This window comes from Gemmata obscuriglobus, from assembly GCF_008065095.1.
Classification (GTDB): Bacteria; Planctomycetota; Planctomycetia; order Gemmatales; family Gemmataceae; genus Gemmata; species Gemmata obscuriglobus.
The window spans coordinates 4,536,851-4,594,521 of sequence record NZ_CP042911.1 but is presented as its reverse complement, the minus strand read 5'-3'; the positions used below and the strand labels follow the sequence as shown (position 1 = coordinate 4,594,521).

General features: G+C 64.4%; 47 protein-coding genes (1 of these 47 cut by a window edge). 22 read left to right on the top strand and 25 right to left on the bottom strand.

The features are described 5' to 3' along the window. Positions 1–113 precede the first annotated feature (113 nt). Both GobsT_RS19120 and GobsT_RS19115 read right to left on the bottom strand, forming a co-directional pair. The gene (locus GobsT_RS19120) at positions 114–1,526 is read right to left on the bottom strand and encodes an RNA polymerase sigma factor (RefSeq protein ID WP_010046060.1); all 1,413 of its coding nucleotides are present in this window, start codon (positions 1,524–1,526) and stop codon (positions 114–116) included. Between the two features lie 235 nt (positions 1,527–1,761). After that, on the bottom strand, positions 1,762–5,847 hold the full coding sequence (locus GobsT_RS19115) for an amidohydrolase family protein (RefSeq protein WP_010046058.1): 4,086 nt from the start codon (positions 5,845–5,847) through the stop codon (positions 1,762–1,764). 374 nt (positions 5,848–6,221) lie between these two features. On the opposite strand from GobsT_RS19115, the gene GobsT_RS19110 reads away from it, so the two are divergent. Beyond that, positions 6,222–7,112, top strand: coding sequence for a basic secretory protein-like protein (locus GobsT_RS19110; RefSeq protein ID WP_010046057.1), 891 nt, complete (start codon positions 6,222–6,224; stop codon positions 7,110–7,112). A 57-nt stretch (positions 7,113–7,169) separates the two neighbouring features. On the opposite strand, the gene GobsT_RS19105 is transcribed toward GobsT_RS19110, so the two are convergent. Both GobsT_RS19105 and GobsT_RS19100 read right to left on the bottom strand, forming a co-directional pair. Continuing rightward, complete coding sequence (locus GobsT_RS19105) at positions 7,170–7,616, bottom strand: DUF1398 domain-containing protein (protein WP_071529334.1); 447 nt, start codon at positions 7,614–7,616, stop codon at positions 7,170–7,172. Continuing rightward, positions 7,600–8,055, bottom strand: a complete 456-nt coding sequence (locus GobsT_RS19100; protein ID WP_010046053.1) for a MarR family winged helix-turn-helix transcriptional regulator — start codon at positions 8,053–8,055, stop codon at positions 7,600–7,602. Before GobsT_RS19100 ends, GobsT_RS19105 begins: the two co-directional genes overlap by 17 nt. A 232-nt stretch (positions 8,056–8,287) precedes the next feature. Between GobsT_RS19100 and GobsT_RS19095 the strand changes: the two genes are divergently transcribed. Together GobsT_RS19095 and GobsT_RS19090 are read left to right on the top strand one after the other, a co-directional pair. Then, positions 8,288–9,826, top strand: a complete 1,539-nt coding sequence (locus GobsT_RS19095) for a hypothetical protein (protein WP_109571011.1) — start codon at positions 8,288–8,290, stop codon at positions 9,824–9,826. 277 nt (positions 9,827–10,103) lie between these two features. After that, entirely contained in the window at positions 10,104–10,355 is a 252-nt protein-coding gene (locus tag GobsT_RS19090) for a hypothetical protein (RefSeq protein WP_148087804.1), read from the top strand. Between the two features lie 43 nt (positions 10,356–10,398). Here the strand turns inward: GobsT_RS19090 and GobsT_RS19085 are convergent, their stop codons facing one another. From GobsT_RS19085 to GobsT_RS19070, 4 genes are all read right to left on the bottom strand, one after another. Continuing rightward, a complete protein-coding gene (locus GobsT_RS19085; protein ID WP_081471852.1) occupies positions 10,399–11,583 on the bottom strand; it encodes a cytochrome-c peroxidase in 1,185 nt (394 codons plus the stop codon). Beyond that, positions 11,583–12,491 (bottom strand): DUF1559 domain-containing protein, encoded by a 909-nt coding sequence (locus GobsT_RS19080; RefSeq protein ID WP_010046047.1) that lies wholly within the window; start codon positions 12,489–12,491, stop codon positions 11,583–11,585. The genes GobsT_RS19085 and GobsT_RS19080 overlap by 1 nt, the downstream gene beginning before the upstream one ends. Positions 12,492–12,900: 409 nt before the next feature. Beyond that, a complete protein-coding gene (locus GobsT_RS19075; protein WP_071529351.1) occupies positions 12,901–13,836 on the bottom strand; it encodes a DUF1559 family PulG-like putative transporter in 936 nt (311 codons plus the stop codon). Positions 13,837–14,110: 274 nt separating this feature from the next. After that, positions 14,111–14,899, bottom strand: a complete 789-nt coding sequence (locus tag GobsT_RS19070; RefSeq protein WP_148087803.1) for a hypothetical protein — start codon at positions 14,897–14,899, stop codon at positions 14,111–14,113. Between the two features lie 357 nt (positions 14,900–15,256). On the opposite strand from GobsT_RS19070, the gene GobsT_RS19065 reads away from it, so the two are divergent. Continuing rightward, positions 15,257–16,816, top strand: a complete 1,560-nt coding sequence (locus GobsT_RS19065) for a DEAD/DEAH box helicase (RefSeq protein WP_232068389.1) — start codon at positions 15,257–15,259, stop codon at positions 16,814–16,816. Between the two features lie 100 nt (positions 16,817–16,916). Further along, positions 16,917–17,213 carry a hypothetical protein gene (locus GobsT_RS19060; protein WP_109571012.1) on the top strand — a complete coding sequence of 99 codons (297 nt, stop codon included), beginning with the start codon at positions 16,917–16,919 and terminating at the stop codon, positions 17,211–17,213. Here the strand turns inward: GobsT_RS19060 and purB are convergent. Further along, positions 17,210–18,694, bottom strand: coding sequence for an adenylosuccinate lyase (gene purB, locus GobsT_RS19055; protein WP_010049402.1), 1,485 nt, complete (start codon positions 18,692–18,694; stop codon positions 17,210–17,212). The genes GobsT_RS19060 and purB overlap by 4 nt on opposite strands. A gap of 239 nt (positions 18,695–18,933) precedes the next feature. Here purB and GobsT_RS19050 point away from each other — a divergent pair, with 239 nt between their 5' ends. Then, on the top strand, positions 18,934–19,308 hold the full coding sequence (locus GobsT_RS19050) for a hypothetical protein (RefSeq protein WP_010049399.1): 375 nt from the start codon (positions 18,934–18,936) through the stop codon (positions 19,306–19,308). A gap of 111 nt (positions 19,309–19,419) precedes the next feature. On the opposite strand, the gene GobsT_RS19045 is transcribed toward GobsT_RS19050, so the two are convergent. Next, positions 19,420–19,857: a hypothetical protein gene (locus GobsT_RS19045; RefSeq protein WP_010044918.1), complete on the bottom strand. Its 438-nt coding sequence runs from the start codon at positions 19,855–19,857 to the stop codon at positions 19,420–19,422. A 259-nt stretch (positions 19,858–20,116) separates the two neighbouring features. On the opposite strand from GobsT_RS19045, the gene GobsT_RS19040 reads away from it, so the two are divergent. After that, positions 20,117–22,825, top strand: coding sequence for an ABC transporter substrate-binding protein (locus GobsT_RS19040; protein ID WP_010044916.1), 2,709 nt, complete (start codon positions 20,117–20,119; stop codon positions 22,823–22,825). Positions 22,826–23,069: 244 nt separating this feature from the next. Beyond that, positions 23,070–24,149: a sensor histidine kinase gene (locus GobsT_RS19035; protein WP_010044914.1), complete on the top strand. Its 1,080-nt coding sequence runs from the start codon at positions 23,070–23,072 to the stop codon at positions 24,147–24,149. 38 nt (positions 24,150–24,187) lie between these two features. Here GobsT_RS19035 and GobsT_RS19030 read toward each other — a convergent pair whose 3' ends face one another. From GobsT_RS19030 to GobsT_RS19010, 5 genes are all read right to left on the bottom strand, one after another. Next, positions 24,188–24,688 (bottom strand): hypothetical protein, encoded by a 501-nt coding sequence (locus tag GobsT_RS19030; protein WP_029601104.1) that lies wholly within the window; start codon positions 24,686–24,688, stop codon positions 24,188–24,190. A gap of 37 nt (positions 24,689–24,725) precedes the next feature. Next, positions 24,726–26,081, bottom strand: coding sequence for a DUF1501 domain-containing protein (locus GobsT_RS19025; RefSeq protein WP_010044910.1), 1,356 nt, complete (start codon positions 26,079–26,081; stop codon positions 24,726–24,728). Between the two features lie 127 nt (positions 26,082–26,208). Further along, positions 26,209–27,777, bottom strand: coding sequence for a UxaA family hydrolase (locus GobsT_RS19020; RefSeq protein WP_010044908.1), 1,569 nt, complete (start codon positions 27,775–27,777; stop codon positions 26,209–26,211). Positions 27,778–27,877: 100 nt separating this feature from the next. Continuing rightward, positions 27,878–28,282, bottom strand: a complete 405-nt coding sequence (locus tag GobsT_RS19015) for a hypothetical protein (RefSeq protein ID WP_010044906.1) — start codon at positions 28,280–28,282, stop codon at positions 27,878–27,880. 72 nt (positions 28,283–28,354) lie between these two features. Continuing rightward, positions 28,355–29,299: a DUF1559 family PulG-like putative transporter gene (locus GobsT_RS19010; protein WP_071529323.1), complete on the bottom strand. Its 945-nt coding sequence runs from the start codon at positions 29,297–29,299 to the stop codon at positions 28,355–28,357. 784 nt (positions 29,300–30,083) lie between these two features. On the opposite strand from GobsT_RS19010, the gene GobsT_RS19005 reads away from it, so the two are divergent. Beyond that, on the top strand, positions 30,084–30,281 hold the full coding sequence (locus GobsT_RS19005; RefSeq protein WP_010044901.1) for a hypothetical protein: 198 nt from the start codon (positions 30,084–30,086) through the stop codon (positions 30,279–30,281). A 27-nt stretch (positions 30,282–30,308) separates the two neighbouring features. On the opposite strand, the gene cobA is transcribed toward GobsT_RS19005, so the two are convergent. Both cobA and tatC read right to left on the bottom strand, forming a co-directional pair. Then, a complete protein-coding gene (cobA, locus tag GobsT_RS19000) occupies positions 30,309–31,850 on the bottom strand; it encodes a uroporphyrinogen-III C-methyltransferase (RefSeq protein ID WP_010044899.1) in 1,542 nt (513 codons plus the stop codon). 219 nt (positions 31,851–32,069) lie between these two features. Further along, positions 32,070–33,257, bottom strand: coding sequence for a twin-arginine translocase subunit TatC (gene tatC, locus GobsT_RS18995; protein WP_010044897.1), 1,188 nt, complete (start codon positions 33,255–33,257; stop codon positions 32,070–32,072). Positions 33,258–33,538: 281 nt separating this feature from the next. On the opposite strand from tatC, the gene GobsT_RS18990 reads away from it, so the two are divergent. The 7 genes from GobsT_RS18990 (at position 33,539) to fae (ending at position 40,553) form a co-directional block, all read left to right on the top strand. Continuing rightward, entirely contained in the window at positions 33,539–33,772 is a 234-nt protein-coding gene (locus GobsT_RS18990; RefSeq protein ID WP_010044895.1) for a hypothetical protein, read from the top strand. Between the two features lie 124 nt (positions 33,773–33,896). Then, complete coding sequence (locus tag GobsT_RS18985; RefSeq protein WP_029601101.1) at positions 33,897–34,973, top strand: ADP-ribosylglycohydrolase family protein; 1,077 nt, start codon at positions 33,897–33,899, stop codon at positions 34,971–34,973. A 288-nt stretch (positions 34,974–35,261) separates the two neighbouring features. Continuing rightward, entirely contained in the window at positions 35,262–35,765 is a 504-nt protein-coding gene (locus tag GobsT_RS39755; protein ID WP_232068388.1) for a hypothetical protein, read from the top strand. A 146-nt stretch (positions 35,766–35,911) separates the two neighbouring features. Then, entirely contained in the window at positions 35,912–36,583 is a 672-nt protein-coding gene (locus GobsT_RS39750) for a hypothetical protein (RefSeq protein WP_232068387.1), read from the top strand. 549 nt (positions 36,584–37,132) lie between these two features. Continuing rightward, positions 37,133–38,275, top strand: a complete 1,143-nt coding sequence (locus tag GobsT_RS18970) for an SPFH domain-containing protein (RefSeq protein WP_010043620.1) — start codon at positions 37,133–37,135, stop codon at positions 38,273–38,275. A 216-nt stretch (positions 38,276–38,491) separates the two neighbouring features. Continuing rightward, positions 38,492–39,868: a TFIIB-type zinc ribbon-containing protein gene (locus GobsT_RS18965; RefSeq protein WP_148087802.1), complete on the top strand. Its 1,377-nt coding sequence runs from the start codon at positions 38,492–38,494 to the stop codon at positions 39,866–39,868. A gap of 130 nt (positions 39,869–39,998) precedes the next feature. Further along, positions 39,999–40,553, top strand: coding sequence for a formaldehyde-activating enzyme (fae, locus tag GobsT_RS18960; protein WP_010043617.1), 555 nt, complete (start codon positions 39,999–40,001; stop codon positions 40,551–40,553). A 178-nt stretch (positions 40,554–40,731) separates the two neighbouring features. Here fae and msrA read toward each other — a convergent pair whose 3' ends face one another. The 4 genes from msrA to GobsT_RS39745 all read right to left on the bottom strand — a co-directional run bounded on the left by msrA (position 40,732) and on the right by GobsT_RS39745 (position 45,561). Continuing rightward, a complete protein-coding gene (gene msrA / locus GobsT_RS18955) occupies positions 40,732–41,271 on the bottom strand; it encodes a peptide-methionine (S)-S-oxide reductase MsrA (RefSeq protein WP_109571493.1) in 540 nt (179 codons plus the stop codon). A 70-nt stretch (positions 41,272–41,341) separates the two neighbouring features. Next, positions 41,342–42,898: a S9 family peptidase gene (locus GobsT_RS18950; protein ID WP_010043614.1), complete on the bottom strand. Its 1,557-nt coding sequence runs from the start codon at positions 42,896–42,898 to the stop codon at positions 41,342–41,344. Positions 42,899–42,927: 29 nt separating this feature from the next. Beyond that, a protein-coding gene (locus tag GobsT_RS18945) for an IS3 family transposase (protein WP_417936408.1) occupies positions 42,928–44,005 on the bottom strand; the annotation gives its coding sequence in 2 pieces (ribosomal slippage) (positions 42,928–43,786 and positions 43,785–44,005; 1,080 coding nt in all). After that, positions 43,936–45,561 carry a hypothetical protein gene (locus GobsT_RS39745; protein ID WP_010043608.1) on the bottom strand — a complete coding sequence of 542 codons (1,626 nt, stop codon included), beginning with the start codon at positions 45,559–45,561 and terminating at the stop codon, positions 43,936–43,938. Before GobsT_RS39745 ends, GobsT_RS18945 begins: the two co-directional genes overlap by 70 nt. 284 nt (positions 45,562–45,845) lie before the next feature. Between GobsT_RS39745 and GobsT_RS18940 the strand changes: the two genes are divergently transcribed. The 4 genes from GobsT_RS18940 to GobsT_RS18925 all read left to right on the top strand — a co-directional run bounded on the left by GobsT_RS18940 (position 45,846) and on the right by GobsT_RS18925 (position 50,582). Next, the gene (locus GobsT_RS18940; protein WP_010043605.1) at positions 45,846–47,147 is read left to right on the top strand and encodes an acyltransferase family protein; all 1,302 of its coding nucleotides are present in this window, start codon (positions 45,846–45,848) and stop codon (positions 47,145–47,147) included. Then, complete coding sequence (locus tag GobsT_RS18935) at positions 47,144–47,782, top strand: sigma-70 family RNA polymerase sigma factor (RefSeq protein ID WP_157506842.1); 639 nt, start codon at positions 47,144–47,146, stop codon at positions 47,780–47,782. Before GobsT_RS18940 ends, GobsT_RS18935 begins: the two co-directional genes overlap by 4 nt. Next, a complete protein-coding gene (locus GobsT_RS18930) occupies positions 47,779–49,623 on the top strand; it encodes a WD40 repeat domain-containing protein (RefSeq protein WP_010043603.1) in 1,845 nt (614 codons plus the stop codon). Before GobsT_RS18935 ends, GobsT_RS18930 begins: the two co-directional genes overlap by 4 nt. A 182-nt stretch (positions 49,624–49,805) precedes the next feature. Further along, complete coding sequence (locus GobsT_RS18925; protein WP_197905124.1) at positions 49,806–50,582, top strand: sugar phosphate isomerase/epimerase family protein; 777 nt, start codon at positions 49,806–49,808, stop codon at positions 50,580–50,582. Positions 50,583–50,599: 17 nt separating this feature from the next. Here the strand turns inward: GobsT_RS18925 and GobsT_RS18920 are convergent, their stop codons facing one another. Next, a complete protein-coding gene (locus tag GobsT_RS18920; protein WP_010043600.1) occupies positions 50,600–51,394 on the bottom strand; it encodes an SDR family NAD(P)-dependent oxidoreductase in 795 nt (264 codons plus the stop codon). 68 nt (positions 51,395–51,462) lie between these two features. Between GobsT_RS18920 and GobsT_RS18915 the strand changes: the two genes are divergently transcribed. Continuing rightward, complete coding sequence (locus tag GobsT_RS18915) at positions 51,463–52,440, top strand: SMP-30/gluconolactonase/LRE family protein (RefSeq protein WP_010043598.1); 978 nt, start codon at positions 51,463–51,465, stop codon at positions 52,438–52,440. A 100-nt stretch (positions 52,441–52,540) separates the two neighbouring features. Here GobsT_RS18915 and GobsT_RS18910 read toward each other — a convergent pair whose 3' ends face one another. Then, complete coding sequence (locus tag GobsT_RS18910) at positions 52,541–53,380, bottom strand: sugar phosphate isomerase/epimerase family protein (protein WP_010043596.1); 840 nt, start codon at positions 53,378–53,380, stop codon at positions 52,541–52,543. A 441-nt stretch (positions 53,381–53,821) separates the two neighbouring features. Between GobsT_RS18910 and GobsT_RS18905 the strand changes: the two genes are divergently transcribed. Next, positions 53,822–55,180: a Gfo/Idh/MocA family protein gene (locus GobsT_RS18905; RefSeq protein ID WP_162097379.1), complete on the top strand. Its 1,359-nt coding sequence runs from the start codon at positions 53,822–53,824 to the stop codon at positions 55,178–55,180. A 55-nt stretch (positions 55,181–55,235) separates the two neighbouring features. Here the strand turns inward: GobsT_RS18905 and GobsT_RS18900 are convergent, their stop codons facing one another. Together GobsT_RS18900 and ilvC are read right to left on the bottom strand one after the other, a co-directional pair. After that, the gene (locus GobsT_RS18900) at positions 55,236–56,084 is read right to left on the bottom strand and encodes an MlaE family ABC transporter permease (protein WP_232068385.1); all 849 of its coding nucleotides are present in this window, start codon (positions 56,082–56,084) and stop codon (positions 55,236–55,238) included. 844 nt (positions 56,085–56,928) lie between these two features. Beyond that, positions 56,929–57,671, bottom strand: the 3' portion of a protein-coding gene (gene ilvC / locus GobsT_RS18895; protein WP_010053333.1) for a ketol-acid reductoisomerase. Its footprint extends 307 nt past the window's final position; only the last 743 of its 1,050 coding nucleotides appear in the window; its start codon lies beyond the right edge, outside the window; the stop codon is at positions 56,929–56,931.

The following is a 57,671-nucleotide window of genomic DNA, read 5'->3' as shown; positions in this document are numbered from 1 at the left end:
CTTCGGAACGCGGGTTGAACCGGGTGAGGCCGCCCATGCCCTTCGCCTCCCCGGTTCGACCTGCTACCGCGCAGTTGCGCAGTCCGTCATGTGCTTGATGCCGCTGACACGGACTACTTCGGGTTCTTGACCTTCCACAATTCCGTTTCGACTTTTAGCCGGTGTCGGTTCGCCACGTCTAGCGATTGTGGAGTTAATGCGCCGGCCTGCACGCGGAGTTCTGTGTATCGCTCGAACGATTTGGCGGTAATAAGCATTTCCCTGAGCCACAGCTCTTGTTCCTTTGGCTGTTGGTCCCACAGCTCGGCAACAATGGCTTGCATGTCGGCCAGCCAGTCGTGAAATTCGGCCTGGAATTGCAGGCCGGGGCCGGTCACTTCCAAGGCTGCGACGGTTCGAATGTGCTCACTAATGCCCGCTTGGAGGCGGGCTTTCAGTAGCTTCCGCAGCGTGTCGTCTGCCGGATCCGCTTTCAGGTCGATCACTCCGGTCAGTCGCGGGCACAGTTGTTTGAGTGCTGCTGTGCGCTTCTGCGGCGTATCCCCCCAGTCGGGCGGAGCGAGTTCGGGAAAGGCGGTTACTGAGTGCTGGGTGGGGGGCTTGAGGCGGCGCTTGTCTTCGACGTTGTTTTGCACCCCGGGTTGTGTGATCTCGCTCTTGGGCGCGGGGGTGCCCGGAGCACGCGGGGGCGGGACCGCCTCAGCATTTTGCGGCTGAGACGTGCCGCTTGGCGCAACAGCCAACATGCTGCCGACGCCGGCGATTCCCGAACACACAACCACGGCCGCTGCCACTGCCCTGATCCAATGCGTCGTGTTCAGCACTGCAAGAACTCCCTCGGTAAGTGAAGCGACCGCAGGCGACACCTGTCCGGCGGTCATGGGTAAGGTTCGGGTCACGAGGTGCGGCGGTGCCATCCCGACCGGCCCGAACGCGGCCGGCGCGAACCCGCGGCGCCCCAGCCGCGCGCGGAGTGTGGCTCGCGCGCGGCTGAGGCGCCCGGACACGGTGCCCACGGGCCAGCCGAGCGCCTTGGCGGCGTCGGCGTGGGACAACCCCTCCAGGTCGCACAGGACCACCGGGAGGCGCTCGCGCTCGGGCAACCGGGCGAGTTCCTCGTGAACGACCGCCACGAGTTCAGAATCGGCCGGTTCGACGGGCGCCGCCGGGGTCGCGTCGAACTGTTGTGGCTCGACGGCGGTGACGCGCCGCGTTCGCTCGCGGAGCTTGAGGGCGGCGTGGACGGCGACGCGGTGGAGCCACCCGCCCACGCACGGGGTGCGAACGTCAAGGGCACAGCGGAGCAGGGCCAGGAACGCGGCCTGGAACGCATCCTCGGCGTCGGCGTCGGCGGCCAGCAGCCGCCGACACGCGGCCCACACCGCGGGGGCGTGCCGGTGAACGATCAGCTCGAACGCGGCCGAATCGGCGGACGCGGCGAAGCGGCGCAGCAGTTCGGCGTCGGTGACGTGGTCGGTCCCGGGCGGGGCAGAAGCCAGCAGTCGGAAGAGCAGTCGTTTCGACATGATGCGGCTCGCCCTCTGTCGCGGCTCCGGATCACGTGGGTCCGGGAACCGCGATCAGTATCGGGGAGGGCACGTACCTCACCGATACTGATCCGCGAGCCGTCGGCGCTCATACAAGAAAGTGAAAAATCGCGGGGCGGGGCTGATCGCCGCCCCCGCACGCTCCGGCGTGCGGGGGCGGGCGTTTCTTCATCCAGCAAAGGCCGAATCTCATTCACGGCGCCGGCCTGCGCGGTCACTTGCCCGGGGGCCGCTCGCGCCCCTCGTTCAACCGCTTTTGGTACTTGTCGAACAGCCGACTCTGCTTGCTGGTCGGCTCGTGCGGCTTGCCGTCCACGAACACGCACAGAACCTGGGCCGTCGCCTGGAGCACGTCGCCGTTGGCGATCACGAGGTTCGCCCGCTTGCCGACCTCGATGGAGCCGAACCGGTCGGCCACGCCCAGGATTTCCGCCGGGTACAGCGTCACCGCTTTCAGCCCCTCCTCCGGCGGCAGCCCGTGCGCGACCGCCATTGCCGCTTCGTACGGCAGGTTGCGGGCGTTGTTCGAGCCCGCCGACCGGATGCAGAACCGCACCCCCGCGGCGTGCAGTTTGGCCGCCGCGGTGTAGGCCGCGTCGTACTTGTCGCCGGTCTCGCGCGGGATGCTCATCACCGGTCCCAGGATCACCGGCACGTCGCGCCGCTTCAGCTCCTCCGCGAGCTTCCACGCCTCGGACGCGCCGCTCAGGATCGGCTTCACCTTCAGTTCGTCGGCCAGTTTGAGCACGCCGGCGATGTCGGCCTTGCGCTCCGCGGTGAACACCACCGGCTTCTCGCCGCGCACGAACGGCCGTAGCGCGTCGAGCCGGGGGTTGGCCGCGACCGGCGCGCCGGCCTTCTTCGCGTCGTCGTACCGGCGGGCCGTCTCGAACAGCTCCTTGAGCTGGGTGAGCTTTTGCTCGCGGCGGAAGCGGGCCGCCGAGGCGCCGTCGCTCTCGAACGCGACGGTCGGGTTGAACCCGCCGCGGAAGCCGCCGGCGTTCGCCGGGGGGTACTCGATGTGGAGCGTGAGCCCGTCTACCGCGACCATTTCTGCCGGCACCCAGCCCGCGAGGTTGATGAGCGCCCCCTGACCCGGCAGCAGGGATCCGGTGGGCCGCGTCAGCGCTGTGGTCACCCCGTTGGCCCGGGTCACGGGGATCAGCTCCGAGTCCGGGTTGATGCCGACGCTTGCGCGGAGGTCCGGCTGAAAGTCGCCGCCTTCGCGGAAGTCGTTGGTCTCGCGGGCCGAGTCGATTTCCACGAGCCCCAGCACGGTCCCGGCGTCGATCATGCCGGGGAAGATGTGCAGCCCGGTGCAATCGACCTCGCGAACCGCCGGCCGCGCGCCGCCGACCTTCAGCCCGCCCTGTGCGACGTGAAGGAGCTTGCCGGTAGCGGCGTCCACGGTGACCGTGCCGACGAACGGTTCCTTGCCCGGTGAGTGGATCGTGCCCCCGTGCAGCACGTAGGTGCCCTTCGGCAGTTCCGGGAGCGCGGCAAACTTCGGCGCCGGCTTCGCGGGCTCCGCCGCGGCCGGGTCGAACGGCGTGAGCTTCGGCGACCGCTGGAAGTAGATCTCGCCTTCGATCAGTGTCATTTCGCACCGCGCGAAGGAGTTCAGCGGGTGCCCGTTGAAGATCGCGAGGTCGGCGTCCTTGCTCACCTCGACTGTGCCGAGCCGCGCGTCCAGTCCGAGTTGCTTGGCGGGGTTCAGGGTGATCGTGTGCAGCGCTTCCTCAGGTGTGAACCTGCAGTACTTCACCAGCTTCGCGGCCTCCTGGTTCAGGTGCCGCATCAGCTCGTTGTCGTCCGACTTGAGGCATACGGAGGCGCCGGCGTCCTTGAGCAGCTTCGCGGCGTAGGGGATCGCGTCGAACGCCTCGATCTTGTACGCCCACCAGTCGCTGAACAGGCTCACGCTGGCGCCGTGCGCGGCGATCTCCGGTGCCACCTTGTAGCCCTCGAGCACGTGCTGGAGGGACTTCACCTTTACGCCGAACTGGTCGGCCACGCGCAACAGCATCAGGATCTCGTCGGACCGGTAGCAGTGCGAGTGGACCCGCACGTCGCCCTTGAGGATGTCCGCCAGCGCCTCGAGGCGCAGGTCGCGCCGCGGCTCCGGCAGCGGGTCGCTGGTCCCTTTGCGGGACTCGTACTCGGCCCACTTCTTCTGGTACGCCTGGGCCTCGGTGAACGCGCGGACGAGGACCGCCTCGACCCCGAGCCGGCTGTTCGGGAACCGGCCGTCGGTGCGCTTCACGTTCTCGCCGAGGGCGAACTTCACCCCGCGCGGCCCGCTGGTCACCAGCATCTCCCGCGCGGTCGCTCCGTACTTCATCTTGATGACCGCGTCCTGCCCGCCGATCACGTTCGCGCTGCCGTGCAGCAGGCGGGCGGTGGTCACCCCGCCCCCGAGCGCGCGGTAGACCTGCACGTCCTCGGAGTCGATCACGTCCCGCACCCGCACTTCGGGGACCACCGACAGCGACGACTCGTTGATCCCGCCCGACATCGCGAAGTGGGAGTGCGTGTCGATGATCCCGGCCGTCACGAACATGCCGTTCGCGTCGATCACCTTTACGCCGGGTGCGGGGGGCAAGCCGGCGCCGATGGCGCGGATCTTTCCGGACTCGACCAGGATGTCGGTGTTCGGGAGCGTTTTGCCGGTGCCGGTGAGCACGGTGGCGCCGCGGATCAGCACGGCGCCGCCGGTGCGAACGGGCGGCTTGCGGTCGGCCTCGGTCTCGGTGGCCGTGAGTTCGGCGGCGTCCAGCATTGGCACCACCGCACGCAGCGCCGCGCCGTTGAACGGCGGCGTGTCGCGCTCGGACCCCGGCCGCCCGGACCCGAACGGTCCCTTGGGGGCCGGCGCGGGCGAGGTCGGCGCCGGAGACGGATCGGTATCGGGTCGCGGCCGATTGCCCTTCTTGGGGGTCGGGGTGTCACCGCCAGGTGCGGGTGCGCTAGCGCCGGAGGGTGGCGTCGGTGCGGTGAGGTCGAAGCGCACGCCGTCGCTGAACGCGAACTTATACTTGGTCGCGGCCGAGTCGAACGCGCCGTCGCACACGAGCAGGTGAGCGGCGCGGCCCTTCGCGATGCGGCCCACTTGAGATGACGCGCCGAGGATGTCGGCGGCGGTGCCGGTTAGCGCCGCCAGCGCGGCGTCCGCGGGCAACCCGGCGGCGATGGCCTTGCGGACGTTCTGCTGGAACCGGTTCGGTGCCAGCCCCTGCGTGGTGAACGCGAACTTCACCCCGGCTTTGTGAAGGGCTGCTGCGCACCCCACGTCCTGTTGCCGCAGTCGCTCCTGGTCTTCGCGGACGCGGACGGGCAACTCCGACTCGCGCTCGGGGGCCGAGGCGAAGTCGAGCCGTAGGACGACCGGCACCTGCTCCTTCGCCAGCCGGTCGGCGACTTTCCACGCGCTGCGCCCGCCGACGATCAGCGGCTTCAGTTTGAACTCGGCTGCGAAGTCGAGCGCGCGGTTGATCTCGTCGGCCGAGTCGGCCTCGAAGGCGACCGGCAGTTGGCCGTCGAGAGCGGGCCACAGGGCCTCCAGGCACGGGTCCGCGGGCGGGCGCTTGCCAGTTTTTCCGCGACCTTCATAAGCGGCCCACTGGCGCTTGAGCCAGCCCGCGTCGAGCACCGTCTGCCGGGCGTGGGCCATCACCCCCATCAGCGACACCGGGTACTCGGCCCCGGCGACCCGCCCGAAACGGGCGTGCAGCGCCACCGGACCCCGTAGCGTGGCGTCGCGCGGGACCGCCCCGCTCAGGCTCACGAGCGCGCTGGTGCCCGAAAAATACCCGCCGTCGGGTGTCACGAGTTGGGCGGTGAAGCCGACCTTCCGCCAGGGCGCCGCCGACTCCTCGTCGAGCTTGAACGCCGTTTGAACCGCGAACTCGGGCGTCAGCCCCTTGCGGTGGTCCGGTTTGGTGGCGACGAGCGGGTCGGCGGCGAGATCCTCCGGGGCCGGCGGGCCACCCAGGGAGCGCCGCAGCGCGACATCATAGCCGCGGGTGGTGGCGGCGTCGATGAACCCCGGGTAAACGGTGAGCCCTTGCCCCTCGATCACGAGCGCGTCCGGCGGGACGGCAACGCCCTCTCCGACCGCAGCGATTAGCCCGTCGCGTATCACGAGTGTGGCTTTGGGGAGCACGGCTCCGGCTTCCGTAACGACCTTTGCGTCACGGATTGCATAAGCGGACGGGGCGAGGTCGCTGGGCTTCTGGGCCGCGATTGGTACGAAGGCGGCAGCGGCCAGCGCGCCGAGCAGCGCGAAACGTGCTGTGTTCATCAGTGCATCGCCACAGGGATGGGGCGGAGAGGTTGGGACAGTTGTATCCCGGCGCGGGAGCAGGGGGGAAACAAAATCAGGTGTTTCGGGCCGGGGCCGCGGTTGGGAGTTTATGAGGAGCCAATGTGAACGCCGGCCCTCTGCTCTCCGATTCCGCGCCGCGGGAGTACAACACTCCGGCCGCTCCGAACAGAGGTCATTCAATGCGATTGCTGCCTGCTGTGCTTGTTGTTCTTTCGTGCAACCCGGCTGTTGCGGCCGAACCCGCCCCCAGGCCGCGCCCAATCCAGCGGGCCGCGGTCGAATCGTCCCTGCCTTCTGTCGCCGGCCGGATTCGTCAGTTCGCTTTCGACGGTGACGCAACGACCTACTTCGTGTCCGAACGCAACGCGAGCAAAACCGACCACTTCACAATCCGGTTCGACACGCCGGTGAAACTGAAATCCGTGGCCGTGCTGACCGGTCGGCCGAACGGCGACGACGCGCTGGCCGCCGGGTCGCTCGAACTCTCCGCCGACGGCACCACGTTCGAGTCCGCCGCTACGTTCGACAAGGGGAAGGCGTCTGCGACTCCCAAAGCGGGAACCGTGCGAGCCATTCGGGTACGCTCGACCGAGGACCTGAAACACCCGCTCGTAGTGCGGGAGATCACACTCGACTCTAACCCGCGGGTGACCACGTTCCGGTATCCGGTCGAGTTCACGATTGACGTGACGGACGCCCCCGAACTCCGGGAATGGACCGAGAACGCGGTCCGGGTGTGCGAGCGAGAGTACCCGATGATCTGCGACCTGCTCGCGAGCGACGGGTTCCAACCGCCGACGCAGATCCGGCTCGCGATGAAGGCCAGTTATGACGGTGTGGCGATGGCCGGCGGGAACCGGATCACCGGGTCGGTGAAGTACTTCAAGTCGCACCCGAACGACATCGGCGCGATGGTCCACGAGACGGCCCACTGCGTTCAGAACTACCGGGGCCGTGGGCTGCCGGGGTGGCTGGTGGAGGGCATCGCCGATTACGTGCGGTTCTGGAAATTCGAGCCCGGCACGGCCGGCCGGGTGAACCCGCAACGGGCCGCGTTCGATGCGAGCTACCGCACCACCGCCGCGTTCCTGGCTTACGTCACCAACCGGTACGACGCGCAACTCGTGACCAAGCTGAACGCGATGCTGCGCGCGGGGCGATACGACGCCGGGGTGTGGAAGACCCTCACCGGCAAGACGGTTGAAGAGCTGAACAAAGAGTGGCGCGAGTCGCTCCGCTGACCGGTTCGCCGACAAACGCGGGGCGTCCGAGCCCCGCGCCGGGCACGTTCAGTTCCGTCAAACTGTTGTGCCGGGAAACGGTTCAACGTGCATGTCACCGGTGCGGCCGACGTACTGCACTTTCCGGCCTGTGATTTGGGTAAAGTACCCGACGCACCCGGCTGCCATGATTCGGCTGAGGAACTCCCGATAGGTGACCTCTCCGCGCTGGGAGGCCCGTACCGCCCCCTCTACACCGGTGGCGTCGAATGGTCCGTTAATCGTCCCATGCGGCCCACCCAAAGCGAGCGCGTGCGACTCCCCGCACGAGAGGTAGTATGTGGTTTCGTCCCGAGTGAGGTCAACGTGGTACCGCTCGACGCCGGCCTCACTCAGTCGTCTAACCGTTTCCGGGAAGGCAATTCGACCCGCGAGTGAGAGCTCCTGGCACTTCTTCATCACCGCGGCGCGCTCCTGACTGGTCATGGTCTCACCTTTCTGTTTGGGTTCACTCGATCGGCACATCCTTCAACCCGTGCCGCCGCACAACGTCCTTCATCAGTCCAACTAGCATTGCCCGCTGGTCGTCGTTGAGGTGTCCGAAGAACTCGGCGTCGTTCGCATCCGCCACGTCCGCCAACTTCGGGACCAGTTCGTGGCCGGTCGGCGTCAGCGCGACCGTCTGATACCGCTTGTCCTCCTGGTTCGCCGTCCGCGACACCAGACACTTGGCGCACAAGCGGTCGACGAGTTTGGAAACGGCTCCACGGGTCAGCCCCAACCCCTCAGCCAGTGCGCTTGGTGCCGTGGCGCCGGTCGTGAGCAACTGCCGCAGCACCACCCATTCCGCAACCGTCACCCCGTGCCCTTCCACCTTCGCCGCAAACGCGTGCGATACGTGGTTGGAAATGAAACGGAGCCAGAACCCAATGTGGGCGTCCAGCGGGCTTGGCACGTGCGACATGTTCGGCGTCCAAAGGCTCGACTGTTTCCTAGGAAACTATATCGGCATTCTCTGTGACTTCCAGGCCTGGTTCAGAAGTGGGTAACAGTTGGGGCTGAGTAGTTCACGAAAATGCCTATTTCCCCGAGACTGGTGGTTACGACGCCTCCAGGATCTCCAAGGAAACAGGCATGTGTGTTTTAAGGCATTCGGCAGGTAAAGATTTACCCACACTTTGGCTATTCAAACCGTTTTGCGCCCCAGCTCGGGTAATTTTGCACCTGCCGAACGCCTAACTCCACCCGCGACGGCGGTCCACCCCCAAGCGCCCAATCGGTCACCGGCCCACGCGCTCACACCCGAGCAGCGTCAGCGCCTGGCGCTGGACGCTCTGGCCGGCACCCAACCGATCTCCGCGCTCGCGCAAGACGCCCACGTCAGTCGCAAATTCGTCTACCAGCAACAAGATCTCGCGCGCCACGCCCTCTCCAACGCCTTCGACCCACCCACCGACGATGCGGTTCTGTTCCACCTACCCGTCACCAAGCACTGGATCCGCCAGTTCACACTCGGTCTGGTTCTCATCGGTCACTGTCCGCTCCGCGGGGTCGTCGAGCTCTTCCGCGACTTCTTCGACCACGATCTGTCCCTGGGTCACGTCCACAACATCATCCACTCCGCCGTCGAACGGGCACGGCACCACAACGCGAACTGCGACCTGTCGCCGGTCCGTATCGGTGCCCACGACGAGATCTTTCAGAACGGGCAACCGGTCCTCGTCGGCGTCGATGTGGGGTCCACGTTCTGCTACCTGCTCCGTCTCGAAGAGCACCGCGACGCCGACACCTGGGGTGTCCGGCTCTTGGAGCTGCAAGACCACGGCCTTCGGCCCGACGCGACCATCGCCGACGCCGGTCGTGGCCTGCGCGCCGGCCAGACCTTGGCCTGGCCCGACACCCCGTGTCGTGGCGACATCTTTCACGCGCTCCGTGATCTGGGCCAGTTGATCCGGTTCTTGGACAACCGGGCGTACGGCGCCGTCGATGCGTGCGACCAGCAGCAGCGGCGCATGACACGGGCCAAGCGGCACGGTCGCGGCAAGACCCAATCCAAGCGGCTCGCGTTGGTGCGTCAGGAACAAGATCGGGCCATCGCCCTGGCCGACGAGGTGTCCGTACTCCTCGGCGGGCTCCGGGACGACATCTTCACCGTGGCCGGTCCCGACCATCCCACCCGGTGTCACCTGTTCGACTTCGTGGTCGCCGAGTTGGACGCGCGGGCGCCCCGTTGCCCGCATCGGATCGGCCCGGCGGTTCGTGCCCTGCGCCACCAGCGCGACGACCTGCTCGCCTTCGCCGGCGCCCTCGATGAGCAGTTGGCGGCCGTGGCGAACGAGTACGAGGTGCCGCCGGCGTTGGTGCGTGAGGTGCTAGCGGTGTCGATGTCGGACGAGCGCTGTCCCGCGACGTGGCAACGCGATGCCGAGTTGCACCGGCGCCTGGGGACCCGTTACCGAAGCCTGCGGAACGCGGTGGCGCCGGTGGCGGCGGGGACGGTTCGCGCGAGCTCGGTAATCGAGAACCTGAACAGTCGGTTACGCGGGTACTTCTTCCTCCGGAGGCACCTGGGCGGTGCATACCTGGATCTGCTGCGGTTCTTCCTGAACCACCGACGGTTCGGACGCAGCGAGCACCCGGAACGCGTGAACCAGAGCCCGACGGAGTTGCTGACCGGCTGCGCTCATCCGCACTGGGTCGAACTGTTGGGATACCAACGGTTCCAACGCAACTGAATACGCATACACGCCCGTCTCAGCCGTCCACGCGGCCACGTCCCCCCACGCACCTGTTACCCTAAAGCGGGCTTTTTTGAACCAGGCCGACTTCCAACGCGTAATTCGTTCAATTCGGGAGCGACGCAGCAATCACGAACCGCACCGACAAGCGGTCCGTAGATCACGTCTGTCTGCTTAAACTGTGCGACAGACGCCGTGCTGCGGTTCGCGCCTCACGGCACCGGCTGAGGATCTCCAGGTCCGTCCATCCTGGCTTGCGGCGGTCCTGGCCGCGGTGGCTACGTCTGCTTCCGCAACGGCCGCGGAACGGCCCAACGTTGACGTCGTGCTGGTCGACGATTTCGGCTGGGGTGATGCGGCGTGCAACGGCAACTGGAAGCTGTTTGTCAAAGCGGACGGCAGCGGTGCGGAACTGTACGATCTGGGCGTCGAGCCGAAAGGGGACAGGAACGTGGCGGCCGACAAACCCGAAGTGGTGAAGCGGCGCGCCGAACGGGGGCTCACCTGGAGGAATGAGCTGCCGTAAGCGAGCGCATGCTCTCTCGGCTGGCGCCGGCGGTGCCGACCTGTCACGGACGCGCGTCGGGCAAGCTGACGGCCGGCGGGCGCACGCGCAGGTGAGGCTCGTCGAGGCTACGTAGGAACGCTTCCAGATCGTCCAGGTCGAGCGCGTTAAGCCCCAAAGGTTTCAGAAAGCGAGACTTGGTTGGGAAGTTCGGGTCGTCCTTGAACTTGTCCGTTTTTCGGATGGTTGCGCCGCCGGCATTGTACATCCGCAGCAGCCCTTCCAACTCGAAGAGCCCGTTGTGCATGTACGGCCCGGTGCGGCCCACATTCCGTAACGGCGGGGTGCGGAACGCCCCCACATCGGCCGGCACTTTCGTGACCCGGAACCGTCCCAAATCTTCCAGCTCGCGCCCGTAGTAGCTCAGCCCGATGTCGTGGAACTTCCCGTCCGACAGGGTCGGGCCGTTGTGGCAGTGCAGGCACCGGGCGTCGGTGCGGAACAGGTGCAGCCCGCGCACCTCGGCGTCCGTGAGGACATCGGTTTTGCCTTTGAGGAACGCGTCGAACCGGCTCCGCCCGCCGACCAGCGTGCGCTGGAAGCACGCGAGCGCCTGGGACACCCGGTCCAGGGTGACTGTGCCATCTCCGAACGCCTTCTCGAACAGAGGTGGATACCCTTTGACCTGCGTCAACCGACCGACCACGCCCTTCTCGTCGGCGCGCATCTCGTCCGGGTTGGCGAGTACGGCCTTCGCCTGGGCTTCGAGCGAATCGGATCGGCCGTCCCAGAAAAAGGAGGTTGCGAATGCCACGTTATGCACGCTCGGGGCGTTCCGCTTGAGCGGCTTGCGGTCGTGTCCGAAAGAGGTTGTTCGGCCGTCCGCCCAGGCCAGGTCCGGGTCGTGGCAACTGGCGCACGCGGCCTGCCCGGCGCCGGACAGTCGGCCGTCGAAGAACAGCGCCCGACCGAGTTCCGCTTTGTCTTTCGAGTACGGGTTATCTTTCGGGTGCTTCACCTCGGGCAGCAACCCGAGTTCGCGGTGCTCGGCGCCCTCATCAAGAGTGGGCTTCGGCCACTCGGAGGGCTTACGGGAGTAGGCTTTACGCAACTCGGTCGCCCGCACTTTGGCTTCCGCAGCCGTCGGAAGCGGTCGCGCGGGAAGTCGGGGGGGGGCCGGAGGTGGCGGCTCCCGCGAGATCCCCAATCCTGTGGCGGAGAGGGCGGCGAGCAGCACAAGAAACCGCATTAGAACTCCTCGGAGATCACTTCCCCGCCGGCCCGAGTGATAAGTGCCGCGACCGTTCCCGCGTTCACGGACTGACGGAGGAACCGCACACTGCCGTCTGCGAGAGACACGTTGGCGCCGCCCGAGTGAAAACCGTAGATGGAGTAGTAGTTATTGCAGTTCACCATGCACGACCCGGGCTGAGTCATGGTACTCAGATCGGCCGGTGTGGTGTATCCCCGCATGATCGAGCCGTTGGGTTGTGCCCACCCGCCGTTGGGGACCGAACTCCACGCCGCGTCTGTTCGGCCGGAGCGCCAGTTGTCGGGCCGCCCTCCGGACTCCACCAGCATGATCGTGTTCGAGGTGCCGTCGGTGATTTCCAGCACCTTCGTGAAGGCATTTGCGTCGGTGCTGGGCACCCCACTGACGTTGGCTGGCTTGGCGTAGGTAATGACCGGGCCGTAGAGGTTGTTACTCACACTCAACGCCAAGCTGTAGTCGGCGACCGCGTACGTCTTGCTCGACAGGGTGCTGAGCCGCGAGCCGTTGGGTACTGACGGGCAAACAAAGATCTGGATCGGGGTGTTCGCAGCGGGTTGGTTCACAGGATCGCTGAACGTCTTGTTGGACACCCACAGTTTGCGGACGTTCTCTTGCTCGATGTACGGGAGCACCTGAATGCCCCAATACGCGATCGCGTTGCCGGACGGGTCTGCCGGTTGGGAGGTGTAGTATGCAGGGAAGCCGCCAATCGCCGACTCGAAGTTATGGAACGCCAAAGCCGTTTGCTTGAGGTTGTTTTGGCACTTCATCCGGGCCGCTGCTTCCCGTACCTTCTGGACTGCCGGCAGCAACAGCCCGATCAGAATCGCGATGATTGCGATGACGACGAGAAGTTCGATCAACGTAAACGCGAAGCGGCGCATGGCCGACCTCCGATGGCGCCAGTGGCGAATAGCCGCACTGCGTCCGGAGGTAAGCGCCGAACGGTCGCATCCCGAGGAGTTTGGCGGTGTGCTTGTCAGTGGTGGTTGCTGAGACAACGTCTCAGCAACCACGGGTATGATAGCGGGCGGGTCAAGACAAACAAGCTGCGCACACGAGACCTTCGGTGCGGGTAGCGGGGAGCTTGTTTAACAGATGTGAGATTGTGATTGAACGTGTTTTATCCTGGTAGATTGGCCGCGTTGTGGCTGGGCGTTGGCCCGGCGGCAGGGTGCTCGGCCGGGCCAACCCGCACATCGAACTAACGGCGCACGACTCCAGCGGGCTCAAATTCCTCCCCAAGGTGGAGGGTCGGTCACGGACACGTCCACTGGCCCGCGTGCTGCGCTGCTACCAGTCGGCGAGGACTTCGCCGGCGCCGGGGGTGACGGCGCCCCAGAAGGTGGCCGGTGAGATGCCGGGGGCCAGGGTACGGACGCTGCCGTCCATAAGTGCCGTGAGCATCCCACTGCGGTGCGGTGTTTGTGGTATCAAGCTGTGGCAATCTTCGAGTGCGGGCCGGGTCTGGAACGGTGTGGTGATGGGAGGCAGCACGGTGCCCGGTGGGGTGTCGTTGCGCACTGGGCCAATTGGTAGAAATGCCGGCGCTGAAACCGGCGGGTGGCCGTGTGTTTTTGGGTACACATCCGTTCCGGTACTGCTGTACTCTGATGGACTGCTCGCAAAAAGGATGCCGTTGTCCGCAAAAGAAGCTCGCCGATAACTTGTCAAAGGTAGGAGTTGCCACCAGCAAAAGCGCCACTCGTTGCCGCTTGTGCGGCCGCAATGTGAATAGTGTTCTGCGAAGGCAATCGTGTTGGACATCCCGTCTTGGTAAGACGAGGTGAGTGCAAATCCTGGCCTGAAAGCGAAGGCGTTCGCGGCATAGCTTGCTGGTCCGATGTAGTAGAAATCATCTTCGATACTTGGGTCTGCGGGGCTCACAAACGTTTTTATGTATAAATTGGCGAATCCTAAGTTGGGATTTGTGTACAGTGCGCTGTGGTAGAGTGCGCCTTGCTCGATGTAGGGCAGAATAGCTCGGTGGACGGTTTGGTTCGGGTTCGGACCTTGTGGGTCGCCGTTAAGTGCCGGGACGCGATCGTTGTTGGTGGAAGCAAAGTTATGGAGGCTGAGCTGAATCTGTCGTAGGTTGTTTGCACTGCTCATTTTAACGGCGGTGTTACGGACCCGCTGAACGGCGGGCAGCAGCAGGGCGATCAGAACGGCGATGATCGCGATGGCGACGAGTAACTCAATAAGCGTGAACCCGCTTTTTCGAGGCATGGCGCATCCTCCTTGAATGGTTGCCGGAGAAGCTTTGCTCAGCGTCGATGAGCCGACGTTCTCCAGGTGCCTCAGCACGCGGTCGGGGATGTTGTGACGTTTGGAGAGGGAGCCGCACCCGCCAGGAGCCAGGACGCGCGTACCGCTGCTTTGCAGTCGGGGGTCGGCAACCGTGTAACACAATCCGGGCCGCTGCTGGAGGTTTGTCTCGTTTGGAACTAGCGAGTGTTTAAACTCCGTACATAATGGTGTAATAGTTATAAAATTTATTATTTTATCGAATTGATAAGGGCTTGCTGTTTGTGGCAGCTCTGGTGTTCTGGTGCAGTGGCATGACACGTGTGACGGCGAACGGCGCGCAGTAGCAGAGCGGCTTCGGAGCGTTGTCGGCCGCCCACGCCGTGACGCTGTAACCGGTGGCGGTATCGACGGCGATGTCGGCGGCGGTCCACGTGCCCTTTGCCGGGTCCGCTTTCAAATCGCCCGATGACAGTTTGCCGCCTTCGACAGGAAACGCGATGACCGAACCGGCCATCTTTTTGTTCATGTCACCCGTAAATGAGCCCTGAACACTGATCGTTTTCGACCGCGTGCTTTTGGGAAACCCGGTACCCCAATCGAGCGTAAACGTGGCGGCCGGTGTGGGGCCGTCACCATCCACGTGTTGGACGACGTAACCCGATGAGCGGACCGACCCATCCGAAAACGTCCCGTCCGCGCGAACTGCGTACTGGCCCTTGTACACGTGGGTGTCGATGACACAGTTCCCTTTAAGGCCCCACTTTCCTTTTTGGGCATCAATGTCCTTCGTTGTTTTCTGGGGAGGCATGACCCCGCCGCTGGCAGGGAAGCACCAGACGGTCACGCCCGTTAAGGAGACGGTCGGACCTTGAGTTTCATAAAAGCCATGTGCGGTTATTTGGTTTTTCACCGAAGTGTCGATCATGATTCTGATCGTGTTTTCCTTCGGCGGAAGTGCTCCGGCATCAGGAGGGGCTGCTGCCAGTGCGAGAAGGCCGCTCACCGATAGGGCCATCGTGGCCACGGTTAATGTGCTTTTCACGTTTGACGCGCTCTCGCATTCGATGGGTGAGGAGAGGTGTCGTATTTGAGCGTACCTTGAGCGGGGTTACGGAGCAAGGTAAAAGAACGACAAGGCGAACGCTACGATAAGGAAATACGATTTTGTTTTTGCACAATTGTGATTTCTATTGCGATTGATTTTCCAGTGCCGGTTGAGTTGTCTCGCGGAATCCGCCTTGCGGGCGGCGTTTTGCGGCCGGTGTCCGGACACCGCTTTCCGCACCTTTGTGCAAGTTAACTAGACAACAGCGCGCCGTACCCCTTACCATGTAGACTAAGAGAGCGTTGCCTCACGGCGCCGTGCGCCGCACTTTGTCGCTTACTGATGGAGTTTGTGTTGATTCCCCCTACTGACGGGGACGATTGGACCGTTCCCGATTCCGACACCCCTCCCACCCACGTCCCGGCCGAAGCGTTCGGTGCCGACGAGCCGGTTGACGAACTCAACCCCGACGAACTCGCGACCGCCCACACGCTGGAGCCCGAGGACGACGCCGAAGAGGGTGACGAAGAACCGGTCGGCGATCCCGCGGACGATCCCGACCACGAAGCCGCGCCGCCGCCGGAAGTCGATCCGGCGATGCTGTTCGCGGACCTGAAGCTGATGCGCCCGCTCATGGACGCGATCACCGCCGCGGGTTACAAGAACCCGACGCCGATTCAGGAAAACGTGATCCCACCCGCCCTCCGCGGCAAGGACGTGATCGGGCAGGCCCAGACGGGCACCGGAAAGACCGCCGCGTTCCTCATCCCGTTCCTCAACCGCTGGCGCCCGCACACCCTCAAGGGGCCGATCGGCGTCGTGATGACGCCGACGCGGGAACTCGCGTTGCAGATCGCCAACGAGGCCGAAAAGCTGGCGCCCAGCAAGCGGTTCCGCTGCGTGCCGGTCTACGGCGGCACCGGGATGCAGCGCCAGCTCGACGGGCTCACGCGCGGCTGCGATCTCGTTGTGGGCACCCCGGGGCGGATGCTCGACCACCTCCAGCGGGGGTCGATGTCGCTGTCGCAGGTCCGCTACGCCGTACTCGACGAAGCCGACCGGATGCTCGACATCGGGTTCCGCGACGACATCGAGCGGATCCTGAAGCGGTGCCCGTCGGAGCGGCAGACGCTCCTCATGTCGGCGACGGTCCCGGACTCGATCAAGCGGCTCGTGAACCGCTACATGCGCGACCCGGTTCACCTGCACATGATGCCCGAGAAGCCGACGGTGGACAAGATCCGCCAGAGCTACTTCACGGTGGACCAGGACCGCAAGTTCGAGCTGCTGAAACGCGTCGTCGAGCGCGAGAAGCCGCGCCAGTGCCTGATCTTCGTGGAGCGCAAGCGCTGGGCCGATAACCTGTACCGCGATCTGAAGCGGGCGGTGCCGAAGGCCGCGGTGATCCACGGCGACCTGCCGCAGTCGCAGCGCGAGAAGATCATGGCCGCGTTCCGCACAGCCGACATCAAGTACCTGATCGCGACGGACGTGATGAGCCGCGGGATCGACGTGAGCGGGCTGTCGCACGTCATCAACTACGACCTGCCGATGGACATCGAGAACTACGTCCACCGGATCGGCCGCACCGGGCGCATCGGGAAGGACGGTATCGCCATCTCGTTCGTGCTGCCGGAGCAGGGCGAGCACCTCACCAACATCGAGATGATGATTAACCGGCTCATCGAAGAGGACCGGGTCGAGGGGTTTGAGGCGGCGGCGCCGCGTGCCAGCCGGCCGGCAGCCGAGGTGAAGGTGGTGTTTTCGGGTTGGGAGGCCGCGAAGGAAGAGAAGCCCGCGACCGACGACGACGGCTGGGGTTCTGACGACGCGCCGCCGCAATCCGGTGGCGGGAATGATCCGAAGAAGCCGCCGTTCGGGCGCCGTGGCAAGAAGTACAGCCAGCGGCTTTGATGGCGCGCATTCCTCCCGCCTTGCTGCTCGTGTCGCTTGTAGTCAGGCGATACGAGCGATCAGCGATTGCAACCAACTTGGAGCGAGTCGGAGAGCAGGCATGCGGATTCCGCTCTGGGGCGTCGCGCTAATCGCCGTAACGTTGGCCGTTGCGGCGCTGATTCTTCGGTCGATTCCCTACGGGTTGATTCTCCCGCTGATTGTGGGCTGGCTTGTGGGGCGGTTCGTGTCCGCCCCTTCTCACCCCGCTCGATCGAAACAAGTCGTTGTCATGGCAACTGTTTGGGCGACCGCACTTGGACCCATTAGCGGGTTTATTGCGGTGCCCGCACAGCTTATGCTCGTTGGCATCGGGATATACGTCATTCTTGCTGAAGTTCAATATCCTCACGATTAAACGTGCAACTCGGCCGTCTTCCCCAGAACGCCAGCATATCGCGCACGGATCGGCGCGACGTGTTCGCCAACGAACTCCTCGACCTGTTCGGGTGAGCGGCCGACGAACAGCTTCGGATCGGTTACCGCGCCGAAATCCACTTTCTTGAACGCGTCGCTCTTATCAGCCTTCAACAGCGCAAATAGCTCCGCGGGTGAGCCCTCGCCCGATTTCACACGAGCGGTCACGGCGTGACTGTGCTGGCGCACGATCTCGTGAACCACCTGGCGGTCTTCGCCGGCCTGGACCGCGGCCATCATCAGGTTCTCGGTCGCCATGTAGGGCAGGTACTCGCGCACGTTCTTGGCGATAATCGGCTTGTTCACGACCAACCCGCGCCCGGCTTCGCTCTTCTGGGTGAGAACGTTTAGGGCGATGCGGAGTACGGCGTCGGTCGCGAGGAACGCCTGCGGGATGTACAGCCGGCGGCACGCGCTGTCGTCCAGCGTTCGCTCGAACCACTGCGTTGAGGCGGTGTCGGCGGCCATCGCGGGCAGGCCCGAAATGAACCGCGCGAGGCTGCACATCCGCTCGGCCCGCATCGGGTTGCGCTTGTACGCCATCGCGCTCGACCCGATCTGCTCGGCCTCGAACGGTTCGTCCACTTCTTGGCGGTGCGCCAGCAACCGCAGATCGGTGCCCCACTTGTGGGCGCTCTGAGCGAGCCCGTTCAGCGCGTCGAGGATTTGCGAGTCGATTTTCCGCGAATACGTCTGCCCGGTGACCGGAAACACCCGGTCGAAACCCATCTTTTTCGCAACGAGTGCGTCCAGGCGCCGGACCTTGTCGTGATCGCCGTTGAAGAGCGCGAGGAAGCTCGCCTGCGTGCCGGTGGTGCCCTTCGCGCCGCGGAACGGCAACTCGTCGCGGCGGCGCTCGAGTTCCTGAAGGTCCAGCACGAAGTCGAACAGCCACAGCGTCGCGCGCTTGCCGACGGTGGTGAGCTGGGCGGGCTGGAAGTGCGTGAACCCGAGCGTCGGCTCGTCCTTCCAGGTCGTCGCGAAGGTCGCGAGCGCGTCGATCGCGCAGGCGAGGGATTCGCACAACTGGTTCAGCCCCTCCCGCATCAGGATCAGGTCGGCGTTGTCGGTGACGTAGCACGAGGTGGCGCCGAGGTGGACGATGTCGCCGCACCCGGGGGCCACGTCCTTCAGCGCGTGGACCTGGGCCATCACGTCGTGGCGCAGGCGCTTCTCGTGGGCCGCGGCGCGTTTCAGATCGATGTCGTCAAGGTGCGCGCGAAGCTCGGCGAGTTTGGCGGGTGTGATGCGCGGCTGCCCGTCGTCGCCGAGCAGCCCCAACTCGGCTTCGGCTTCGGCCAGCGCGAGCCACAGCCGCCGCCACGTGCGGAACTTCCGCAGCGGCCCCCACCGCTCGGCCATCTCGGCGGAGGCGTACCGGCCGATCAGCGGGTTGTCGTACACGTCGTTCGTTTCGTTCATGACTTGAGAAATTCTGCCTGTCCGGGGTCGCGCTTGTTGGCGTCGGTGCGGCACGCACGGTGTGAGCGCCCGAGGCGTGCCAACGCATCAGATCCGCAGCATATTGTAGGATTTTGGGCCGTTCCGTCCGAGCCGCGGCGGCGCCCGCGGCGGCGGTGGGGTAAGCTCCATCAGACAGGAAGTTCGGAGCGTGGACCGCGCCCCGACTGTCGCACGACGAGTTCACGGAGGATTAACCCATGCGCACACCGCACACGCGGTTGAGCGTCGCGGCGCTGGCCGTCGCGCTGTTCGCCGGCGCCGCGCAAACGGCTTCGGCCCAGCAGCCGCCCCCGCCGGCGTTCTACACCATGCCGACCCCGCAGCCGCGGCTCGACTTCCCGCAAGGGCCGGAGCCGCAGCTCCCGCGGATGTTCTACTACCCGTACTACTACTTCCCGCACAACTACTGGCCCCAGAACAGCCCGCAGTGGCCCGAGCCGAAGGGGCACCCCTACGTCCGCCCGCCGGCGTATCAAGCGTACCCGGCGTTCAAGGAGCCGGGCTGGCGCTACGAGCTGTGGACCCCGATGAAGTACCACCGCGGGAACCACTTCTGGCTGGACCAGTTCTGAGAAATGCGGAGTGTGGAATTCGGAACGCGGCGTGAAGACCTCAGGCAATGATCTAAATCCTGTGCCTTTAGTCTTCACGCCGCGTGCCGAATTCCACACTCCGCATTTGGGTCAGTGTGAATGCACCTTCTTGAAGTGCTCGGCGACCTTTTCCATCATCACGTGCCAGCCGCAGTCGTCGCACGGGGGCACCGCCGGGTAGCACTTCGTGCAATACAGCGGGCCGCCGTTGAGGAACTGCTCGATCCGCGCCTTGTCAGCAGGCACCACGCCGTTGGGTGACAGCGGGAACGCGACCGACGTTTTGCACTTCTCGCACGGCCGCGCCGAGTTGTGCTCGATCACGTGTTCGAAGTGGTTGTGAAGCCCCGCCGGTACGACGCCCGAACCGGTGCAAAGCGGGCACGTCATGTTGAACTGCGCCAGGATCGCGCGGCGGATGAACTCGCTTTTGTTCGGGAGCTTGTCGAGGAAGTTGGCGAGGTCGTCGTCGACCTTGAAGGCGACGATCTGTGATTTCTCCGTTTTGTCTTTCTTGTCCTTCGCCATATCACCCCCTCGCGTAACGTATTACGGCATCTTACGCGAGAGCCAAGGAAGTCCCAAGCGGTAATGTGGCGCGTAACCGGCTCACCGTTTCTTCGTACACGGTATTTTCGCTTCCGTCAGCGTGCTGTTTAAGCAACTCGCGGCCCGCCACGGGAGATCCTCGCGCATTCACGACCGGTCGCTTCTGTCTGTCGGCCACGACGTGGTATTATCTACCTGTGTCCCACACAACCGGTTCCGCAACCAGGAAGGTGAAGTCATGTCCGTGCTCGCGCGCGTTGGTCGTCCGTGGCACCGCGCGCTTGCGGCGCTCGCGGGGCTGTTCGCCGCGTTCGCGGTCGGCGTCGCCCAGCCCCCTGTTGAGGTTGAGGACCCCAAGGGCGGGCTGAAAAAGCGCGTGGTGGTGGAAGACGATCCGGTCGCGAAATCGAAGGACGAGCACGCCGCCCCGACCACCCCGCCCGACGTGCGGCTCGACGAGTTGGTTGCCGGTGCGGACGGGGCCAAGCACCCCGCCATCAAGGCGCTGTTCCAGCGGAACCGGGTCCCGTTCGACCGGCTGACCACCAAATCGGCCACGATGCAGATCCGGCCGATCCCGCTAGCCCGGGGGGAGCGGCTGCCGCTCACGTTCGGGGTACAGGAGTACGACCGCGAGGGGCGCCCGACCGACCCGCAGGGCATCAACTCGACGGACGTGCGGAAGGTCGAGTACTTCGAGGAGATCGTGGTTGCGGAGGCGAACCAGGTGCTCGGCGCCAAGCCGCTGGGCACCGCCAACGGCCCGGACGGCTGGACGGTGACCGAGCAACTGGACGCAGCCGAACTGCTCCTGTCGGCCACACTGCGGTTCCACGACTACGCCCGCGCTCGCAACATTCGCCGCGGCCGCGGCTGGGACGATTTCCGCAAGCCCCTGTTCGAGCGGCTCCGCGAGGTGCGGCTGCTGCTGCTCAAGAACGCGGTGGCGGGCAACGACTGGGGCCGGGTCCGCGAGGTCGGCACCAGGGTGATGGCTGCGTATCCAGGTGACGCCGCGGTCGCGGCCGAAGTCGCCGTCGCCCGGGTGTCAGAGACGAAACGGCTGCTTGCGTCCGAGACGCACTTCGACCACGTCAAGGCGAAAGAACTGCTCGACGAGTTCGAGGCCAGCTACCCGGGCGCGGGTGGGGCCGCCGTCAAAGCGATCCGCACCGAGTTGTCCCGGCGCGCACAGGCCGCGTTCGCCCGGGCGGTTGAAAAGAAGGCGGCCAACGACCTCACCGCCGCACGCGACGCGCTCACCCGCGCGGCCGCGCTGGACCCCACGGTCCCGGGCGTGCGGGAGCTGCAACGGGAGCTGAAGACCGGTTACCAGACGCTCTCGGTCGGGGTGCGGCAGTTCCCGGAACAGATGTCGCCCGCAACGGCGCGGCTGGACAGCGAAAAGCAGGTCGTCGAGTTGGTGTTCGAGGGGGTGCTGGCGGAGGTGCCGGACGACAACGGCGCGGCGCGGTACGTGCCCGGCGCCGCCGTGGTGTCGCCGCACGTGGTTCCGGGCGGCCGCGAGTTCCTGTTGCGGGGCTTCGACGCGTCGGCCACCGGGCGCTACGGGTTCGAGTCCCACGACCTCGTCAGCACGCTCAAGTTGATGGGCAAGCGGCCTGAAACGTGGAACTCGTACGCGCTCCCCTGGATCGACGGGCTGCCGACCCCGAAGGACAACGTCGCGGCGCGCGTGGCGTTCAAACAGGGGCACCCGGACCCGCGGGCGCTGCTCACGTTCAAGCTGCTCCCCGGTCGGTGGATGGAGGGGAAGGGGATGGCCGCGGACGACGCCGGGTTCGCCGAGGCCCCGCTCGGCACCGGGCCGTTCAAGCTCCAACCCGGCGCGCGGGGCGACGGTACCGCCCCGCGCGAACTGGTGCTCGTCGACAACCCGCTCTACGGGCGCTGGCGCGACCGCACGAGCCAGCCGTTCATTAAAGAAGTCCGCCTCGTCGAAGTGGCGAAGATCCCCAACCCGGTCGAGGCGTTCCAGCAGGGCAGCCTGCACGTGCTCACGGACGTGCCAACCGCCGATCTGGAGAAGTACCGCTCGCAGCTCTCCGGGCGGGCGCAGGACTACACGGCGGTGAACGGCCGCCGCGTCCACATCCTGGCGCTGAACCACCGCCGCCCGGCGCTCCAGAGCAAGATATTGCGCCAGGGACTGATGACGGCCATCGACCGCGAGCGGATCCTCAACGAGGTGTTCCGCGCCGGGCGGCCCGAGTTCCACCGCGCGCTGACCGGCCCGTTCCCGCCCCAGAGCTGGGCCACCACCAAAGGTCCTACCGGTCAGACCGTGCCGCTCGTCAACCGCGATCTCGCGCTGACTCGCATCCGCAACTACCTCTTCGACATGGGCGCTAAGGCCGAACTCACCCTCCTGTACCCGGACGGCGACCCGCAGGCGGCAACGGCGTGTCGGAAGATCAAGGACCAGGTCGAAGGGCTCTTTAAAGACGCCCCGGGGCGCAAGCTGACGATCGCGCTCGAACCGCTCCCCCTGCGCGATTTGCTGGTGCGCGTCGAGGACGAGCACCGCTACGACCTCGCCTACGTCCCGTTCGACTATCCGGACGACTGGTACCCGTTTGCCCTGGGCGGGATGCTCGACCCCCTGGCGGCGGAGCGCGGCGGGCGCAACTGGACCGGTTTCCAGGCGAAGGGGACCGGCGCCGACGACGCCGACTCCCGGCTCGGGCAACTGCTGAACGAGCTGCGCGCGTACCGCGCGTTCGGCCCGCTCGCCGAGAAAACCGTGGAGGTTCAGAAGCTGTTCAACGAGTGCGTCCCGTTCGTCCCGCTGTGGCAACTCGACCGGCACATGGTCGTCCACAACAGCGTGAAAATTTACACCGACGATACAGACACTCCGATCAGCCCGCGGGCGCTGAACCAGACAACGCTGTTCCAGGGGGTGGCGCGTTGGCGCCTGGAGTGAGCCCGCGTTCGGGCGGGAGCAATCGTCGCTGCGATCCACGCCGCACCGCGCGAACGCAACTCGCGTAAGCGACCGGCGCCGCATGCTCTTGTAAGCTGCGGCGCCGGTTTTTGAGGAGCGATTTTCACGCCCCGGCGTTCCGTCGCGTGTCGGGCGCGGTAAGATGTGGAGATCACACGTACACACTCGCGCCTGACATCCGAGGGGTCGTCTCATTAACAACCTCACCGACCTCGCTGCGCTGGTGCAGCGCGAGCGCGAGGAGCTTCTCACGAAGTGGCGCGAGCGGGTCCGTAAGCTCCCATCAGCCAGGCACCTCGACACCCCCACGCTCAACGACCACATGCCGGCGTTTCTCGACGAACTCGCCGCGGTGCTCCGCGCCCGGTCCGACGAGTCGATCCACGAGGCCGTGTGCGAAGGCACGCCAGCCATACACGGCGCGCAGCGCGCGGACAACGGGTTCGACGTCGTTGAAGTCGTCGCCGAGTACAACATCCTACGCGAGTGCGTTTACGAACTGGCCGAGGCGGGCGGGAAACCGCTGGTGCGTCGCTCGGCTCACATCGTGAACCGGCTGATCGACGGCGCGATCGGCTCGGCGGTTAAGACCTACGCCACCCAGAAGGCGCTCGAGGTCCAGCGGCGGCGGGAGGAGTACCTCGCCTTCGTCGCCCACGACCTGCGCACCCCGCTGAGTGCTATCTCACTGGCCGCGGGGGTGCTGGAGCTCAAGTTCGGGACGAACGAAGCGGGCACGCAGGTCGGGCGGATGGTGAAGACCCTCCGCCGCAACGTCCTGCATCTCGGATCGCTCGTTGACAAGGTGCTCGACGAGAACACCAACCTGCGGACCGAAGTCGGTCTCAAACTCGAGCGGCGCGAACTCGATCTGTGGCCGCTCGTGGAGGCACTGGTTCACGACCTGCACCCGGTCGCCGGGACCGACAGCACGAAGCTCTTCAACGAGGTCCCCGAAGATCTGGTCGTGTATGCCGACGCCGACCTGCTCCGGCGGGTGTTCCAGAACCTGATCGCGAACGCCATCAAGTACACCCCGGTGGGGGACGTGACCATCTCGGCACGGGCGGTGGAGGGCGGGTTCGAGTGCTCGGTCCGCGATACCGGAGAGGGCATCCCGGCCAACCGGTTGGACAAGGTGTTCGAGCCGTTCGAGACGGACCCGAACAAGCAGGGCGGGGTCGGGCTGGGGCTCGCGATCGTCAAGACGTTCATTGAGGCCCACGAGGGAACCGTCGGCGTCGAGAGCACCGTCGGAGCGGGTTCGACGTTCTGGTTCACACTCCCCGCGCGGCGGAACTGACCGCCGCGGGCGCGGCTCCGACCACCCAGCGGCGGTTGTCACTTCGTCTCAAACGAATCGAGGAACTTGGTCGCCGCGTCGGTCGCTCCGAAGCCCTTCGGTCCGCCGGCGAAGACGATGTAGACGCGCGACTCGGCGAGGATGATGCGCGTTTTGATCTTGGCACCGTCTTTATCGACTAGCACCTCGCGGCCCGGGTACTTGGCGGCTCCGTACGTGATCTCCTTCGTACTCTCCACCTTGCAACCACTTTTGGACACCATTCCGGCTTCAATGCCGTCGAGCACCGCCTTCGGCGGCGCTTTAGCGGCGGCGGGCAGGTCCACGTACATCACGGTGAAGGAGTTCTCCTTGTCGTCCTTCGCGCTCGCCACCTGCATCTCGATCGCGCCGGCCTTCTTGGCTTCGGTTTTGACCGTTAGGTCGCTCGGGAACCGGGCCGTGAACTTGCCCTCTTTCGAGGTGTACTTCTCGTCCGCCCCGCTCGCCGCGAGGCCCGCGGCCGCCACAACCACCAGAGCTGCCAGAGCGTTTCGCATGTCGTTGTCCCGTTCGCGCAAAGGGTAGGAGGTCCGGTCAGTCCGCGGAGCCGTCGAACAGCGGGCGGATCACCTGTCCCCGGTTCAGTTGCACCGGCCGGTTCAGCCGGTCGCGCACGTCGGCGTGCGGGTCGACGCCGAGCACCGAGTACACGGTCGCACCGATGTCGTCCGGGGAGTACGGGGCGGTCACCGGGTACGCGCCGTTCTTGTCGCTCTTGCCGATCACGGTGCCGGGGACCACGCCGGCGCCGGCAAAGAGACCGCTGAAGCACGGCGCCCAATGCTCGCGGCCCACCTCTTTGTTGATCTTCGGCTCGCGCCCGAACTCGCCGAGCATCATCACCAGCGTGTCGTCGAGCAACCCGCGTGCGGTCATGTCATCAAGGAGCGCGGAAACGGCCGTGTCGAGCGGCGGCAGCAGGTCCTTCTTGAGCCGGTTGAAGATGTTGCCGTGGCTGTCCCAGTTTTGCACACGGCCCATGTTGGCCTGCACCACCGGAACGCCGGCCTCGATCAGCCGCCGCGCGAGCAAGCACGACTGCCCGAACGCGTGGCGCCCGTACCGGTCGCGGACGCCCGCAGGTTCCTGGTCGAGGTCGAAGGCCCGGGCCACTTTTCCCGATGTCAGCACGCTGAGGGCCTGGTGCTGTTGGTCGGTGAGCTTTTTCGTCTCGCCGGCCTCCGCGAGCCACTTGCGCTGGTCGTTGACGGCCGAGAGCAGGGCCATGCGGTCGCGCAGGTCGTTCACCTCCATGCCCGCGGACGGGCGGAGGTTGTCCACCCGGAAGTCCCGGCGGTTCGGGTCCTGAGTGATCTGCATCACGTCGTGCTTCGGCCCGAGGAACCCGGCGTGCTGGCCGGGCCAGAGGAGCGGCCCTTCCATCAGGTAGGTCGGTAGGTTCACCCCGCACGGCGTGCCTTCCGGCGCGCCGCGGAAGTAGCTCCGGCCGGCCGCGTAGTTCGGGAAATCGTCCCGAGAGGCGATCTTGTCGAAGAACGCGCCGGGCTGCACGTTCCCGGTGAGCACGTGGTGGGTGGCGACGAGGTGGTTGTTTTCGCGGTGCGCCAGCGACCGGATCACCGAGTACAGGTTTGACCGGGCCGCGAGCTTGGGCAGGTGTTCGCTGGCGAGCAGCCCGGGCGTCCTGGTCCGTATGGTCTGGTACTCGCCGCGGATCTCGGGCGGGGCGTCGGGCTTCGGGTCGAAGGTTTCGTGGTGGCTGGCGGCCCCGGTGAGGAACACGATCAGCAGCGATTTCGGCTTCTTCGCGGGCGTCGTGCCGCTCGACCCGGCGCGGGCGAACGACGACAGACCGACACCCAGCAGGCCCGAGTAGCCGACCTGTAAGAGTTCACGCCGCGTGACGCCGATGGGGTGGGGAGTGGGCATGAGCGGACCTTGAAGAGCGGGGCGGTGGTAGGAGCGAGGCGGGTGCTTCAATTAGAACACCTGGCACGCCGGGAGCAAGGCCGTTCCGGAAAACTGGAACCGCCGCGCCCCCGGCACCACACGCGAATTACAGCGTCGGGCCGATCGACCACGGGGCGAACTCCTCCTCGCCCACGCCGTTCAGCTCGCTCTTCGTGCGCTCGCCGCTGGCCACCGACAGCACCTTTTCGAAGATCTCTTGCCCCACCGCCTCGACGGACGTGCCGGTGAGCACCTTGCCGGCGTCGATGTCCATGTCGCCGATCATGTGCGTGTACAGCGGCGTGTTGGTCGCGACTTTTACGCACGGCGCCGGCTTGCACCCGAACACGCTGCCGCGCCCGGTGGTGAACACGCACACGTTCGCCCCGCCCGCCACGATCCCCGTCATGCTCACCGGGTCGTACCCGGGCGTGTCCATCACCACGAACCCCTTCGCCGTGACCGGCTCGGCGTAGCGGTACACGTCGACCATCGCGGTCGTGCCCGCCTTGGCGATGGCCCCCAGCGATTTCTCGTAAATGGTGGTGAGCCCGCCCTCCTTGTTGCCGGGGGAGGGGTTGTTGTTGATCTCCGCCCCGAACATGGACGTGTACCACTCCCACCACTTGATCCGCTCGACCAGCTTCTCCCCCACCTCCTTCGACACCGCCCGGCGGGTGAGGATGTGTTCGGCCCCGTAGATCTCGGTCGTTTCGCCCAGGACGCTGGCCCCGCCCTGTTGCACCATCAGGTCGCTGGCCACGCCCAGCGCGGGGTTCGCGGTGACGCCGCTGTTCCCGTCCGAGCCGCCGCAGTTGGTCCCCAGGATCAGGTGCTTGGCGGGGAGCTGGACGCGGCGCACGTCGTTCACCCGCGGGAGCATCTCGGCGACGGCCTTCACCCCGGCTTCGACCGTTTTGCCGATCCCGCCGCACTCCTGGATCGACAGCGCCAGCGGGGCGCCCTTCGAGCCGTCCAGTTGCAGCAGGTCGAGGCGCTCGTTGTTAATGAGGTGCGACGCCTGAACGATCTCGCAGCCGAGCCCCACGAGCAGGTACGACGCCACGTTCGGGTGCCGGGCGAAGCCGGCCAGCGTCCGGTCGAGCTGCTGGTGGTCGGGGCCGTCGAACTGCATCCCGCAGCCCTGCCGGTGGACGATCGCGATGACGCCGTCCACGTTCGGGTAGTCCTTCAGCAGCCCGAGCTGGCGGACCCGGTCGGCGATGTACTTGCTGGTGCTGGCCGAGCAGTTGACGGTGCTGATGACCGCGAGGTAGTTGCGGGTGCCGTACCGCTGGTGGTCGGGCTTGCCCGGCCCGCGGTCGTATCCCATGAACGTGCGGTACTCGGCCGGCGGCGGGAGCGGGGCCGGGATCTGGCTCGCGTAGGCGTAGTCGCGCTCGAACGCGCCGGCGCTGACGTTGTGAACGTGAACGTGCTCGCCCGGGGCGATCGCCCGGCCGGCGAACCCGATCACCTGGCCGTACTTGCGAATCGGGTCGCCTTCCTTGATCGCCACGAGCGCGAACTTGTGGCCCATCCCGATGCCCTTCGGGAGGGTGAAGGTGCCGGAGTCGAATAGGAAGGTGGTGTTGGCAGGGATCGGCTTGCGCGCCACCGCGACGTTGTCCTGGGCACGCAGGTGGACCGCGAAGTCACTGATCGGAACGGCCATCGGAGTTGGTTCCCGGCAGAGTGAGAGACTTCTCTTCACACTACCGGAAACCGCCCGGCTCGGGCAGATGAGGTTGCGCCGCGGCGGCGCGCGGCCCGCATCAGTCGAGCTTGATTTCGAGAGTATCGGTGCTCGGGGTGACGGTGTACTTGAGCCCGGACGTCTCGGGGTTCCGGTACTTCTCCGGGATCGTGGCCGGGGTCGGGCCTTTCGGTGCCGCCGCGGCCTTCGGGTCCGACGACCCGCTGCCGCCGGGCGAGGACTGAACGCCCACCTTGATGTCACCGGGGACCACGTCGGTCATGATGAACTTGCCGCCCGGCTGAACCACCGCGGCCGAGTAGGCGCCGTCGGCGCCGACGAACTGGAGGATACCGGATTCGAGGGGTTGGCCCTTGTAGGTGACCGTCCCGTTGACGGTGATTTTCTTCACCCCCTGCGAGCAGCCGAGCAGGGCTGATCCCAGCAGGCACGCGAAACCGAGTCGCAAAACAATATGGGGCATGGAGGAGTCACTCGGGGGAGAGAGCGGAAAGGGTGGCCCCGCCCGGTACGATCGGGCGGGGCCGATGGAACGTTACCAGTCGCCCAGGACCAAGCCGTCCTTGGGCCACAGCGCCCGGACCCAGGTCGTCGGGCTCACGGACGACGGGACCGTCCGGACGCTGCCGTCCATCATGCCCACAACGCACCCGGCGGCGTCCATCGCCTGGACGAAGTACGGGTTACACGCGGCCGGGGTCGGAACGTTTTGCGGCACGGCGGCGGTCGAGGTGGTGATCGGGGTGCAGGCCGAGTAGTCCCCCTGCGACGTGCCCTGCATCCCGCTGCTCATCAGGCGGGTGTCGAAGTACGGCCCGCGCTCCCAGCGCCACGGGGTGCGGTACGCCCACAGCTTGTGGAAGTAGTTGTTCGGGGACGCGCCCGAGGTGGCGTCCGGCTCGCCGAGCCCGCACTTGCCGTACTGTTCCGCGAACCCGACCGTGTTCGAGGTGCCGTCGGTGATCCCCACGAGGGTCATCTTGGACACGGTGTTGCCGCTACAAGGGACGCCGAAGATGGCGTGGTTCATCCCGTAGTTCGAGATCCCCCACGTGCCGCCGTTCGATTCCTTCCAGACATCGATCGGGTTCGAGGGGTCGCGCGGGGAGATGAACATCTTGAGCTTCACCGTGCCGGCGTTGTTCGGGCTCCCTTCCCACACGCCGCCGTTGGTCTGGCCCATGGTGTAGAGGGGCGACTGCTCGAGATAAGGCAGCAGGAAGTAGTAGCCCGAGGCGTAGTTCTTGCCGGCGGCCACCACGTCCGCCAGCGGCGGGACCGAGGACATCGCGTCGTGGTAGCTGTGGACGGAGAGGGCGATCTGCTTGACGTTGTTAGTGCTCTGCATCCGGGCCGCAGCAGATCGAACTTTCTGGACGGCCGGCAACAAAAGCCCGATCAGGATCGCAATGATAGCAATAACCACCAACAGCTCAATCAGCGTGAAACCACGCCGTGAGCGCAACGACCGGAGAGACATGGTATCGGACCTCAAACCAGAAGAGAGATGAGAGTGGGGTGAGTCAGCCCCGACTATGAAAATACCCTAATGAGACGAGAGAACAAGTCGGAATCGCGCTTTTCCAGTGGGAAAAGCGGATGATGTTGAGGTGTCACAAAAGAGACACATTGTCGGGCCGGGTGCCACAAACGCTTTACCGTTTGCCCTGTTGTTAAGCAGTAGACCGAACTCCCTTATCGTCTTTTACAATGTGCGGGCTGCATCTCGGATGATCGCTGCTACCCGTTTAAATGAGTGTGTAAAATCGCTGAAAAGCGAACGCACAAGCCGCTAACAACTGGGCATTCCAGCAGCAACGCCGCAGAGGAGTTTTGCGATCTCGCCCGGTTTCTTCAGCCGTCTCACATGTAACTGCCGAGTTCGCAGGCTACTTCTGGAGGTGACAGTCACAGAGCCTTTGAGTTACTCACAGCACCGACAGTTCCCCAAAAACGTCTCAACCGAGTTCATGAAGCGGTGGGGACGTTGGGCGTTGGTGGCGATTCGAGTCCGGAGCGTTGCGCCCATTCACAAGATGGCCGGCGGCGGTGCGGGTTGTGCGGTTCGCGCCGAGCCCGGTGGAAAGTGTCTGCGCAGGACCGCACGGGGTTTGTTGCGGTCCCGCGTGGCGCAAGTAGATTACCAGCACTCCGGACCCCTACGGTGTCCGATCCCGGCACCTGTTTCTATCCTGACGGCCAACACGGGGTTAGTCGTCATGAGCACGCTAGAACTCGGCCGCGGGTCGCGGAAAGGTCGGGCAATGGACAAAGCACTCTGCTACGGGGCGCTCGGCGTCGGTGCCCTCATGGCACTGGTTTTCGTGCTCGATTTGGTGGCCGGCGTGCCATTCGGCGGCGGGGGCGGCGAGAACCCGTTTGTCGTGGTCGATGTGTTCGGCTTCATCGGTGCCGCCATCGTCATCTATCTCGGCTTCAACGCTTCACGCGACTTGAAATAGCCCCACTACCCGCACCGTCTGTCGTGGTCATTTCTGGCGCGCGAGCGCCAGAACAGCCTCAATCAGCCCGTCCTCGGTGAACGTCGTGGCTTCGGCTGCGACCGGGTATCCGAGTGCGCGGACCGCCTTTCCGGTTTCAGGGCTGATAACGATCAGCTTAATTTCCCCGCGCTCGACCCGGCCGTTGATCGTCTCGTCAAACGCAGCCAACACACCTTTGGCGATGCTCGAACTCGGCAGTGTTACGAACCGAATCTCCCCGCGCCGGAGCGCGTCGAGGACGGCCCCTTCCGGGGCGGTGACATCGACCTGATCGTACACCGTAACCTGTTCGACTGTCGCAACTTTCGCCAGCTCCGTGCGGAGCAGTTCGCGACCGCGGTTCGCGCGAGCGAGCAGCACCCGCTGGCCAGCGACGTGCGGTTTCAACGCCCCCGCCAGTCCTTCGGACGAGAACGTGGTGTCCGGCACCACGTCGGCACGGAGTCGGTACTCGCGGAGCGATTCTGCGGTCTTCGGGCCGATGGCCGCCAGTTTCACACCGCCCAAATCGCGGAGGTCGCGGCCGATGGTGTCGAGGCGACGGAGCAGGGCGTGGACCCCGTTTGCGCTGGTGAAAACCAACCAGTCCCATTCGCCGTGTCGGAGTTGACCGAGCGCCCGGTCCACTGACGCGAAGTTGTCCACATCGCGGATTTCGACCGCGGGCAGGCGCGACACCACCGCGCCGAGGTGTTCGAGCTTGCGAACCATCCCTCCGGCCTGATGAGCCGGGCGGGTGACCAGGACGCGCTGACCGAACAGCGGGCGCCCCTCGAACCACGGGTGCTCGGGCCGCTGCGCCACGGCCTCGCCGATGATGATGAGCCCCGGGGCCTCGAGCCCCGCCTGACGGCGGACCTCTTCGAGGGTGCCGAGCGTGGCGTAGGCGGACCGCTGATCGCCGGTCGATGCCCGCTCGACGATGGCGGCCGGCGTGTCGGCCGGTTTCCCGTATTTGAGCAGCTCCGCGGCGATCACCGGCATCCGCGCGATGCCCATGTAAATCGCGAGCGTCCCGGGGAACGCCGCGATCGCCTTCCAGTCGAGCTTGTTCCCCGGCTTGTTGGGCAACTCGTGGCCGGTCACGAGCGCGATCGCGCTCGAGTGCATCCGGTGCGTGAGCGGGATCTCCAGGAACGCACCGGCTGCCAATGCTGCGGTCACCCCTGGAACGATCTCGTAGGCCAGTCCGGCGGCGCGAAGCGCTTCCGCTTCTTCACCGCCGCGGCCGAAGATGAGCGGGTCGCCCCCCTTGAGCCGGACGACAGTTTTCCCGGCCGATGCGGTCTCGATCAGCGTTCTGTGGATGTGCGGGTACTTGTCCGGGTGGTTCCCGGGCAGGTCGCGGACGCACATACGAACGGCGTGCGCCGGTGCCAGGTCGAGCAGGCGCTCGGGGACGAGTTGGTCGTATAAGACGAGGTCGGCGCGGCTCAGCACTTCAGCGCCGCGGACGGTCATCAAGCCCGGATTGCCCGGACCGGCGCCGACGAGGAAAACGAGCGGGGGCGCGGGATCGGTGGTCATTTCAGAATGCACAATCGGGAACGCGGAATGAAAACCATAGCGGACGAAGACGGGCGTTGAGTTCCGCGTTCCGCAATCGGGTCAGAGCACATCCGGTTGAATGTGAACCCTTGAACGCCAACGGAGCGAGTGTTCGGGGAGCGACGCGTCACCTGCCTGTAAGGGTGGTCGCTCCGCGAACACTCACCAAATTACGATTCGCAGCCGCACGAGTCGGTCTCAGACCGCCACCTCGTCGGTGGGATCGGACTCCGAATCTTCGTCGGGCTTGAAACCTGGGAACATGTGGCAGACGAGGATGCCGCCCATGTAGAGCCCGAACATCGGGACGAACAGGTAGAGCATTGTAATCACGTCCGGCGTCGGGGTGAGCAGCGCCGCGAAGAACGCGATGATGATGCACGCGTACCGCCACTTGGTCAGGTAGTCTTGGGCAGTGAAGATCCCGATGCGGTTCAGGAACACCATCAGCAGAGGGGTTTGGAACGACACCCCGAACACCAGCGGCAGGATGAGGGCCAAGCCGAGCCACTCGTTGAGCCGGATGTCCGGGTCGAACCCGAGGATCTCGTTGAACCGCAGCAGCGCCTTGACGGTTCCCGGCAGCACGATGAACTGGCACAGCAGCACGCCCGCCAGGAACAGTCCCACGCTCGGGCCGAAGAACAGGTACACGTAGCGCTTCTCGTGCGGGTACAGCCCGGCCCCCACGAACGCCCAGAACTGGTAGAAGATGAACGGGCACGAGAGCACGATGCCGCACAGGATCGACACCTTGAAGTACACCACCATCGATTCCTGGGCGCTGAGTGTGGTGAGGTAGTTCTTGCTTTCCAGAAGCCCTTCGCCCTTTGAACTCAGCGAGGTGATGTGCGCCGGGTAGACCCTCAGCTTGACGGCCAGTTCGTCCGGCGCCTCCTTCTTGCGCGGCCCGAACGCGGGTTCCAGGGCCGATGTCGGGATGAACACCGGCATCTCCTCGGGGGCGCCGAGCAATTTGAGCCGCTCGTCGGCGTTCAGCGCTTCCAGGCTGTTCTCATTATCCTTCAGTTTCTGACGGATCCGCGCGATCTCTTCGGGCGGCGAGTCGGTGAGCTGCGCGAGCTTGGCGTCGGCGTCTTTGAGCGCCTTGCGGTAGTAGAAGTCGCGGGTCTGCTGCTTCACCGGTTCGGTAATGACGTCGAGCATCGGCATCCCGATGCCGAGGTTGCGGTTGCCGATCGTCCAGCCAACGAAGTCCAGCATGAACCCGATGACCATGAACGCCAGCAGGCACTTGATGGCGTTCAGCATCCGGTAGCGGAGTTCTTCAATGTGATCACCGAGTGACATCCGGGTGTCGGCGAAGATGTCGTCCGGGTACTCGTCGTACTTTTTGGTGAATTTCTGCAATGCATTGGTGGGCATGGTGCCGACCCCGTGCCGGGAGTAAACCCAACCCGAGGCGAAGGTGCCCGACCGGTTGGCAAAGGTGAGTGACGGCTGGAAGGTCAGGGGTTATGGTATGAGTCGGGCTACAGGCGCACAAGTCGGGCGGCTCGGACTTCGGCATGTCGTGTGCGGGTTTTGAGGGCGGCGGGGCACCGAACTCGGGTCGCGCGGGCCGACTGACATGGAGCAGGCCTGCGGCCGGGGCGATAACTACGGTGCGAACGGATTCGACCTTCTTCGCCCGACGGAGTGGCCCGATGCGCCGGCGCCTGCTCGTTTTATCGCTGCTGGTTTGTGTGGGGTGCAACCGGTTCTCCGGGCCGCTCGAGACGCGGCAAATGGCCCCCGTGGACGCTCGTGCGCCCGACGGCTCTCGGTACAGCATCGAAGAGCAGAAGAAGCGTGGGCGCGAACGGCTCGCCGTTTCTGAGGACGATTTCCGGATCGGGCCGAAGGGGTACATCGACCGGCCCAGCCCGATCGGCCGGTAAGGATTACCGGTCACCAGTCGTCAGGTCAGCAAGCCATAAAGTCACAATGTTTTGTGATTGCTGAATTTGTGACTTAACGACTTTCGACCGGAAGTCCTAACTCCCGTCGTTTACTGGCACCGACATGGCCCACCCGCCCGACGCATTTGTGGGTTCGATGCTCGGGCTCGCCGTGGGCGACGCTCTCGGGCTGCCGCTGGAAAATCTGTCCCCGCGCCGCGGGGTGAAGCTCTTTCCACACCTTCACCGGCATCAATTCTTCTTCGGGCGCGGGCTGTTCTCGGACGACACCGAACACGCCTGCCTCACCGGACAGGCGCTTCTGCGGTCCGGCGGCGACGCGGATACGTTCCGGCGCGACCTCGCCCGCCGGCTCCGCTGGTGGGCCGCCGGGCTTCCGGCGGGAACGGGCCGCGCGACGATCCGGGCCTGTACGAAACTCTGGCTGGGCTGGTCGTCGGAACGAAGTGGGGTTCACTCGGCGGGCAACGGACCTGCGATGCGGTCGCCACTTCTCGGGGTCGCATTCGGCCCGGATCGCGAGCGCCTCAAATCATTCGTGCGCGCTTCAACGCGCATCACCCACACCGATCCAAAAGCCGAATGCGGCGCGCTGGCGGTCGCTTGGGCCGCGCACCGGGCGGCGGAAACGCGAGAGGCACGCCCGCCGGAACCAGGGCAATTCCTGTCGGAACTGCGTGAGCTGCTCGCGGGCGAACGCGCCGCCGGGACGTTGCTGGATTCTCTCAGCGCCGCCGAAAGCGATTTGCGGGCCGGTCGCCCGACGGAGGAATACGCCCGAACCATCGGGTTGTCACGCGGCGTTAGCGGGTACATGTACCACACGGTTCCGGTGGCGCTGTACGCGTGGCTCCGCTACCCGGACGATTTCCGCACGGCGGTGTCGTCGGCGATCCGTTGCGGCGGCGATACGGACACCGTTGCGGCGATTACCGGCGCGCTGGTTGGAGCGCGGGTGGGGAAGGGCGGTCTTCCGCCCGAGTGGCTCGCGGGCGTGATCGACTGGCCGCGCTCGGTGAAGTGGGTGGAAGCACTCGCGGCGCGCGTCGCGAAGGGAGACTGGCTGACCGCCCCGCAACCGGCGCAGCGGTTGGCGGTGTGGGCACTGCCGGCACGGAACACGGCGTTCTTCGGCTGGGTGCTGGCCCACGCCGCCCGCCGGCTGCTGCCGCCGTATTGACCACACTCACGGCATGCGTCGAGGTGCAAGCTTGGCTCCCCTTCGAGAAGGAGCAATAGCGTGACAGGAGCAGAGTGGCGAGCGTGCGGTGACCCGGACGAACTTTTTGAGTACCTCCGTAACAGCAACGCGGTCTCGCAACGGAAGTGCCGTCTATTTGCTACCGCCTGTTGCCACCGCGTTCTCGACCTATGTCCCGAGCGGCAAGCGTTCGAGGTAGCCGTAGAGACGGCCGAACTATTCGCGGACGGCTTGCGGTCCCAGCAGGATTTGTTAGACGCCGGCGAGGTGCTGGAGATCATCGAATCACGTCTTGACCCCGAGGACGGAGAGGTCGATTCGGTTGAGCTTGATGCCCGGTATCACGCGATGCAGGTCGTTAGTCAGGCCGCGTGCTCAGACAGCGCGGACTGTCCTTACGTCTACAGGATGTGCGATGTCGTGATGCACGCGGCGTATGTGGCTGGCTTTCGGGTCGCTTCCCCAAGTGTTGACACCGTTGCGTGGAATCGGGCCGAAGTTGCCGAGCGACGTTTGCTGGCACGATTTGTTCGCGAAGTGTTCGTCGATCCGTTTCGATCGTCGCCACTTATACCCGAATGGCGTACTAGAACCGCTGTTCTGCTTGCCCGCCAGATGTACGAATCACGCGACTTCAGCGCGATGCCGATTCTCGCAGATGCTCTTCAGGATGCCGGCTGCGACAGCGCCGACATCCTCGACCACTGCCGGGGGCCGGGGCCGCACGTTCGTGGGTGCTGGTGTGTGGACCTCATCCTGGGCAACTCATGAGCAGCGAGGGCGTTGTGGTCGAGTCGGGCTGGATCACTTGCAATGACCCACGCGCGCTGGTGTCAGCCCTTCAGGACTGTGGGCACGCGAGCGAGCGGAAACTGCGACTGTTCGAGGTTGCGTGCTGCCGGCGTGCGCTACCGCACATGGACCACGACGGCAGTCGGGCGTTGGTTGAACTGGTGGAGCAGCTCTTGGAGGGGCAAGTTTCATCCACTGAACTGGAGTGTACCTGCCGAGCACACGCACGCTGGTGTGCTGAAGCGACTCCGGAGTGGGATTGGCTGAACTATGCTGACGAGGCGGTCCTCGAAGCAGCCACTCTGTACTGGGCGCCGTTTGAATGCCGCACAGCACAGCTTGCCGCGAGGGGTATCGTTCAGGCCAGAATGGGGCCAGTCAACTTGGCGTTCGCAAAATCTTGCGAGTCGTTACCAATGCCCGAGCATGATGGGACACCATCCGATTCCGTCATCCTCGTCGAATTTATTCGTCAGTACGACGCGGCCCAAAGCCTGGTGGAAAAGACGGAAGCCGATTACTTGGCTCAGGAGCAAGCTGAACAAGTCGTACTTCTGCGAGACATTTTCGGCAATCCGTTCCGCCCCGTTACCTTCTCCCTGGAATGGCGTACGGAAACCACTGTCGCGCTCGCGGCGCAAATGTACGAGTCACGCGACTTCAGCGTGATGCCGATTCTCGCAGACGCTCTTCAGGACGCCGGCTGTGACAGCGCCGACATCCTCGACCACTGTCGGGGGTCTGGGCCGCATGTTCGTGGGTGCTGGGTCGTAGATCTCGTGTTGGGGAAGCAGTGACGCCGGTTGGCTTGTGAGTGTAGGTTGCGGGTGTTGCGTATCGACCTACCCCCCGGCCCCCTCGCCGTGCTCGCCGGCCCGGTCAGCAGAGCTTCCGTGGGCCGGCGGAAGGGAGGGGGTGGCGCCGAGAACGCTCGTCCCGGGGCGAAAGGGGCGCGCGGAGCGAAGAAGCCACCCCCAGCCCCTCCCTGCAGGGAGGGGAGTAAGACAGCTTGCTTTCACCGAACGTGGCGCGCTCCTCTCGCATCGGGGCCAACGCTCCAGGCGCCACCCCCTCCCTTCAGGGAAGGGGCCGGGGGGTAGGTCGATACGCGCGATCTGCAACCGACAGATTCACCGGTTTCGGTACGAGAAGCAGAATTTGTGACCGCTGCTGCGGATTCGGGCCGCACGTGCAAGGAGTAACGACGGTAGCGTCGCGCCGGGCGTGAAACCTGCGGTTTCGCGGGTTGGGCCGAAAAGCGAGTCGGTCGTGGACGAAGAGTCGGGTATCGGTTAGCTTCGGCGTTACCGGGGCGGGCGAAACCACACCTGTGGGCGGGACGAGTCATGGGGCTGATGGACTGGGCTAAAGGCCAACTGATCGACATCATCGAGTGGACCGAGCCGAGCCAGAACGAGATCCTGGCCCACCGGTTCACGCGCCACAAGAACGAGATCAAGAACGGCGCGAAGCTCGTGGTGCGCGAGGGGCAGGCCGCCGGGTTCGTCAAGGAGGGGCAACTCGCGGATGTGAAGCTGCCGGGGATGTACACCCTCGACACCAACAACATGCCCATCCTCTCCACCATCCTCGGGTGGAAGTACGGGTTTGAGTCGCCGTTCAAGTGCGAGGTGTATTTCATCTCCACGCGGCAGTGGACGAACCAGAAGTGGGGCACGCAGAACCCGATCATGTACCGCGACCCGGAGTTCGGGCCGGTGCGCCTGCGAGCGTTCGGGAACTACGCGTTCAAGATCACCGACCCGGGCACCTTTCTCAAGGAACTGGTGAGCACCGACCCGTCGTTCGAGCTGTACGAGATTTCGGCGCAGTTCCGCAACGTGGTGGTGTCGCGCTTCATCGACGCGCTGGGTTCCTCGCGCCTCCCGATGCTCGACCTTGCCGGTAACTACGAAAAGGTCGGTAGAATCGCGCTGGAGCGGATCGCCCCCGAAATGGCGAAGATGGGCGTGTCGCTCACGCAGTTCTTCGTCGAGAACATTTCGCTCCCGCCGGAAGTCGAAGCGGCGCTCGACAAGCGGTCGCAAATGGCGGTGCTCGGGAACCTGGATCAGTACGCCAAGTTCCAGACCGCCGAAGCCATTCCCACCGCCGCCGCCAACCCCGGCGGGCTAGCGGGCCTCGGGGCCGGTCTCGGTGCGGGCGTCGCCATCGGCAACCAGATGGGCAATGCGTTCGCGGGCGCTGCGGGGGCGCCGGGTGTCGTCACGCCGGCAAACACCACACCCCCGGCGGGCGCGAGCGGTCCGCCCCCGCTGCCGACGGCGGTCGCATTCCACGCCGCGATCAACGGCGCCTCCGCAGGGCCATTCGACATGGCGGCGCTCCAAGCGCACGTGGCGGCGGGTCGGATCACACGAACTTCGCTGGTGTGGCGCGCCGGCATGGCGGGCTGGGCCGCCGCGGAAACGGTTCCGGAACTCGCGGCGCTGTTCGCTCCCGTGCCGCCGCCGCTGCCGCCCATGTAAGTACCGGACGTGGTCCAGAACGCTACCGCACCGACTGGTCGCCGACTGGACATTCGCTACCAACCGACTGGCGTTTCGCTGGCACATTGCTACCCACGAAACGCCCCCAAAATCCCCTTGCGCAGCTCGCGATTTGTGCAGACTGCGCCGCGCAATGCCGCAATTCACCACTCCATCACAGACCCTCGACCTTGCGGTTGGGGTTTGCCAGTGACTATGAGTACGCCGCCTCCGCTGCCGCCCTCGGGTGACGTTCCTCCGCCCTTGCCCGGGGCCGCTCCGCCTCCGCTTCCGCTCCCGACCCCCACCAAGCCGCCGGAGACGCGCGAGCCGGCCGTTACGAAAGAGCCCCCGAAAGGGAAGCTGTTCCCGTGCCTTAACTGCGGCGCGAAGGTCGAGTTCGACCCGCGCGATCGGGCGCTGAAGTGCCCGTACTGCGGCCACACGTCGAGCGTCGAGGACGGCGGCGCGGAGGTCGAGGAGCGGAACTTCAACGAGTACGCCAGCAAGCTCGTGAAGGGCAACGTCGGCGGGATTGAGGGGCGATCGACGCAAACCCGCTGCGGCGGGTGCGGTGCGATGGTGCTGCTCGAAGACAAGGTCGTCACCGATTCGTGCCCGTTTTGCAGCACGCACCTGGAGAACCGGCCGGAAGCCGTCGAGGGGATGCTGCGGCCCGAGTCGCTCATTCCCTTCAAGGTGGACCTGCGGGCGGCACGCGAGGAGTTCGATTCCTGGCTCGGAGGGCTGTGGTTCGCGCCGACCGAACTCAAGAAGGTCGCGAACCTGGGCCAGCTCGCAGGCGTGTATCTGCCGTACTGGACCTACGACGCGATGACCTACACCCGCTACCACGGGATGCGCGGCGACGACTACCAGGAAACGGAATACTACACCGAAAAAGACGCGAACGGTAACGAGGTCCAACGTTCGCGAACCGTCACGAAAACGAACTGGTATTCGGTTTCCGGCGAGGTGCAGCACTTCTTCGACGACGTTCTCGTGTGCGGGTCGAAGAGCGTGCCGCAGCACCTCATCAGCGGCCTGGAGCCTTGGGACACCGGCGAACTCGAGGTGTTTCAGGACGCCTTCCTTGCGGGCTTGAAGACCGAGCGCTACGCGGTCGACTTGAAGCAGGGGTTGGTGGTTGCCAAAGAGGTGATGCAGCCCACGATTCGCGACCTGATCCGGCGGGACATCGGCGGCGACCACCAGCGCATCGAATCGACCGACACCCGCTACCTGGGCGTCACGTTCAAGCACTGCTTGCTGCCGGTCTGGATCGCGAACTACCACTACCACGAAAAGCTGTTTCAGATCCTGATCAACGGGCGCACGGGCAAAGTGTCCGGCGAGCGGCCGTGGAGCTGGATGAAGATCATCCGGCTGGTGGTGATCGTGTTGCTGGTGGCCGGGCTTATTGCCGCACTCGTGGCCGCCTTTTCGGGCAAGGGCCGCTCACGGCGCGCGGCCGCAACTGCCCCGGTGCCATCGGCCGTAATGAGCGAACGTAACTCGCTCGGAGGTGTGTACCCTTCCGGCGCCGGGTTCGAAACGGATCATCCCGTGTACGGCCGGCTACCGGCCGGGTGATCCGCCCGGAACGGGTTCCGACGAGGTGAGTAGCGGCGTGCTTCGATTGAGTTCGACAGCCGGTTCCACCTTTCGGAGAGGTCGATACAACCTCTGCTGGCACGGTGACGGCGAAAACCGGAGGACACGCATGGCAGGGCGGATCGTGATGCGGACGGGCGAGGCTCTTATCGAAGGGGACAAGGATTACCTGTGCGCAGAGCCCGAGATCGTGATCGGTGCCCTCGACGGCCCGGTCGGGACCGCGTTGGCGACGCTCGTCGGCGATCAGGTGAAGGGTCACACCCGAGTGTTCGCCATCCTGAACAGCGACGTGCAGGTGAAGCCGGCGACCCTGATGGTTAGCAAGGTGACCGTGAACAGCTCCCGGTACACCGGCATTCTGATGGGCAGCGTGCAAGCCGGCATCGCCAACGGGGTGCTCGACGCGGTGCGGGAAGGGCTGATTCCGAAGGACCAGGTGAACGACCTCGGAATCATCTACTCGGTATGGCTCGACCCGAGCGTGCTGAACGTGCCGCCCGAGCAGGTGGACCACGCCGGGCTGTTCCAGGTGAACCGCGAGGCCACAGTGAAGGTGATCCGTAAGGCCCTGGCGAACGAGCCCAGTATCGACTGGCTGCTCGAGAACCAGGACAAGGTCACCCACTACTTCCACCAGCTCGGCATCGAAGGGAAGATCTGACGGAATTCAACACGCAAGTGCGTTAAAGATGACCGTGACCGCAGGCCGTCAAGAGAAGCGGTTCGAAGTGCAGGGAAAATGACGCAATTGCAGGTCTATTCTGTGCCAAAATCGCAACCGACGCCCTGAAGCGCGTCGGTTAGAACGGCCACCGCGCTGAAGTGAATTCACCCCTGCTTCACTTCAGTTTGGCTGCGAACGCGGCGCGGGCTTTTGCGACCTTGGGGCTAACTACCATTTGACAGTAGCCGCGGTCGGGGTTCGCTCGGTAGTAGCCCTGGTGATACTCTTCCGCCTTGAAGAACTCCTGCGCCAGCTCCACCTTTGTGACGATCGGGTTGGCGAAGGTCTTTGCGTTCGTGAGTTCCTGAATGACCTCGCCGGTGGTGTGGCGTTGCTCTTCGGAGGTGTAGAAAATCGCGGAGCGGTACTGTGTTCCCACGTCCGCGCCCTGCCGGTTCAGGGTTGTGGGGTCGTGAATCACAAAGAACACCTCCAGCAGTTCGCGGAAACTGATGACGGAGGGGTCGAAGGTGACACGGATCACCTCGGCGTGACCGGTCTTACCGCCGCAAACGGCTTCGTAGGTGGGGTTCGGTGCCGCGCCGCCGGTGTAGCCGGATTCGACCTTTGCGACTCCCTTGAGTTGCTCGAACACGGCTTCCAAGCACCAGAAACAGCCGCCCCCGAGGATCGCGGTCTCGGTTTGTGCGCTCATGGTCATCCCCTGAACAGAAAGGGCCGCACCGGGAATCCGGCGCGGCCCATGTTAGATTCTACGGCGGCGGTTAAGGTTTCGGACGACTCTTGAGGTGGTCTTCCATCTTGAGGTGCGGGACGCCCTCGATCCACCAGTCGGGCGCCTGGCAGCCTTTCAGGTGGTGGTCGAAGAACTCTTTCATCCGCACTGCGTAGTCTTTGCGGTTCTCGGGCTTAGCCAGCCCGTGGTTCTCTCCCTTGTACTGCAACATCACGACCGGTTTCTGGAGCCGCCGGAGCGTGTTGTAGTACTCCACCCCTTGCGTGAAATCGACCGCGCCGTCCTTATCGTTGTGGAGGAGCAGGAGCGGGGTGGTCACCTTCGTCGCGTGGTACACGGGCGAGTTGCGGATGTAGGCATCCTGTTGTTCCCAGTAACCGCCGGTGAACCGTCCCTGGCTGCTCTCAAAGATCGGCTGGTTCGCCATCCCGGCGTTCCAGTAAACGCTGCTGTACATGCTCACGAGGTCGGTGAGCGCAGCGCCCGCGATCGCGCACTTGAAGCGGTTCGTTTGGGTCACCAGGAACGCCGTCTGGTAACCGCCCCACGAGTGCCCGTGCAGCGCGACTTTGTCGTTATCCACGATGCCGGTGGCAACCGCCGCATCGAGCGCCGGCAGAATGCACTCGACTGCCGACACGCCCGGATCGTTCAGCTTGTAGGTGATGTCCGGCATCAGCACCGCGTACCCGTTCGAAGCGTGTACCGAACCGACGCCCCACGTACCCGGGGCCTGGTAGCGGTGGATGTTCTGAGACAGCTTTTCGTAGATGTAGACGATCGTCGGGTACTTTTTCCCGGGCTCGTAGTCGGCCGGAAGGAAGAGTGCCCCTTGTAGGCGCTTGCCGCCCACGCCCTTGTACTCGATCAACTTCGCCCCAGCGGACCACTTGTAGTCCTTTTGCTGCGGGTTGCTGTCGGTCACCTTCTTCGGGTCCTTGAACGTGCCATCAGTGATGTAGAGGTCGGCGCCTTCGGTCGTCGACTGACGCATGAACACGAAGGTGTCGGCTTTGCGCGCTTTGCTCGGAGGATTGTACCCGTGATCCGACCACGCCAGAACGCTCACTCCGGTCTTCGACGGGTCGAGGCGGGCCAGCCCCTCTTTCTTGCTCCACTCGCCGTACATAAGGGTGTAAACGGGCTGCGTGAGGTCGGTGCCCGGTTTGGGCTCCGGCTCGAACTGAAGCGTCATACGGTAACGGATGGCGTCCGTTTTCCCGTTCACGGTCAGGTTTGTACCGCCGGTGCCGTCCGCGCTGACCCGCCAGATGTCCCACCCGTCGGAGAGGAGCACGAACTTTCCGTCCCGGCTCCAGCCGTAGGCCGGCGTCGAGGGTTTGTCGAAGTTGTGGTCGTCGTCCGCGTCAACGAACGAGGCGCCCACTTTCTCCGTCACGTTCACCGACTTGGCGGTGGCGAAGTCGAGGACGTGGTAATGGCCGTCCTTGTAGTAAAGGGCGTGCGTACCGGTCGGCGACGGGCTTACGGTTGCCGGGCCAAAGAACAGGCTCGAGAGCTTTTCGACCGCTTTCGTCCGGGCGCCGGTCTTCGGGTCAACGACGTAAACTACAGTGGACCCCATTGTCTAGACCAAAAAGTTGCTATCCTTCGCTACTGTTTCGTCGGGGCCTTCGTGGCTCCGACGCCATACACCTGAGCCGGGGTGCGGTAGTCCAGGGACTGGTGTAACCGCTCGGTGTTGTAGAACCCGAAGTACGCCCGGAGCCCACTCTCCAGGGCCGGCACCGACTCGTAACCCTTGAGGTACACGTCCTCGTACTTGACGCTCCGCCACAGGCGCTCCACGAACACGTTGTCCAGGCACCGGCCCCGCCCGTCCATGCTCACCGCGACCCCGGCCCGCTCCAATCGCCCGACCCACGCGGCGGCCGTGAACTGGACTCCCTGGTCCGTGTTGAACACCTCCGGCTTGCCCCGGCCCAAGGCCTCCTCCAGCATGTCCTGGCAGAATGACCCGTCCAACGTGTTGGACAGTCGCCAGGCCACCACGTACCGGCTGAACCAGTCCATCGTTGCGGCCAGGTACATGAACCCGGTGGGCATCGGGATGTACGTGATGTCCGTGCTCCACACCTGATGGACCCGGTCGATGGCCACGCCCCGCAACAGGTACGGGTACACCTTGTGCCCGGACCCGACCGACAGCTTGGGCTTGGGGTACAGGGCCTCCAACCCCATGATCCGCAACAGCCGCTGCACCCGCTTGCGGTTCACCTCGTGGCCCTGGGTGCCCAGCCACGCGGCCAGGCGCCGGCTCCCGTAGAACGGGCACGTCGTGTACTGCTCGTCGATCAACCGCATCAGCGTCAGGTTCTCCGCGCTCTCCGGGGTCGGCTCGTAGTACACCGTCGAGCGGTTCAATCCGATCAGCTCGCACTGGCGCCGGACGCTCAGCTCCGGGTGCTCGGCCTCGATCCGGGCACGCTTGGCCTCAGCCGAGGGCGGCCGATTTTTTTTTCACCCAGTCGAGTTCCACCTTGAGGCGGCCGATCTGCTCGTACAACTCGGTCGTCTTGTCTTCCGGGGGGCCGGTGCCCTTCGCCCCCGAGGCGAACACGGCCTCGGCCCCGGTGAGCAACTGCTTCTTCCACCCATGAATCAGGGTCGGGTGGACGCCGTGCTGACTCGCCAGTTCGTTGATGGTCTTGTCGCCCTTGAGGGCCGCCAGCGCGACCTGGGCCTTGAACGCCGCCGAGTGACTCTTCCGCTTGCCCGCCATGGGTTCCCCTTTCCTGGGCCTCCGGTATAGCTTAACCGGCGGTCCAGTTTTCGGGGTCCACTATAAACGTCGGTGTACAACTTCCCGGTCAGGTAGCTCTGGTACTCGTAGGGCTTCGAGTCGCGGCCGATCGCGAACTTGTGCTTCGGGGCGAGCACCACCTGCTTAAATTTCTCGTCGGCGAGCCGGACGAACTTTTTGTCCTTGATCCAGTACACGGCGCTGTAGTTCGTCACCCGGTCGCTGCTCGCCTGCTTCTCCTGCATCGGCTGGAGTCGCTCGTCCTTCCAGTGCCACACCACCAGATCGGGCTTACCGCCGTCGGTCGAGTTACCGGCTGTCGGGACGATTTTCTTGCCCTTTTTGCTGTCGTCCTTCGGATCGGTTTTGGTTTCGGACTTGACTTCCTTCGGTGCCGGTGCGGTGTCGGTTTTCTTTTTGCGCTCGGTGATCGAGAACCTGAAGCCGTCGAGCCCGTCGGTCCACGCGGCCGGGCCGGTAATGACGAAGTCCGTCGGGAAGCCCTTGTCGTCCTTCGGATCGTAAACGGCTTTCGTCGGCTTCGGCCCCAACTCCGTGAACCCGACGATCGACAGCGGTTTGGCGTCCGAACCGGCATCCTCGGTCTGCTTCGTGACGACAAATGCGGTGGTGTCTTCGTTCCAGGAGAGCGAGCGGTAATTCGCCTTGCTCGCCTCAATCGGGTACACGAGGCCGGTCTTCATCTCGCGGAGGTGAATGCCGTTCCCGATCCGGCCGCTGGCGTCGATGACGGTCACGAGCCAGTCGCCCTTCTTGGTGAAATCGAACTCTGCGACATTCCCGAGAACGAGGTCGGTGCCGGTCGCGAGGTCGCGCAACACGAGGTCCGACCCGCTCGCAGCGGACGCTGTGCCCGCCGGTGCGCCGGCGGCCGGCTCGCTGACCTTGCGGAACACGAGGTGTGTGGCGGCCTCGCCGTTAAACCGGGCCGACGCGGCTCCTTCGATGTCGGTTTTGTCACCGGTCGCCAGGTTCACCAGAGTCACCTTGGCTTTGCCGCCCGAACCCGGCGCCGTGCCGCCCTTTGTGGAAGGAGTATACGTGAACGCGAACCACTTGCTGTCGAGCGAAAACACCGCGGTGCCGAACCCGGTGCCGCCCGTGAACTTCGTTTCTTTTCCGTCCGCGATGTTCCGCAGGAACAGGTCTCCTTCGCCTTCCGTGGCACCGACGCGGTGAGCGAACCACTTGCCGTCAGGGGAGAGGGTGAAATCGCGAATTGATCGCCACTTCTCCGCGTCCGCGAAGGTGAGCGCCTTCTTGGCTGCCGGTGTGGTCGGGCTACTTTTTTTCTTGTTCAGCTCGTCCAGCTTCTTTTGAAGCGCTTCGAGCTGCTTTTGGACTTCAGCGATCTCCTGTTCGCGGGTCTTCTGGGGGTCTTCGGCACGAAGGGTGACGACGAACCCCGCGACCAGCACCAGCGCCGCAACCGCCCGCGACGAGACTGCACACCGTGGTAACACTCAGCACCTCCGTCGGGTCGGTGACCCGCTGACGGGAATACAGTAAAACCCGCGGTTCGCGGGTCGGGAGATGGTCCATCATCTGCGGCCCACTGCGACCGCAAAGCATTTTGCCCAAATTACCAGCCGGGGTGGGTGTCGTCGAGCGTTCGGAAAGACAAAGCGTGAGATTGCGCCACCCAGGGCGTTGGGATCGCTACCGCGAAGTCGGTTCGGTGGGCGTTGGAGAGTGGGCCGGAGGACCTATTCTGAATACTATTTGACCCGCAGTGGGTAGGAGCATCATGTCAACGCCTGCGCCGTCCGACCGGTACCACGCGCTCGACAGCCTGCGCGGGTTTGCGATGTTTCTTGGGGTCGTCCTGCACGCGGCCATTTCGTTCATGGTGAACGTGCCGGCGTTCTGGCCGGTGCGTGACCCGGAACCGGTCCCGCTCGCGGACGTGTTCCTGATCGCGGTTCACGATTTCCGGATGCAACTTTTTTTTGTGCTCGCGGGGTTCTTCGGGTGCTTGCTGTACCGGCGTTACGGGCTGATCGGCATGTTGAAGCACCGTGCGAAGCGGGTCGCGCTGCCGTTTGTTCTCGCACTCGTTTTCATCGTGCCCACGGTTCAGGTAACCGGGCTATACGCCGAGATTGAAAACGTGCGTGCCGGGGCTGTGCGCGGTCCCGAATCGGTGGCGCGGGGCGTGGCAGCGAAGCTCGTGGCGGCGAACCCCGAGGCGAGCGCGCCGCAACTCATCCTCGACTACGTTTTGGCGGGGAATGCGGTCACCAAGTTGCCGCTCGTTCACCTCTGGTTTTTGTACTACCTGCTCCTCTTCACGGTCGCCGTGGCTGTGCTGGCGCCGCTACTCGATCGACTCGCTGGCACGCGACTCCTGCTCGTAACGGACGCCGCGTTTCGTCGGTTAATTGCCGGTTCCGGGCGGGTGCTGGTGCCTGCCGTTCTGACTTTCCCGCTCATGCTGCCAATGACGTGGGTTGTGGACACGCCCTCGCAATGGAACCCGCAGTGGCACATCGTGAGCTACTACTTCGCGTTCTTCTGTTTCGGGTGGATGCTGTACCGTCACCGCGACCTCGCCACCGCGTTCGGCCACCGGTGGCGCCTGCACCTTTTAATTGCCAACACTGTGCTGCTGCCGTTGATGCTCGGTCTGGTGGTGAAGGGGTATGAGGCCGAACGCTCCGGAAAGGATGGTGTGCTCGCAATGAAGCTGACCGGGTACGCCGTATCGGTGCTCTACACGTGGTTGATGGTCGCGGGGTTGTGGGGCGGGTTCTTGCAACTGTTCGCGCGCGAACGGGCGTGGGTGCGCTACCTCGCCGATTCCGCGTACTGGTGCTACCTCGCGAGCATCACTCCGATTTTTGTGTTTCAATTTCTGGTCCGCGACTGGTCCGCGCCCGGGTTCTTGAAGTGCGGTTTAGTTACACTCGCAACGTTAGCCGTGCTGCTCCTCAGTTACGAATATTGCGTGCGGTACACCGTGATCGGCGCGATTCTGAACGGGCGCAAAATCCGCCCGAAGCGCTTCCCCGTGTCATCGGAGCCGGCTGCGACCGGTGCGGCGGCGTGACTACTGGTCTGTCTGATTCGTGGCGCCGCGGGGTTCTGTTTGTAATCGTGCAAAGCGACGACGAGGAAACCGGGGCGGCGACACCGGAGGCCGACCGGATCGTGGCGGACGTGCTCGCCGGCCACACACCGGCGTTCGCGGCACTGGTGCGTCTGTATCAGGAAAGCGTTTGGCGGATTGCGGCGGCGCTGCTCCGCGACCGCGATGCGACGGAGAACATCGTTCAACAGGTGTTCGTGGACGCCTACTTTCACCTCGATCAGTACGCGCTGGGGACCGATTTCGGCGCGTGGGTCCGCACCGTCGCTCGCAACCGGCTCCGGAAGGAGCTGCGCACCGCCGGGCGCGAGGACCGGCGGCTCGCGGTCTACCGCGAGCGGCTGGCGGAGCGGCTCCGGGCCGAGAGTGCCGCTCACCGCGATGACTCCGACGCGTACGTCGTGGCCCTCCGTGGTTGCCGGGAACTGCTGACGCCCCGCGAAGCCGTGGTGCTGGCGCTGCGGTACGAGCGGGGTCTCTCGTTCGAGGCCATCGCGGCGAAGCAGGGACAAACACCGGAAGCTGTTCAGCGGATGATTTCGCGCATCCGGTTCCGTCTCCGCGACTGCATTCAAACGAAACTGAACGACCAATGAACCGCGTCGCTGAACTCACGCTCAAGCTCCTCGACCGCGCTCTTACGTCAGCGGAGGCCGAGGAACTCGACGCGCTCGCCGCCGACCCACGCGCCGAGGCCGAACACCTCGAACTGCTGGCTCTCGAAGCCGAGCTTCGCGCGCTGCGCACGGATTTCGACCTGGCCGATGCCACTCTCGCTCAGATCCAAGAAGCTCAAGCGGAGCGAACCGCCGGCGCCGTGCTGGCCGCGATTACCACTGCGGCGCCACCAATCTGGGCGCGCTCCGGACCGGGACCGCGACGGACCGTGCGGCGTCGTGCGGTGGCGGTGGTTCTGACCGCGTGCGCCGCGTGTGCGCTCGTGGCGGTGTGGCTCGGGGTGAAGCCGGCACCGATCGTTTTGCCTGCGCACGACGATCTGCCCGGGGCGGCGGGCCAGGGCTTTGCGAAGCTGTCGCAGAAAACCGGACTGGTCGAGGTGTTGAACGCCACCGGTGACGTTGTTCCGGTGGAGGAGGGGAACGAGTTGCCGGTCGGGTTCACCCTTCGGACCGGCGATGAGAGCTTGGCCGTCGTCGAACTCCTGGCCGAGCCGGCCCGGTTTGAGATCGAATCCGACAGCGTGGTGAGGTTCCGTTCCGGCGGGCGCACGGTCGCAAGTAAGCCGCAACTGTACCTCGCCGCTGGTCAACTCACCGCGACGGTTTCGGACCGGCCGAACAGCCGCCCGCTCGTCGTCAGCACATCCGTGACCGACGTACTCGCTCACAGCGGGCTGTTTGTCGTTTCATCGGCCGGCCCGGACACCGCGCGTGTGGACATCCGGAGCGGGCAGGTGGAACTCGTCCGTACTGTGGCTCCCAAACCTGTTCCGGTCGGCGTCGGTTCGGCGCTGGTCACCGCCGGGCTCGATCGGGTTGACATTGAGAACTCGCGCGCCGTCGATCGCGTGCCCGCTCGGACCTTGGCGTTTCCGGGCGCACGCGACGTGACGTATTCGCTTGACGGGGCAGAGCTGTGGGTCGGGAACGCTCGTGCGTTCACCCGCTGGGGGGAGACCTCGGCCATCGAATCCAGTTACTACGCCAGGCGCACCGACGGGTTCGCGGGCTTCACCCGTGACCGCAAACACCTTGTCACGTTCCGCGGCGATCGCGAAGACCGGGTGCTGATCCGCTCACTGCCCGACGGGGGCGAACTGGCCGTCGTCGATGCCCGCATCGGCGACTCACGGTTCTGGGCGGTCGGGCCGGACGCCTCGTGGTTCGCGGTGGTCGATTTGCCGAAGCCGCACAAGTGCGTGCGGCTCCTTGACGTTGCGACCGGCGAAGAGCGTTTTCAACTGAACGTCGCCGAGAACATCGCGTGTATCACTTCGAGCCCCGACGGCCGCGCGCTTGCCGTCGGGCTGATCGACCTCGCCCGCGGTGGTAGCAACAAGGTGCTGCTGCTCGACACCATAACCGGAGCACGACTGTCGTCTCTGCCGATCCAGAAGCGGCCCCCAACCGCGCTGGCCTATTCCGACGACGGGCGGCTCCTCGCGGTCGGTTTTAACGGCGTGATTCAGATTTGGGACGTAGCGTCGCGCGAGTTGCTTCGCACAATCACGGGCTTCGAGCGGGCCGTTGTTTGTCTCGCGTTCTCACCGGACGCGAACCGGATCGCGGCCGGGACGCCAGACGGCTCCGTTTGGGTGTGGCACCGCGCGAGCGGGCTGCAGACGCAACTGATCGAGAGCGGTGGGCGTGGGGTCAGAACGGTTGCGTTCTCGCCGAACGGCAAGCACCTCGCAACCGTCGCGAACGGAGCCCCGGTTGCTGTCTGGGACATCAAGCTCACTGGCGACCTTCAGTAGCCCGATGACCCGTTCGAGCGTAGTGTGAGGGTGTTTGTGGCCCGTGACCCTTACCCCCGTCTCAGATGAAACCTCTCTTTCTGCTCGCGGTCAGTGCTTTTACCGTCGCATCAGCTCGCGCGGCTGACCCCGCCAAACCTGCCGATGTGTTTGCGCCGGACAAACTCGTTGCGTGGTGCATCGTGCCATTTGATGCCAAGAAGCGAGGCCCGGCCGAGCGCGTCGAGATGCTTCAGAAGCTCGGGTTCAAGCGGTACGCATACGACTGGCGCACCGAACACCTCCCGACGTTTGACGAAGAGGTCGCGTTGCTCAAGAAGGCCGGCATCGAGCTGACGGCTGTGTGGTTTCCGGCGAATCTTGGCACGGACGCTCAGAAGCTCTTGGCAGTGCTCAAGAAGCACGACATCAAGACGCAACTCTGGATCACGATGGGCGACCCAGGTGGGACGGATCAGGCTGCAAAGGTCGAAAACGCTGCCAAAGTGCTGCGACCTGTTGCGGAAGCTGCTGCGAAGCAAGGCTGCACCGTCGGGCTGTACAACCACGGTGGGTGGTTTGGCGAGCCCGAAAATCAGATCGTGGTTATCGAGTTGCTGAAGCTGAAGAACGTCGGGATCGTGTACAACCAGCACCACGGCCACGACCACTTCGACCGATTCCCCAAGTTGCTCGAAGCGATGAAACCGCATCTCCTCGCTCTCAACCTGAACGGCAGCGTGAAGGGCGGGGACAGGGCGGGCAAGAAAATCGTCCCGCTCGCCGGCGGTGAACTGGATCTCCAACTTTTGGCGGTCATCGCGAAGAGTGGTTACGCCGGACCAATCGGCATTTTGGGGCACACGTCTGATGATGCAGCCGAGCGTCTCGCGGACAACCTCGACGGTTTGAAGTGGCTCGTTCCGCAACTCGGTGGGAAGGAACCAGCGGATAAGCCAAAATACCGCACGTGGAAGTGAGTTACGGCGTAAAGTGCTTATTTCTTTTCGGCTTCCGTGACCGGGCGCACTGCCATCTGTTGGGCATCCAGTCCGCCGTCCACGGTGAACACGCTCCCGGTGCTGTAGTTCGCGCGGTCCGACGCCAGAAACACGTACCACCACGCCACATCCTCGACAGTTGCGATGCGGCGGACCGGGATCTGTCCAATGACGGCCTCACGCTCGGCCGGTGAGGACTTCAGCCCGAAGTCGGTCAGTGGGGTTTCGACCAGCCCGGGGGCGACCGCCGCGGTGGTGAACCCGAGTGGTGCAAGTTCGACGGCCAGCTGGCGGGTGAGTGCGTTCACCGCCCCTTTGCTCGCGTCGTAGAGCGTGTGCAGTGGCTCGGAGCGGGTCGCGTTGAGCGACGTGCTGAACAGGATGCGTCCCCCCCGCCGCGCGACCTGTGCGCGCCGCACCACCTCGCGCGTGATCGCGACTGGAATCCACACGTTCAGCCGGAAAATGAAGTCGAAGTGGTCCCGGGTGAGTTGTGTCAGCGGTGGCTCTTTGTAGGTTCCGAGGTTGTTGACCAGAACATCGATCCCGCCAAACGCTGCCCACGCTTCGTCTACCAGCCGTTCGGGTTCGCCCTCGCTTAATAGGTCGGCCTGGACGTACCGAGTGTGTTCGTAGTCGCTGAGCAACCGCAGCACTTCCGGGCACTTGGCTAAAGGCTTCTCGGAGGTGACAACCACCCTCGCGCCGCTCGACGCGAACGCCTGCGCGACACCTAAACCGATGCCCTGGCTGCTCCCGGTGATGAGTGCCGACTTCCCCGACAGGAACATGGCCCGGCTCCGTTCGTATCCTCTGAATAGGCATAGTGTAGTGGCCGAACTGCGATCGGAGTACCGCGATGAGAAGCACCGAAGCGATCGTCTACATCGATTTCATTGAGGAAGAGGACCGGTTCCTGCCTGAAGGCCCCCGTTGGCTCACCGTGGGGGGAAAGGCCGGCTTGGCGTGGGTCAACATTCAGCTCAATTCCTCTGCTAAGAACGGTGAACTGCGGGTGCATTTCCCGGACGACCAATTCGCCGAAGACCTCATCGAGCCGTGCCCGGGCCGTCCGGGTTTCGCTCTTCCCATCGCCGGCGGGAACCGGATGCTGGTCGGGGTCGATAAGCAGCTTCGGGTGTGCGATGTCGCGAACGGTAAATGGTCCGATCCGCTCGCAACGATTCCTGACGACAACCCGCGGACGATCATTAACGACGCAGAGATCGTTCCCGGCGGAAGGGCGGTGGTGTTTGGTACGAAGGACACACAGTTCGATGAAGAGGCGAAGCTCGCACAGCTTTACCTTTACACGCCCGAGGACAACCGTATCTCACTTCTGGCGGCTAAGCAGGTCTGTTCGAACGGGAAGGTGTTTGCCACCGACGATCGCGGTCTGGTCCTCTACGACATCGATACGCCGACGCGAAAGGTTGTTCGTCATCGTCTCGACGTAGCGGCCCGAACCGCTGTGCCCGATGGCGTCGCGCTCGACCTGTCGAACCAAGCGGGTTTTCCGGACGGCATGTGTGATTGCGGCGATGGGTCGGTAATCGTTGCGTTCTTCAATCCCGATTTCGTGGAAGCGGGTCGGGCTGTACGATTTTCACTCGCGACCGGTGCGGCTCTCGAAGAATGGACCACGCCGGGCTCGCCGCGCGTGACCTGTCCCTTTTTGGTGAAACGTCCCAACGGAGTGAAACTGATTCTCACGACCGCGAGCGAAGGGATGCCGGCGGACCTGCGCGTGAAGTGCCCAAACGCGGGGTGCATCTTCGTGGCAAGCACGGAGTTTGCAGATTGTCCGGTGCCGGAATTCGTGGCGGTGGGAGTTTAGTGGGCTGAGGTGATCTGCAGGTCGTTCGCTCCGGTGGGGTTCGTAAGTCAGTTCCGTAACAACCCACGAACCTCACCGAATCTCGCAACAGACGGATGGCTCAAGAAGCCAAGCATTCGCGTAAGAACCGGACCCCGTGTTCGATGTCCCAGAACCGCTCTTGCTGGTTCCCGACCTCGCGCTCAATGCACAGCGGTCCCGTGAAGCCGATTCGCTTCAGTGCCTTGACGAACTCGCGCGTGTTGGTCTGCCCCGTCCCGAGCGGCACCTCGGTCCCCCACGTTCCTTTCACCGTCGGCCGGTTTGCATCCTTCAGGTGAACACTGCGGATGTCCGGCGCAAGAAGGTCCAGAACCCGTAGCGGGTCGTCCATGTCGTAAAGCAGCATGTTCGCCGGGTCGAAGTTGACCTTCAGGTTCGGGCACTTCAGGTCGTCCAGGGTTCGGCGGAGCAGGGCGGCGGACTCTTGCCCCGTTTCGAACGCCACAGTCACACCCGCTGCTTGTGCGAGTTCCGACACTGTGGCCAGTGTGTCCAGAAACGCCTTCCGCTCCGGCGAACCGACCGCGGGGATGAACCCGGCGTGCAACATGAGATCGGACAGCCCCAGTGCCTTTGTGCGCGCCAACCCCCACTTGAAGCATTCCAGCCGTTCGGGGCGGGTCGCAGAATCACCGAACCCGCCAGTCTTTTCGATGGTCTGTGGGGTGGTGTAGTCTTCGCCCGGAAAACCGAGCATCGCACCCGACATCTTGAACCCTGCAGCGAGCGCGGCAGACGGTAAGTCCTCGCCTTCGGCCCAACTCGCGTGGTGCGGGTCACCGCAGGCGATCTGCACCACTTCGATTCCGAGTTTGTCGAGAAAGGTTTTCAGTTCCGGAACGTTGGTTACCTGGAGCGACCAACTGCAAACGCCGATCGCGAGTGGCGGAATCGCCATGCGGAGCCCTCCGTTGTGGGTGTGACCGCGATTGTACCGCCGACCTCGGTTACTGTCGCGTAGCGGCGGTGCGCGGATCGTCGTAATAGTTCCGTTGCCGGGTTGGTTAGGTTGTTCGTTCGAGTTCTAACATGGTTCGGTGCGGCAAATGTGACGTGGTCGGGTTTTTTTCGGGCGGAAGATGTTAATGGATAAGGGTTTGTGATTTCCGCTAAAGGGTTCTGTGATTTTCGAAGTCCGAATTTCGCATCCGGCAGCGTTACATGCCATGAGGATACTACACCAGCAGGTTTTTCCCGCTTAAGCTCCATGTCGCCCAGGGAGCGCGGGTCGAGGTCGAGGGCGGCGCGTCGCCCTGTTCGCTCAACGCGCCGCTCTCCCTCACCCGTTCGATCCAATTCTTCCTTTTTACCTCACTCTGGTCGTGTACACTCGCGAGGAGTGTTACCCGCCCCACAGCAATTCGGGCTCAGTCCCAGCGATTCTCAGGAGCCAATCATGCCAATTCGTCTCACTCGTCGGAAATTCCTCGCTACCGTCGGCGCCGCCTTCACCGCGCCGATGGTCGTGCGTGCTCGCAACGCGAACGAAAAGCTGAACGTCGCGGTGATTGGCGTTGCGAACCGCGGGGCCGCGAATGTCGCCGGCGTTGCTCACGAGAATGTCGTGGCTCTGTGTGATGTGGACCCGGAGAACGCGCAGAAGGCCCGGGCGCAGTTTCCGAAGGCTGCCTTCTTTACCGATTACCGCGAGCTGTTCGATAAGGCGCACAAATCGATCGACGCTGTCGTGGTGAGTACTCCGGACCACACGCATGCGTTGCCGTCGTGTTTGGCAATCGAATTCGGCAAACACGTGTATTGCGAAAAGCCGATGGCCGAGACGGTGGCGGAAGTGCGTCACATGACCGCTTTCGCTGCGAAAAAGAAGGTCGTGACGCAAATGGGCACGCAGATCCACGCGGGCGAGAATTACCGCCGCGTCGTGGAGGTTGTGCAATCGGGTCTGCTTGGCGAGATCAAGAAGGTTCACGTCTGGAACAGCAGCAAGCCGGTGGGTGGGAAGAAGCTCACCTCAAAGCCGTCGGCAAAGTTCGATCTCGATTTGTGGATGGGGCCGACGAAGAGTGAGTTCTTCGAGGTCGAGGTGAACAAGTCGAGTTGGAATTTCGCGTGGCCGCACTTCCACTGGCGGTGGTGGTGGCAGTGGGGCGGCGGAACCCTCGCGGACCTGGGGTGCCACTACATCGATCTGCCCTATTGGGCGCTGGGTCTTACCTCTCCAACTCGCGTGAAGGCGACCGGCACGAAGACCTATGCGGGTGACAACGATACCCCGGACGTGATGTCAGTCGACTACACGTTCCCGAAGACGAAGGTCCGGGGCGAGGTTCAACTTACCTGGGAACACGGTACGACCGCGCCTTCTGGCGTGAGCGGACTGAAGGGTTACAGTTCAGGCGTCCTGTTCGTGGGTACAAAAGCGCAACTCGCTGCGGACTACGGCAGGTACACCATGATGCCCGACTCGGCAGCGAAGGAGTTCAAAGCCCCATCGAAATCTATTGCGCCGTCGATCGGGCACCACAAGGAGTGGCTGGAGGCCTGCAAGGGCAATGGTACGCCGCTGTGTAACTTCGCTTACGCGGGGCGGCTCGCAGAAGCGGTACTGTTGGGGAACGTGGCGTACCGTGCGGAGAAAGAGATTACCTGGGACGCAGAGAAGGGTGTCACCGGCGATAAGACCGCTGACGCCTTCCTGTCGCGCGAATATCGCAAGGGCTGGGAGCTGCCGGGGTGAATTCAGACCGCGGCTCTCGTCTTGTAGGGTGAGCGCCGCACTCGGCGTGCTCATCCTACAAGAGGCGTTGCATCGCTTTGATTAATCCGACCAGAAGCACGTCGGCCGCGAGAACGAGTAACACGCATGCAACCACGCTGTCGGTTGCGGCTCGCCCCACACCTTCGGAGCCTTCGCGGGCGCTCAAGCCCGCGAAGCACCCGGTCACACCGACGATCAGACCGAAGACGAGGGTTTTCAGTCCCGCGGGAATAACGTCTTGAAGAACCAGTTCGCGCACCGCGGCAGTGTTGTACTTCAGGAAAGTGGTCGAGCCGGTCGCCAATTCTGCGATAAACCCGCTTCCAAGGGCGGTTGCAGCGATGAGGACGTGCAGCAGAGGCGCGGCGAATACGCAAGCGACGATGCGCGGCCCCACCAATGCCCGGATCGTCGATACCCCGAGCAACTCCATCGCGTCGATCTGTTCGCTCACCCTCATGGAGGCGAGTTCGGCACCCAAGCTCGCGCCGGTGCGGGCCGCAACGATCAGGCCGGCGCCGACGGGCGCAAGTTCGAGGAGGACAGCGGCGGCGAGGAACGTCGGCAGGTACTCGACAGCTCCAGTGCCGGTACGAGCGAGTACGTCTCGCGTGTGCATCCAGATGACGACGCCCAACGCGAGGCCGGTAACAAGTGCCAGCGGTAACCCGCCGATCGTCACGGAGTAAAAGGGCCGCAGCCACAGCCCCGAGCGCCGCAAAGTTGTAAAAGACGCCAGAACTGCACGCGGCGTGAACGCCGCGAGTCGCCCGAGGCGTTCCAGAAAATTGATTGCTTCAGTCACGAGTTGTCCGGTCAGCAAGTCAGCAGCAGGCGGGCTCGCACAAGTGTGCGCGCTGCCGGCGGCACTCGCGCTCTTCAAGGCAGGCCCCAAGCAGATCGTTGCGAAGTTCGAAATTGCCAGCCCCGTCCCGGTCCCACGCGAGAATGACGGACGACGTCGCAGGATTCAGTTTCGCCACTTTAGCAAGCCACATTACGCCGGCCTCGTGCTGGTACCGGCACGTCTGAGGGTGGTTCCAGGCAATGTGGGATGCCAAGCAACCCATCGGGACCGCTCGTGTGAACGCCCCGTGAATCAAGAGCGGGCTCCCCTTCTCCAAAAGCTCGATTATCCGCGAAAGTCCGTCCTTCGAGACGTGGGGTAGCCACCTCGCCCGGAACTCGGCAACGGGATCCAGGGTCGGCATGGCGATACTCTCCACGAGCCGGTCGCCGGACGACCGGAAGAGGTATTTCAGCTATAAATGCATGTGTGCCATTGTGATAGGTCAATCACTGGCACCGATAGACCGAGCCGCGACAGGGGGGAAGCGTGGTGGCGACTCGGTTGTGATGGGCATCATAGAGGGCAGTTTCTGGGCCTGTCAATGGTCCGAAGGTTAAGGTAAATTCGCTCGATTATTGAAGTGTCTGGTGCGGTTCACGGTTCCGGCGCGGTGCAAAGTAGTTATGTCACGGCCGCACTACTGATCATGCGCAAAAAAAAATCTAAAGTTATTCCGGATCCGTAGAGGTGACATAAGAAATCGCATTAGTTTCAATTATAATTGTTTGTGTTTTCTTGGTGTCACTGTGCTGGGCTAAGCAACTGAGATTGCAAGGTAAGCCACATAGCAGCGGCACGGCCGGGCTGAAAACGCCGTCGGGGAGTGAGTGACAATCTGGTGTCACTCACTCCCCGACGGCGTGGGTTGAGCGGGTGCTCACCCCTGACGCTCGGGCCGCAGCGCCCGCACCTGCGCGCCCGCCTGCCACATCTCGCTATCCGCGATCTCCTTGAGTTCTTTCTCGAGCTGCTGGCGATAGTCCGCACGGCTGTTCGCGTCAAGGGTCCGGCGGGCCTCTTCGCCGGTCGCGACCGAGTTGTAGAGTTGCTCGAACACCGGCTTGGACGCGTCGCGGAACGACTTGAACCAGTCGAGCGCGCCGCGCTGGGCGGTCGTCGAGCAGTTGGCGTACATCCAGTCCATGCCCTTTTCGGCGATCAGCGGGTACAGGCTCTGGGTCGCCTCTTCTACCGTCTCGTTGAAAGCTTCGCTCGGCGAGTGCCCGTTGGCGCGGAGCACTTCGTACTGCGCGAGCCACAGCCCGTAGATGGCGCCCATGAGAACGCCCCGCTCGCCGGTCAGGTCGGACACTACTTCCTTCTTGAACGTGGTCTCGAACAGGTACCCCGAGCCGATCGCAATGCCCAGCGCCAAGCACCGCTCGCGCGCCTTGCCGGTCGCGTCCTGGTGGATCGCGAAACTGGAGTTGATCCCGCGCCCCTCGACGAACAGCCGGCGCACCGTCGTGCCCGACCCCTTCGGGGCGACCAGGATCACGTCGATGTCGGCGGTCGGAACCACGCCGGTCTGCTCGTTGAACACGATCGAGAAGCCGTGCGAGAAGTACAGCGCTTTGCCCTTCGTGAGGTGCGGCTTGATCTTGGGCCACATCTCCTTCT

Coding starts and splice junctions, on each gene's coding strand:
- GobsT_RS19120 (WP_010046060.1), bottom strand. CDS start 1,526: ATGTCGAAACGACTGCTCTTCCGACTGCTGGCTTCTGCCCCGCCCGGG.
- GobsT_RS19115 (WP_010046058.1), bottom strand. CDS start 5,847: ATGAACACAGCACGTTTCGCGCTGCTCGGCGCGCTGGCCGCTGCCGCC.
- GobsT_RS19105 (WP_071529334.1), bottom strand. CDS start 7,616: ATGTGCCGATCGAGTGAACCCAAACAGAAAGGTGAGACCATGACCAGT.
- GobsT_RS19100 (WP_010046053.1), bottom strand. CDS start 8,055: ATGTCGCACGTGCCAAGCCCGCTGGACGCCCACATTGGGTTCTGGCTC.
- GobsT_RS19085 (WP_081471852.1), bottom strand. CDS start 11,583: ATGCGGTTTCTTGTGCTGCTCGCCGCCCTCTCCGCCACAGGATTGGGG.
- GobsT_RS19080 (WP_010046047.1), bottom strand. CDS start 12,491: ATGCGCCGCTTCGCGTTTACGTTGATCGAACTTCTCGTCGTCATCGCA.
- GobsT_RS19075 (WP_071529351.1), bottom strand. CDS start 13,836: ATGCCTCGAAAAAGCGGGTTCACGCTTATTGAGTTACTCGTCGCCATC.
- GobsT_RS19060 (WP_109571012.1), top strand. CDS start 16,917: ATGCGGATTCCGCTCTGGGGCGTCGCGCTAATCGCCGTAACGTTGGCC.
- purB (WP_010049402.1), bottom strand. CDS start 18,694: ATGAACGAAACGAACGACGTGTACGACAACCCGCTGATCGGCCGGTAC.
- GobsT_RS19050 (WP_010049399.1), top strand. CDS start 18,934: ATGCGCACACCGCACACGCGGTTGAGCGTCGCGGCGCTGGCCGTCGCG.
- GobsT_RS19045 (WP_010044918.1), bottom strand. CDS start 19,857: ATGGCGAAGGACAAGAAAGACAAAACGGAGAAATCACAGATCGTCGCC.
- GobsT_RS19040 (WP_010044916.1), top strand. CDS start 20,117: ATGTCCGTGCTCGCGCGCGTTGGTCGTCCGTGGCACCGCGCGCTTGCG.
- GobsT_RS19030 (WP_029601104.1), bottom strand. CDS start 24,688: ATGCGAAACGCTCTGGCAGCTCTGGTGGTTGTGGCGGCCGCGGGCCTC.
- GobsT_RS19025 (WP_010044910.1), bottom strand. CDS start 26,081: ATGCCCACTCCCCACCCCATCGGCGTCACGCGGCGTGAACTCTTACAG.
- GobsT_RS19020 (WP_010044908.1), bottom strand. CDS start 27,777: ATGGCCGTTCCGATCAGTGACTTCGCGGTCCACCTGCGTGCCCAGGAC.
- GobsT_RS19015 (WP_010044906.1), bottom strand. CDS start 28,282: ATGCCCCATATTGTTTTGCGACTCGGTTTCGCGTGCCTGCTGGGATCA.
- GobsT_RS19010 (WP_071529323.1), bottom strand. CDS start 29,299: ATGTCTCTCCGGTCGTTGCGCTCACGGCGTGGTTTCACGCTGATTGAG.
- GobsT_RS19005 (WP_010044901.1), top strand. CDS start 30,084: ATGGACAAAGCACTCTGCTACGGGGCGCTCGGCGTCGGTGCCCTCATG.
- cobA (WP_010044899.1), bottom strand. CDS start 31,850: ATGACCACCGATCCCGCGCCCCCGCTCGTTTTCCTCGTCGGCGCCGGT.
- tatC (WP_010044897.1), bottom strand. CDS start 33,257: ATGCCCACCAATGCATTGCAGAAATTCACCAAAAAGTACGACGAGTAC.
- GobsT_RS18990 (WP_010044895.1), top strand. CDS start 33,539: ATGCGCCGGCGCCTGCTCGTTTTATCGCTGCTGGTTTGTGTGGGGTGC.
- GobsT_RS18985 (WP_029601101.1), top strand. CDS start 33,897: ATGGCCCACCCGCCCGACGCATTTGTGGGTTCGATGCTCGGGCTCGCC.
- GobsT_RS39750 (WP_232068387.1), top strand. CDS start 35,912: ATGGACCACGACGGCAGTCGGGCGTTGGTTGAACTGGTGGAGCAGCTC.
- GobsT_RS18970 (WP_010043620.1), top strand. CDS start 37,133: ATGGGGCTGATGGACTGGGCTAAAGGCCAACTGATCGACATCATCGAG.
- GobsT_RS18965 (WP_148087802.1), top strand. CDS start 38,492: ATGAGTACGCCGCCTCCGCTGCCGCCCTCGGGTGACGTTCCTCCGCCC.
- fae (WP_010043617.1), top strand. CDS start 39,999: ATGGCAGGGCGGATCGTGATGCGGACGGGCGAGGCTCTTATCGAAGGG.
- msrA (WP_109571493.1), bottom strand. CDS start 41,271: ATGAGCGCACAAACCGAGACCGCGATCCTCGGGGGCGGCTGTTTCTGG.
- GobsT_RS18950 (WP_010043614.1), bottom strand. CDS start 42,898: ATGGGGTCCACTGTAGTTTACGTCGTTGACCCGAAGACCGGCGCCCGG.
- GobsT_RS18940 (WP_010043605.1), top strand. CDS start 45,846: ATGTCAACGCCTGCGCCGTCCGACCGGTACCACGCGCTCGACAGCCTG.
- GobsT_RS18930 (WP_010043603.1), top strand. CDS start 47,779: ATGAACCGCGTCGCTGAACTCACGCTCAAGCTCCTCGACCGCGCTCTT.
- GobsT_RS18920 (WP_010043600.1), bottom strand. CDS start 51,394: ATGTTCCTGTCGGGGAAGTCGGCACTCATCACCGGGAGCAGCCAGGGC.
- GobsT_RS18915 (WP_010043598.1), top strand. CDS start 51,463: ATGAGAAGCACCGAAGCGATCGTCTACATCGATTTCATTGAGGAAGAG.
- GobsT_RS18910 (WP_010043596.1), bottom strand. CDS start 53,380: ATGGCGATTCCGCCACTCGCGATCGGCGTTTGCAGTTGGTCGCTCCAG.